Genomic DNA, 57671 nt, shown 5'->3' with positions numbered 1-57671 from the left:
AACCATATTCAAGCATAACCAAACTTGAATATGGTTTTTTTAGTATATTGAAATCTCATTTAGAATATTAAACCTGCTTTAATGAATAAAATACTAGTATTTCTATTTTTACTACCTGTTCAATATGTTGTAAGCCAAGAAATAATTATAACGGATAGTTTGAGCATTGAATTTTTAAAAACGAAAAAGACATCAAAGAAATTTAATACCAGATCGAATGTTAAAGTTAAAGGAGATCAAGTCAAACGTATTTTGACCAGATGTAAGATTAAAGCTTTATACAACCAACCTGTAGATATTAATGCCTTTAGTTTAGTAGATACTATAAATAAAATGAGATATCGTATAAACGAATATATAGGTTATCAAGGAGTATCTCTTTTTGGTGCTGGTTATACCAGTAAAATGTATCTTAAAGAGAATTTAAAAGATAAAAAAGGCAAACCCTATAAAGGAATTCCTAAATATGATGCTAAAGTAAAAGATTCTTTTGAAGATTATCTTTTTGATGGTTATACTAATTTAGAAGTGCCAATTAGATTTGGTACCAATAGATCGCTTGCAGCCGAATTTTCTGGAGAGAAAAAGGAGATTTTCTCAACTGTTTATTATTCTCCAACACAAATGGATCAGTTTACGGCTGAAATATATTTTATTGTACATAACACATTTACAGAAAGTCATTATGAGCTTTATTATGGCAAACAGCTTATTTCTGAAATAGAAAGGGAGTAAATAAAAAACCAACTAAGAAGTTGAACTTTATTTTAAATTATTTGATTTTTTTTGTAGTTATGATTTTCCTGCAAGGTTTTAAAAACCTTGTAGGTATTTAAAGTAAATGAACCCTTTCTTTGAGGCCAAAAAGTGATTATGCTAGATTTATATTCCAATTGTAGATGCCGAATAAAAAAAACCACAACTAGAAAGTAGTGGTTTTTATATTAAAAAGGTTCCTGCCTTCGCAGGAACTTGTTAACTATTCAACATAACAGGCATTACAAGCATAGTCACTTGTTCACCTTCATCTAAACCATCAATTGGAGTTAAAATTCCAGCTCTGTTTGGTAAGCTCATTTCTAATTGCACTTCGCTTGAAGTTAGGTTGTTCAACATTTCGGTTAAAAAACGTGAGTTAAACCCAATTTGCATATCGTCTCCTTGATAATCACAAGTTAAACGTTCTTCAGCTTTATTAGAGTAATCGATATCTTCTGCCGAAATATTTAATTCTGCTCCAGCAATTTTTAAACGTATTTGGTGTGTGGTTTTATTAGAGAAAATACTAACACGACGTACAGAGTTTAAAAACTGTGTTCTGTCTATTACCAATCTATTCGGATTTTCCTTTGGAATTACAGCTTCGTAATTAGGGTATTTTCCATCAATTAAACGACAAATTAAAACCGTGTTTTCAAAAGTAAATTTCGCATTAGAATCGTTGTATTCAATGATAACACTATCATCACTTGCTGCTAAAATTCCTTTTAAAAGATTTAAAGGTTTTTTAGGCATAATGAATTCAGTAGTTTGTTCTGCTTGAACATCTTCTCTAGAATATTTAACCAATTTGTGCGCATCTGTAGCCACAAAAGTTAAACCTTCAGTAGAAAACTGAAAAAAGACACCACTCATTACCGGACGTAAATCGTCGTTTCCAGCTGCGAATATAGTTTTGCTAATAGCTGTTGCTAAAATATCTCCTGTTATAGTAGTTGAAGTTGCATCTTCTAAAGAAACAGCTTTTGGAAATTCGTTCGCATCGGCATAAGCTAAAGCATATTTCCCATGATTAGAACTTATTTCTATCGTGTTATTTTCTTCAACAACAAAAGTTAAAGGTTGCTCAGGAAAGGTTTTTAAAGTTTCTAATAGTAAACGTGCAGGAACAGCAATACTACCACTGTTATCACTTTCGACTTCTAATTTAGAAGACATGGTTGTCTCTAAATCGCTAGCTGAAATTATAAGTTCTGTATGATCTAATTCAAACAAGAAATTATCTAAAATTGGTAAGGTATTAGAGTTGTTTATAACACCTCCAAGAACTTGCAGTTGTTTAAGTAAATAGGTACTTGATACTATAAATTTCATCTATATTAAATGCGTTTTAAGTTCGATTAATTACTATTACAAATATATCGTATAGCTGTTAATATAGGAAACAAACTTATTAACAACTTGTTCCCGTGAAAGCGGGAATCTTTTGGTGAATTCAGGAGTCTATTTAGCGTATTTTTTCTTTCTGTAAAAGTTAAATACAAACCCGAAAACACCTAATATTACTAGTGGTAACAAGATATTTATGAATTGCCATTTTGTTTTTTCTGAAGCTACTTTTTTATAATCTAAAAATGATACTTCAATTTCTTTAGAACGAATGTTTATAAGTCCATTGTCGTCTAAAAGGTAATTTACGGCATTCAGTAAAAACTCTTTATTGCCATAGACTTGTCCAGAGCTTCTGTCAAAACCTAATTCAACAGGGCCATTTTTGCCCAATTCATTTTTTATAATGTCTCCATCTGCAACCACAATCATCTTTGTAGGCTTACTGATGTTTTTTTCATTAGGTAGAGAGAAAGGTTTCACTCGGTTGTTGTAAACAGAAGTAAATTCACCTTCTAATAACACAGCCAAGTTTTGATACGGTTTGTTGTATAAATTAGGGTCTGGTTCTTCAGAAGTCATTTCCAAACTAATTTCTCTAGGAGTGCCATCAATTTTAGACAGTATAGAACTTTTTAATAGAATGGTTTTTTTAATGTCGTTCTTTAAAGTGTCTATCTGATTGGCAAAATCAAATTTCACCAAATTGATATTATTCACAATTGGATGATGACTTTCTGGATTCACCAAAGGCGAATAAAACCAAGGAAATTGCTGAAAACGCGCTTCGCTACCTTCACCAATAGCAAGTGTAATAGGAGCCGAGTAGAGGTCGTTTACTAACACAGGATTGACTCTAATACCATATTTAAAGAAGAAATCGGTTAAATTTAAATCTCTTGCAATAGCAACACTTTTTCCAGTGTTATACAAACTGTCTTTTTCCATGGCAACAGCATCCAGCAACCAAAGACTTTTTCCTCCAGACATTGTAAATTGATCTAAAACAAATTTTTCATCTTCGGTAAATGCTTCTGTAGGTTTTGCTGAAACAATTAAATCAAAATCTTTTAATTGATCTAAGGTTTTTTCTGGATTGTTAGAAACGCTATCTAAAGTAAATGGAGCTAAATTGTAATATTCCGAAACCGTTTTAAGGAAATCTTCAATATAACGGCCTTTCAATTCGCCATTACCTATAAGGAAAGCTATCTTTTTCTTTTTAGGATTTACAAGCTTGCTAAATCCGTCAGCAAAAGCATATTCCAAATGTTGTACTGAATGGTTTACCAATTCTTGTTGTGTGGCTCCAATTTTATTTTTCACCAAAGGAATTTTAACAGTCACATCGTTATAACTTGCCAAAGCCCAGGGAAAGATAACGGCTTGACTACTTTTTCCATTTTCTTCAACACTTAACTGCATGGGTGTTAACCCGCGATTATTAAGTTGTTGAATGTTGGTTTCTCTATTAGCTTCGTCTGCAATAGGGTTTATAAAATGATAAACGATGTTTTTGTTATTAGCAGCAAACTCCTCTAGAATTTGTTGTGTCTCTAATTTTAGGCGTCTAAATTCTGAAGGGAAATCGTCTCCTTCTAGAAAAACATCAATTAGTATTGGAGAATTCACATCATCTATAATACCTAAAGAAGATTCGCTAATGGTGTATCGTTTATCTGAAGTTAAATCAAAACGGCCATAAAAATTAGCGCTAATGATATTTAAAACAATTAAACCTATTAGCATTCCAATAATAAAAATCCCTTCCTTTTTCTGAAAACCTTTTGTTGTAATGCGTTTACTAGTAAGCACAATGAAAAATATGGTAATACTTAAAAAGTAGATGAGATCTCTTGTATCTAACACCCCACGACTCATGCTATTATAGTGGGCTGTCATTCCAAATTGTTCTATAAAAGCGTTGGAAAGCATATCGGCTAGGCCTTCAAATCCTATATAAAAGATGATACAGATAAATACAGCGGTTATAAAAGCAACAATTTGATTATCGGATAGGGTAGAAGTGAAAATACCAATAGCGGTGTAAGAAGCCGCCAAAAATAGTAAACCGATATAAGAGCCTAAGGTGCTACCAATATCTAAATTGCCTACTGGATTTCCTAGCTGATACACTGTGTAAACATATAATAGGGTTGGCAATAATGCCATACAAATTAAAATGAATGCCCCTAGATATTTTCCTAATACAATGTTTAATAAAGAAATTGGTTTGGTTAGTAAAAGCTCTAAGGTTCCTTGCTTTTTTTCGTCACTAAAACTACGCATAGTTACAGCTGGAATCAGGAAGATTAAAACCCAAGGAGCTAAGAGGAAAAACGAAGATAAATCCGCAAAACCATTATCTAGAATATTGAATTCTCCTTTAAAAAGCCATAAAATAAGGCCGTTTAGCAGTAAAAAAAGAGCGATAACCAAGTAGCCAATTGGCGAGGCGAAAAACGAGTTTATTTCTTTTCTTAAGATGGCAATCATTTTGTTAAGGTTTTATTTGACTTCGACTCCGCTAAGTCAACCATATGTATTTGGTGGTTGAGCGTAGTCGAAACCACAATATTAAATTAAATTATCATTGAAGCGAATCAAGCTTTTCCACACTCCAAGCTTCTGGTTTGGCGTTAAATAGTGGTTTTGTTTTACTCCACACATTTTTAAATAAATTGGAATGTCTATAAGCTTCTAAATCGGCTTCCGTATTCCAATAGCTGTAAGTAAAAAATATGTTGGTATTTGTTTTATCTCTGTATAATTCTAAAAACCGACAGCCTTCAAAATTTCGTATCTGTTCTTTGTTTAAATTGAAATTTTCAAGGAAATCACTTATATGGTTTTCATCGAAACTCATTTTTACAATTCGTACAAACATAGTCTTTTAAGGTTTATTCGTTTAAAAAGTTAACACTAATGGAATCCATTAAATCCAAGCCCATTAAAGTGGACGCACTCCCAGAAGTCTGACTGTTACTCTTGTAAATGGCGATTTCTAAATAATTAGACGAGTTAAAAACAACTAAGCCCTTTCCTTCGTCGTTTCTTTTTTCAATTGGTGTATCAAAATTAACGACATCGCTATATTTGGTATAGATTTTTTTGAAGGTGTTATTCCTTGCCGAAATTTCGTAAGCCCTTCCTTGTTGGATTTTCTCAAAAAACGATTTCTTAATATTACTAATCACATTCCCGTAATTATCTATATAAATAACACTTCCAACAATTTGGTTTTGTTCGTCATTGACAAAAGGCAGAATATTTTTGATAGGTTTTATGGAATTAATAACTTTTCCAATAACTTCAAGAGTACCACCTCTAGCAATATGACAAGCAACTTTTACAAAAACATCGAGAGCAGGAAAACTAGTTTCAATACGATCATGAATATTTATTTCAACAATTTTTTCGGGAGCAATGTCAGCACAAATCATGCTCATTATTCCATTGTTGGCACAAATAAAAAAGTGATCGTCAAGCTTGATGGCAATGTGTTTATTTTCTAAATTCATTTCAGAATCTATTCCAATAATATGAATGGTTCCTTTTGGAAAACTGCTATAAGCATTTTGGATAATATAAGCTGCTTCCGGAATGTTAAATGGAGAGATAGAATGAGAGATATCAACAATTCTTACATCTGGCATTTCAGTGTAAATAGCTCCTTTAACAGCGCCAGCAAAGTGATCTTTCTCTCCAAAATCGGTTGTTAAAGTTATGATTGGCATAAATAATTGTTGATATTTTTTTAACATAACTCACACTAAAATTGTGTAGCTTTGTTTAAGCACAAATCTAATAAATCTTAATTGATAATTTTAATTAAATCCTATAGCTTTTGAACGAAATAATAATCGAACTTGAAGAAGTCTCTCCTAAAGAATTTTTTGGAGCGCAAAATGCCAATATTGAATTATTAAAAAAATACTTTCCAAAACTTAAAATTGTTGCTAGAGGAACCCGAATAAAGGCCTATGGAGATGAGGAAATGTTAGAAGAGTTTGACAAACGTTTTAACATGCTCATGGAGCATTTCATTAAATTCAATAAACTTGATGAAAATGTTATAGAACGTGTGCTTAGCAGTCATAGTAAGGCAGATTATGCTACAAGTCATGCTAGTGGGCAAATTATAGTCCATGGTGTTAATGGTAAGCAAATTAAAGCACAAACGGCCAACCAAAGAAAAATGGTTGAACTTATGAGCAAAAATGATATGGTATTTGCTATCGGTCCAGCAGGGACAGGTAAAACCTATACAGGTGTCGCTCTTGCCGTTCAAGCTTTAAAAAATAAAGAAGTTAAACGTATTATCTTAACGCGACCTGCTGTTGAAGCTGGTGAAAACCTAGGATTTCTTCCGGGCGATTTAAAAGAAAAATTAGATCCCTATATGCAACCACTTTACGATGCCTTGCGAGATATGCTTCCAGCTGAAAAATTAGCGCAATACATAGAAAATGGTACGATTCAAATTGCTCCTTTAGCTTTTATGAGAGGACGTACTTTAGACCATGCATTTGTAATTCTGGATGAAGGTCAAAATACAACCCACGCCCAAATGAAAATGTTTTTGACTAGAATGGGGAAAGACGCTAAGTTTTTACTTACTGGAGATCCAGGACAAATAGATTTACCACGTAGAACCGTTTCTGGTTTAAAAGAAGCCATTTTGATTTTGAAAAATGTAGAAGGTGTAGGCATGGTCTTTTTAGATGACAAAGATGTCATTCGTCATAAATTAGTTAAGAAAGTCATTGAAGCATACAGAAGCATAGAAAATATAGAATAAAAAACTGTGTATCGGTCGTTCCAGAACAAACATGTATTTCTGGAACTAAATATAATTAGTTTATAAAATTTAAAGCCAGTTTTTTTACTGGCTTTTTGCTTTATTGTAATTAAGGTTTTTAGTTGTTAATCATTTGACTACATGGTATTAGCGCCGGATAGTACTATAATTATATAAATTTTGCCAATAATCCTATAACTTTTTTCTCTAAAACTTTCAGAAGTTTGTACCTTAATCATAAAACAAAACAAAATGAAAAATTTATTTTTAGTTGTAGTCATATTAGGGTTCAGTCCAATTTTCGCTCAAGAAGAAGTGGATATCACGGTAGATAATTCTTGGTTAAAAGCAGGTCTAACGGCTGGGATTCCAGTTGGAGATGCCAGCGATGCTTCGTCTTTTACCTTAGGCGTTGATCTTAGAGGACAGTATTTATTCAATCCTAATATAGCTATAGGTATCGCTTCAGGTTATAGCCATTATTTTGGGAAAGATGGTTTCGACGATTTCGGAGTTGTGCCAGCAGCAGGATTCTTTCGCTATTATTTTACCCCAGATGGTTTGTTTTTAGGAACTGATGTGGGGTATGGTTTTGTAACCAATCTTGAAAATAATGACGGAGGATTATATGTTAATCCACAAATTGGATATCATAACAGAGACTGGAATTTTTATGCTTTTTATCAAAATACCTTTGCAGAAAACGATGTGGATTTGCAAAATGTTGGAATAGGAGCTACTTATAATATCCGATTCAAATAAATAACTATAAATTTATTGATACTTAAAAGGAGACATGTTTATGTCTCCTTTTTTTGTTTAGATTTGTTTGGCGAATGGAAACAAATTACATTTGCAAAACAAACAATAGGTGACTTCTAATGAACACAATTACAGATACCAATTTCAATTTTCCAAACCAAAAAAGTGTTTATAAAGGAAAAGTTAGAGAAGTATATAATATAAACGATAACCTATTAGTTATGGTTGCTACAGATAGACTTTCGGCATTCGATGTGGTTATGCCAAAAGGGATTCCTTATAAAGGGCAAATCTTAAATCAGATAGCAACCAAAATGATGAAAGCTACCGAAGATATTGTCCCAAATTGGCTTATGGCAACCCCAGATCCAAATGTAGCTGTTGGACATTTATGCGAAACATATAAGGTAGAAATGGTGATTCGTGGCTATATGTCTGGTCATGCGGCTAGAGAATATAAATTAGGAAAGCGCATACTTTGTGGGGTAGCAATGCCAGAAGGGATGAAAGAAAACGATAAATTTCCACAACCAATTATAACTCCTGCAACTAAAGCTGAAATGGGAGATCATGATGAAGATATTTCTCGTGAAGACATTCTAAAACGTGGCATTGTTTCTGAAGCCGACTATTTAGTGCTTGAAGATTATACACGTAAATTATTCCAAAGAGGTTCAGAAATTGCAGCATCTAGAGGCTTGATTTTAGTAGATACCAAATATGAATTTGGAAAAACAAAAGATGGTAAGATTGTTTTAGTCGATGAAATCCACACCCCAGATTCCTCACGTTATTTTTATGCTGAAGGGTATCAGGAACGTCAAGATAAAGGTGAAGCCCAAAAGCAATTGTCTAAAGAATTTGTAAGACAATGGTTAATTGCAAACGATTTTCAAGGTTTAGAAGGGCAAACAGTTCCTGTAATGTCTGACGCGTATATAGAAACGGTTTCCGAAAGATATATTGAATTGTATGAGAAAATCATGGGTGAGAAATTTGTGAAAGCAGATGTATCTAATATCCAAAATAGAATAGAACTGAATGTTTTAGCTTATTTGAAAAGCTAAAATGAACTTTTAAATATAATAAGAGCCTTGAGAAATCAAGGTTTTTTGTTTTTATAAATAAATATACTTTCCTTTTAATATATTTATAGAACTTAAAAAATAAAATGGAACAACTCGATCAGATCATTTCAGACTTCGCCTCCTATGCTTGGGGATTACCCTTGTTAATTTTACTAATTGGAGGAGGTTTGTATCTCTTAATACTTTCCAGATTTTTGCCGTTTAGATATCTAGGTCATGCTTTACAAGTGTTACGTGGGAAATATGATAATCCGAATGATGCAGGAGAAATAACACATTTTCAAGCTTTAACTACAGCTTTGTCTTCAACCATTGGAATGGGAAATATTGCTGGAGTAGCCGTCGCCATTTCCATTGGCGGACCTGGAGCTGTGTTCTGGATGTGGGTAAGTGCTGTAATTGGAATGAGTACTAAATTTTTCACATCAACTTTAGCTATAATGTATAGAGGCAAAGATAGCGAGGGCAAGATTCAAGGTGGTCCCATGTATTTCATTATGGAAGGTTTAGGGAAGAAATGGAAACCTCTAGCGGTGTTTTTTAGTTTATGTGGATTAGTTGGTGCTTTGCCAGTTTTTAATGTGAATCAATTAACTCAAGCGATAAATGATATTTTGTTAGTGCCAAACGGCGTTGCTGTCGGATTTAGTAGCAATCTAATCATAGGAGCTGTTTTGGTAATTATCACTTCCATAGTTATTCTGGGAGGATTAAATAGAATTAGTAAAGTGGCTTCCAAAATGGTTCCAAGCATGGTCTTACTTTATTTTGTTTTGGTCATGTTTATTTTAATTGTTAATTATGAAGTTGTTCCTAAATACTTCGTTATGATCTTTACAGACGCTTTTGCCGCTACCAATTTTAAAGGAGATTCCTTTTTAGGAGGTATTGTAGGAGGTTTAATTTTATTAGGGATTCGTCGTGGTGCTTTTTCAAATGAAGCAGGAATTGGTACAGCACCAATGGCTCATGGGGCAGCAAAAACAAACGAACCTGTACGTGAAGGTTTGGTTGCCATGCTAGGACCTGCAATAGACACTTTAATTGTATGTACCTTAACAGCCTTAGCTATTTTAGTAACAGGTGTTTGGCAAACAACCGATGCTAATGGCGTGAGTTTAACAGCTTCGGCTTTTGCAAATGCCATGCCTGGAATTGGGAAGTATCTTCTATTAATCTGTATTATAATTTTTAGTATTTCCTCTTTGTTCTCCTATTCCTATTATGGAACTAAGTGTATGTCCTTTTTATTTGGAGCCGATAAGAAACACTATTACAACTACTTGTATATAGCAAGTATTATTATGGGAGCAACTACCTCCTTGGCTATGATGATTAACCTAATTGATGGATTTTTTGCATTGATGGCTATTCCTACAATGACGGCAACCTTAATTATGGCACCACGAGTGATTAAAGAATTTAAAGCTTATAAAAAACGGACGTTTAAATAACTAAAAAAGCCACAATGTAAATTGTGGCTTTTTTATGAAATTTGAAATTACGGTTAATTCTTTTTGAGTAATATTTTTTCATTTGTAAATTGAAAAGCTTCATCTAAAAACGCTATCATTAATGGCCAGTCAGCGCCATTTTCGTAATTATTTTTATACTGTTTTGTAGTGGTGATAATTAACTGATTCCCTTCTATAGTTGCCGTACTAATAAAAGCACCTGTTTTATTATCAACAGATTTATTTAATTTGTCTAATCCAGAAACCGAATAGCCTTCAGGGATATTTAATGTTACATGATAATTGTAGCTTCTTGGGTAATTCATAAAAACATTTTCCACACGTTTGCGGTCTTCATCCGATAAGTCTACTTGTCCGCCAATAAGTTTCCCAACTTCCATGATGTAATTAGGACCAGCTTTTTTAATAAAGGCATCTTTGGCATTAAAGCTTTCATCATAAGTGAAGCTAGTGTCAAAACCGTAACGGCCAGTTTCTTTGATGTTGTAAGTGTAATCGCTAACATCTTGAATCTCCAATTCGCCTTCAATACTTTCCTTTAAATTCTCTAATTGTTTCTCGCGTAACTTGGTTACTAAGGCAGCAAGTTCCATCTCTGTTTTTTCGCGTGTTTTTTTGTTGGTAATTTGATCTATAAATGGTTCAGTTCCATATTTTTCATAATCTTCAATAACATAATCCTTAAATATAAGCTTGTCAAATTGTTGATCTGCTTTTTCGTAACCTTTGTATTTATTGATGCCCTGATAATTGAAACCCGAAAAATCTTCATTTAAAGTAATGGTTATTTCTTTATAAGATTCATTTTGGTCATAAGTAGTTTGCGGTAATTTCCCTGTTGTAATTTTGTCTAATCGTTTTTTAGTTGCAGATATTTCATATACATCAGTTCCTTCTAATAAATAATTAAATTGATTGGCATCTGAGTGAAGTCTAAAATAATCTAAATAAACTGGCGGACTCGTGTTCACTTTTAGAAAGACATTGGCATTTCTCTGAATTAATAATTCGTCCAAACTACCATCGTAACGCTTTTTACCAATTATAAGGTCGTAATCATAATCGAAATCATATAAAAAAGCCATAAAATGCCTTGCAAACTCTTTTTCATTACCAAATATGTGAGGGTTGTTTTTAGTAGCATAAAATGGCGATGCTAAAATATCTGTTTCTCCCACAATGATTGCTTCTACATATTGGGTTAAATACCTATGACGGGCATAATAATATACTGCAATAACTCTTTCGCGATCATTTTTAAAATCATTTTCTTTTATAAAACGTTCAATGGAACCCAAATCACCTAATGGAGTGTATGCTTCATAATAATTTAAAACCTCTTCTTCTGAAACTGTTTTTTTTATGATTTTTTCATCTTCCGGAAGAAATGCTAAGGCACGATCTTCAAATTTCCCCGAACGTGCAAAATACACTTGAAATTTATATGTTGGAAGTTCTACCAGGGGATAAAACCAACGTTCGTATTTATGTTTATCAATATCTGTAGCAACTAATTCATAACGTCTGGTGTTATTTTTTTCGGTGGCAATTTCTGTAAGTTCAGGTGCACCATTATAGGAGTTGAAGTTGATGAAAAAATCATTTTCCGTTTGGAAGTACAACTTGTAATCCATAATTGGATATTCTTCCCCAAGAGTTTGCTCTACCGGATTAAACCCAAATGCTTCTACAGATTTAAAGGGTTCTACACTGTAATAAAAGAAATCTAGGATATCGCCAATTTCTAAATTTGCAATAGCCACTTTGGTTTCATTATCCACAACTACAGCTTCATTTTCAATATCTATAATGGTTTCTGTGCCATCTTGTTTTATAATTTTTAGTCCAACTATGGTATGTGATGCATTATATCCAGAGTAGCCTTTAGAGGAACTAAATCGTTTTTGGTAGGTGAAGGTTGAGAATTCTGTAACCGAAGCTTGATCTAATAATTTAATGCGCTTACGAAGCGATGATTTGTATTCTACTTGTTTTCCAAACTTATGATAGTCGTAATTCTCATTCTTATAGATAACTACAGCCGATTCATTTTGCCATTTTTCAGGAATATCCACGGCATCTTTAAAGGCATCATCTTCACCCCAAAAAAACTCTTGAGCTTCCAGTTGCGATTTCGATTGGGAGAAAAATAGGGTAGTATATGTCAAAGCACATACTAGTAAGAATTTAATTTTCATGCGTAATTTATTGTTTAGTTAGCGTAATCTGCTCGTTGTAAATGGTATTCAGATTTTTAATAAAACCATCCCATTCTAAAAAGTCCGTTTTTTTAATAACGTTTTGTGTGATTTCAAAATCCTTTTTATAAATAATGGTGTTATTATTTTGGGAAAAAGAAACTTTTAAATTGTAGTTTTTACTCGAAATATTAATGTCTTGTGGAAGGCTTTCAACATGATAGCCTTCTGGAATTTTTAAGGTAGTAGTAGATTCTAAATGCTTTTTATAATCGAAAACAAAATCTGTTTTGCGTTTTTCAAAATTGTAGCCAGATAATTCTTTGTCTAAATCTAAATCAATATAAACGGTGCCGTCAAAGGAGGAAACAGCATTGTTAATACTAATATTATAATCGATATTTATAGGAATTTCTCTGTCTGTTAAATCGGAGGTGTTGATTTCATCAACTTTTATATTTGAATTGCCACCATTTAAATACCACAGAAGAAAGGTGTCCTTTTTATCAGTTTGCAACTGACTTAGATATTGTAATAAACTCGAGCGACTTTCGCCATTAAATGATTTAGAAACGGTTCCATTTAATTGATCATTTTCAAGCGTTAAAGTATAATCAACAGTTTCTTTATTGAAATTAGCTTCTACCTTTGGAACTACATTTAAAATGAATTCTTCTCCATTTTCAATCAGTACTTGTTTGCCCTGAATTCTATTGGCATATTCTTTATAGGCATTAAACTTTTCTGTTCCATCCAAATAAATAGGTTCTCCATCATTGTAAAGCGTACAAATCATGTGGTTATCCACCGAAAGACTGGGTGTTGAGTAATCGTAGGCAATTCTGGTTGTCCCAATCCATGTAAGGCGCGCATCAAAACCTGCTTCTATAAGCATTTGCTTGGTTAGGTTCGCCATTCCTTTACAATCTCCATAGCGTTTGTTAAAGACATTGATGGCTTCATCTGGTTTAAAACCAGCAATACCATCTACAAATGCGATGTATCTTATATTATCTTGAACCCAATAGTAGATGTTTTTTATTTTTTCTTCTTCAGTTGTTGCGTCTTTGGTTAACTCTAAAACCATTGCTTTTAAATCTGAATTGTCATTTTCTAAGCTGTTTACTAAAGTTTTATACCAGTTATATAAGTCTTGAGTGGATTCGAAAATATTGGTTTTCTCACCATCAAAAGTAAAGGATTTTGCTAAAATTAAGATATGTGGATAAATGTAAGATGGTCCTGGCGCACTTTCATCATCAAACATGGTAGGGACGTTTTCAAAGGTGAAGGTGGTAATTTCTCCATCGTTTTTATCGTTTGCATTAACTGTTTTATTGATGATGAATCCATCGAAATTCATCTCTTTTAGTTCTAAATCTAGCCAATCTGGAATGTCAATAGTGAATGTTTTTTTTACCGTTGGATAGTCATCATTAAAATACAAACTGGTAAAATATTTTATATCCTTATAGCGTTTAATGGTTTCCACTTGATATCTGTAACCCTTTAAAGGAAAATCTAAATTGGTATATTTTACTCTGGAATCGTTATGAAATAAATCATCGCTTTTTATTGCTTCATCATTGATATAGAAATTTGCCTCACGATCGGTTTTATATTTAATGATAAATGACTCTACTTCCGATTCCCCATTATAAAAACTATATACCTGAATATCTGCTCTAGAATCTATATTTATCAGATTCTTAGTGATTTTCTCTAAGACTTCAACTTTTCCTGTTTTCTTATTATATTCGAAGGTAATATAATAGGTCTCACTTTCTGAAGCTACCTGATCATCGGGAAACGCTACTTTAAGCGATTCGGCCAATTGGATGTCTTCGGGTGATGGTTCAGCGTTTTTTTGAGAGAATGTTAATAAGGTAAAGTTAAAAATAAGTAAGAGGGTTAGGCAGTTTTTTAACATGAAGTAGGGTTTAGATTGCTAATATAAAAAAATAGATCCTTTATAAGAGTATAAAAAAGAGTTTAAGGTGATGTTACGTGGTTTGGAACTTTATCAACCAACTTGAGATTATAGTTTCATTTTCTTAAACGGCCTCCCTTGATAGTTGCTTCTATTTATAATGGATTTCAACTGCACATCACGACTTTGAAAGAAATCACATTTTAATAAATTATTCTTAAGCAACAAAGCCTAAAGAACTTAGAGGGGACATATAGATATAAATCAATAATACCCCTATTTTAAAGGCTTCAAGAATAATTTGCTGATTTACTCTTTAATTATATTGCTAAATTGATATATTTATGCTAATTTAGTATATATGAAAATAGATCTCTGCCCAAACTGTAGTTCAGAAAGTTATATTAAAAGTGGTATCGTTAATGACAGACAGCGCTATAAGTGTAAAGACTGTGGCTATTTCTTTACGGTAAATAAGCTTGGAAAAAAAATAGATGATTATTACGTTAATAAAGCCTTACAGCTCTACTTGGAAGGTTTGACTTATCGAGAGATTGAGCGTATTCTAGGCGTGTCTCACGTAAGTATTATGAACTGGGTAAAGAAATATAATATCAAAAGACCCTATAAAACAGATTATCATCCTACTTATAAAATATTGAATGCTAATGAGCTTTCTAGATACTTTCAAGACACTAGTAATCTTTCTGGAGCTGGGGTGTTAGTGACTGAGTTAGGTGATAAGTTTATGTTAATAAAATGGGAGCGTTTCAGAGATTAACTATTTTAAATTAACAAATAAATATACTTATTATTATTTTATTCATACTTTTTTGGAGATTAGTGGTGCACATAAAACCAATTTAAACTAACTCAAACTAAAAATTATGAAGAAAAATCTTTTACTACTCGCAGGGTTCTTATTTGCCTGTCAGTGGATGATGTATTCCCAAGGTGCCCCAAGTTATGAAGGTGGCTACAAGGTGAAATTTGATGAAGATGGCAAGAAATACTTCCGCATCTTATCTTGGGCTCAAGTACAAGGTGTTTATGCCGATGAGGTTCCAGACGACGTGAGCCATTTTAATTTTAATCTAAGGCGAGCTAGAGTTCTTATGTACGCCCAACTTAATGACAAGTTTTTAATTTTAACTCATTTTGGTTTAAATAATTTAAATGCCAATTCTCTAAGTCCTACAGGAAAGGGAGATGGCTCTCAATTATTCTTCCATGATGTTTGGGCTCAGTACAACCTGAATGAGCATCATTCTGTTGGTGGAGGTCTTCATTATTTTAACGGTATTTCTAGGCTTAACAATCAGAGTACTCTGAACATGTTGACATTAGATAATAACAGACAATCCTGGTCTACTTTAGGACTTTCAGATCAGTTTGCTAGACACATTGGAGTTTTTGGAAAAGGAAACTTTGGTAAATTTCAGTATCAGGTAGCCATTAATGATGCCATTACAGATGGATTGGATATGAGAATGCCAGAAGATGGTGGAGCTCCTGTTTATGGAGGGAGAAGACTTTTAGGATCTAGAGATGCAGGAATGGTTTACGCGGGTTATTTCGATTATAATTTCTTAGATCAAGAATCTAATTTTCTACCTTATAAAGTTGGAACCTATTTAGGTGGGAAACCTATTTTTAATGTAGGAGCTGGTTTCTTTTTACATCCAAATGGTTCTGTTAAACTAGAAGGTGCAGAATTAATAGGCGAAGACGTCAGTATTTTTGCAATAGATGTCTTTTATGACGCCCCTTTAGGAGAAAAGGGTTCTTCAATTACAGCTTATGCAACCTTCCAATCTAACGATTATGGTACAGATTACCTATACAGCGCCTATGGAACAGGAAGCATGATTTACGGTCATGTTGGTTATGTTTTTAATGGCGATGTAAATAAAACACGCTTACAACCATATGTGTCTTATGGATCTAATAGTTATGATGCTGTAGATGACAACCGAAATATCTTTGGCGTTGGAGCCAATGCTTATTTTGCTGGGCATCATTCCAAACTAACCATGGAATATAAAAATGAAAAATTTGGTGATGTAAAATTAGGCACCATTACCTTACAAGCAATGATTTATCTATAATATAAAACAATAAATTATGTCAGAAAAACAAAAACATGCATCAGCATACTGGAAAGAAAATATAAAATACTTGGTTATTTTATTAAGCATATGGTTTATCGTTTCCTTCGGTTGCGGGATACTATTTAGAGAAGAACTTAATCAGTTTCGATTAGGTGGATTTAAATTAGGATTCTGGTTCGCACAACAAGGTTCTATTTATGTATTCGTAATTCTCATTTTCGTTTATGTAAGATTAATGAATAAACTAGATAAAAAATACGGTTTCGACGAGTAACCCTTAACTAAATTAAAACAAAAAATTATGAATGTAGAAACATGGACATGGTTATTAGTAGGGCTTACTTTTGCCTTATATTTTGGAATCGCAATTTGGGCTAGGGCGGGCTCAACAAAAGAATTTTATGTTGCTGGTGGAGGTGTTTCTCCTCTAGCAAATGGTATGGCAACAGCAGCCGATTGGATGAGTGCTGCCTCCTTTATTAGTATGGCAGGAATTATTTCCTTTTCTGGTTATGATGGCTCTGTGTACCTTATGGGCTGGACTGGCGGTTATGTGCTTTTAGCATTGCTTTTAGCACCTTACTTACGTAAGTTTGGTAAGTTTACAGTGCCAGATTTTATTGGAGATCGTTACTATTCCAATACAGCTAGAACAGTGGCTGTTATTTGCGCATTAATTGTATCGTTTACTTACGTTGCAGGTCAAATGCGTGGTGTAGGAATTGTTTTTTCGCAATTCTTACAAGTAGATATAAACCTTGGTGTATTTATTGGAATGGCAGTCGTTCTTACTTTCGCATTATTAGGAGGGATGAAAGGGATAACTTATACGCAAGTAGCGCAATATTGTGTGTTAATCTTTGCTTTTATGGTTCCAGCTATTTTTATCTCACTTCAAATGACAGGTAATATCATTCCTCAATTAGGAATGGGAGGTAAAGTAGAGGGAGGGGCCTTTTTACTAGATAAGTTAGATGCGCTACACGTCGAACTGGGATTTGACGCGTATACAAGTGGAAGAAAAAGTACTTGGGATGTTTTTGCTATTACTTTAGCATTAATGACAGGGACAGCTGGATTACCCCATGTAATTGTGCGTTTCTTTACGGTACCGAAAGTAAAAGATGCACGTAAATCTGCAGGATATGCCTTATTCCTAATTGCTATTTTATATACCACAGCACCAGCAATTGCAGTGTTTTCTAGAACTAACTTAATAGAAACAGTAAGTAATAAAGAGTATACCGAAATTCCAGAATGGTTTAAAAACTGGGAAAATACCGGTTTAATTGCTTGGGCAGATAAAAATAATGATGGTAAAATTCAATACGTTGCAGGAGATGCCTTATCTAGTGCAAAGCCAGCATACACAGATGCAAGAGGAGCCTATGGTGAGCGTATGATTTCTAATGCTAGTGATGCTAAAAATGAATTGTATGTAGATAGAGATATCATGGTATTAGCAAATCCTGAAATAGCAAATCTACCAAACTGGGTGATTGCTTTAGTTGCAGCAGGTGGTTTAGCGGCCGCATTATCAACAGCGGCAGGATTACTATTAGTAATCTCTACATCTATTTCACACGATTTAATTAAGAAACAATTAAAACCAGATATTTCAGACAAGGCAGAATTAAGAGCCGCAAGAATTTCAATTTTTGTTGCCATTTTAATTGCAGGGTACTTCGGTATTAATCCACCAGGATTTGTCGCCGCAGTCGTCGCGCTCGCATTTGGTTTAGCAGCCGCTTCCTTTTTCCCTGCTATTATTCTAGGGATTTTTGATAAGCGAATGAACAGTCAAGGTGCTATTTCCGGTATGATTGTAGGAATTGTTTTAATGTTATTCTACATGATGAAATTCAAACTAGACATGTTTGGAGGTGGTACTAGCGCAGATTGGTGGTTTGGTACATCTCCTGAAGGATTTGGAACTATTGCCATGCTTGTAAATGTTGTTATTTCATTGGTTGTTTCAAGAATGACACCTGCTCCGCCTCAAGATGTTCAAGACATGGTTGAGAGTATTAGAATTCCTTCTGATGCTGGAGAAGCAACATCACATTAATTTTCCTTGATTTTTAATAGCTAGTTAGAAAACAGCAGCACATACTTTTTGTGCTGTTGTTTTTTTTATTACTTTTAAATTCTTAATTGTTTATGAAAAAGAGACACGAACAAAAGCTAGTGGTTTTAGGGATTTCTTTAATCCTTATTTTTAATGTGCCATTTATTTTAATGTTTAATGGTGACGGACATATATTCGGATTTCCTACTTTGTATGTTTCAATTTTTTCAATTTGGTTCATTTCAATCCTTATTTCATATATCGTTTTAAGGAGACATTATGAGTAATTATAGTCTGTTTTTTATTATCATAACCTATTTAGCGATATTATTTTATATCGCTTTTTATGCTGAAAAAAATGCCAAAAGTAAATGGGTGAACAATCCTTATATCTACACATTGTCCTTGGCAGTTTATTGTTCTGCGTGGACCTATTATGGTAGTATTGGAATTGCAGCAACTTCAGGTATAAATTTCTTGCCTATATATTTGGGACCCGTTATAGCAGCACCTCTTTGGATTGTTATACTGCGGAAAATAATAAGAATCTCCAAACAGCATAAAATATCCTCCATAGCCGATTTTATTTCTCTTCGTTATGGTAATAATCGCTTTTTAGGAGCCCTGGTAACTGTAGTCTGTTTTATAGGAATTGTACCATACATTTCATTACAATTGAAAGCTGTATCTGAAACGTTTACCATTATGTCAAATAAGTCAAGCTATGTAAGTAAAAGTATGTTTGACGATTCAACGTTCTACATCGCAGTTTTACTGGCTACTTTTGCGGCTTTCTTTGGTACCCAAACTACGGATGCTTCAGAAAAACATCGAGGCATCATTGCTTCTGTGGCTTTTGAATCTGTGTTAAAACTAGTGTTCTTTTTAGTTATCGGTGTTTATGTAACATATTATTTGTTTGATGGTACTACAGATATTTACAACCAAATTTCTAAAGTAGAAAACTTTAAATCTCTTACAACTTTTAATGGCGCTGGAGATGGCTTTAATTGGCTTTTTATGATCATGCTATCTTTCACGGCTATATTTCTACTTCCTAGGCAATTTCAGGTTTCGGTTTTGGAGAATAATCGGGAAAAACATTTAAAACAAGCTATATGGTTATTTCCCTTGTACCTTTTAATCTTTAATGTGTTTGTTATTTTTATTGCTTGGGCAGGGAAACTTACATTCCTGAATAATGTAAATGCAGAATATTTTACGCTGTTGCTCCCCTTAAATGAAGGTCATACGTTTTTGGCTCTCTTAGTTTTTCTTGGTGGTTTTTCAGCAGTAATATCTATGGTAGTGGTTTCTACACTGGCACTTTCAACTATGGTAAGTAACAACTTGATTATACCATATGGTTTTTTGGATATTTTTAGTAAAAATCAAACCGAAGAGAACGAACAGTACATTAAAAATATTCGACGGATTGCCATTTTTAGTATTATAATAATTGCTTATTTTTTCTATGTCCTTTTCTCTAAGGCCTTGTCTTTATATTCTATTGGCTTAATTTCATTTGTTATTATTTCTCAGTTGGCACCTTCGTTTTTTATCGGATTATTTTGGAATAGGGGTTCTTCAAGAGCAGCCATTACTGGAATTATTGTTGGCTTTATAATTTCAATTTATTGTTTGGTTCTACCTTTTATTATGCATTTGTACTCTGGAAATAATGACTTTGTTACCTATGGTCTTTTTAATATAGAAGCCCTGAAGCCAAATGCGTTATTTGGAATCGATTTTCTAAGTCCTCCAGCTCATGCTTTCTTTTGGAGTATGACTTTTAATACACTTTTATATCTTGTTTTTTCGTTAACTCAGAAAGGACATTATCGCGAGCGTAATTATGCCGAAATGTTTGTAGATAGTAGTAATTATTCTGCTTTACAAGATAACGCGCTTGTTTGGAAAGGGGAGGCTTATGTGGCCGATATTAAAAGTGTTCTTAATAAATTTTTAGGAGAGCAAAGAGCTCAAAGAGCCTTAAGTATTTTCTTTACTAAATACAAATTGCCTCAAGACACCCAATTGGCTGATGCTCGTTTAATCAATTTTTCTGAAAAACTCTTGACAGGAAGTATAGGAAGTTCTTCAGCAAAAATATTAATTGCCAGTGTGGTTAAAGAAGAACAAATAAGTTTGGTTGAAGTTTTAAAGATCCTAGAAGAATCTAAAGAAAATATAGCTAATAATAAATTACTTAAAGAAAAGTCGAATGAATTGGAATGTTTAACCACCAAATTAAAAGATGCCAATGTGGAATTAATCTCAAAAGACAAGCAAAAAGATGAATTTTTAGACACGGTTGCCCACGAATTAAAAACGCCCATCACAGGAATTAGAGCAGCAACAGAGCTTATTCTAGATGACGATGATATGCCACAAGAGATTAAAACGCAGTTTTTAACCAATATTCTCCAGGATTCTGATCGTTTGGCCAGGCTTATCCATAGCATCCTAGACTTCGAAAAATTATCTACAGGAAGAGATGAATTGCAAATGAAAGCTCACAATATTCAAGACACCTTTAAAAAGGCCTTAGCTAGTATACAGCATATTGCTGCTAAAAAAGACATTGTAATTTCTAATAAAAATCTTCACAAGTTTGTATTGAATTATGATGAAGATCGTATTTTACAAGTATTAACAAACTTATTGTCTAATGCTGTGAAATTTTGCGAACCCAAAATTGGTAAAATTGTTATAGATTATAAATTAGGAAATGAAGCTATTGAAGTTATGATTAGCGATAATGGAGCAGGTATTTTAGAGAAGGATATGGCCTTTGTTTTCGATAAATTTTATCAAACAAGTGAACAAAATACAATCAAACCAGAAGGGAGTGGTTTAGGCCTAGCTATTAGCAAGCAAATAATTATAAACCACCATGGAAATATTTGGGTTAAAAACAACCAAAAAAGTGGCACAACCTTTGGATTTAAGTTGCCTTTTAACTACATTGTAAACGCATAAAAAATGAAGAAGATTTTAATTGTCGACGACGAGCCAAACATTGTAATGACCTTGGAATATGCTTTTAAAAAACAAGGTTTTGAAGTATTTATAGCTCGAGATGGAAGTGAAGCCTTACACATTTTAAAAGGAAACACGCCAGATGTTATTTTACTAGATATCATGATGCCAAATGTAGATGGTTATCAAACCTTAGATTTCATTAAAAAACAAGACAGTTTAAAAAATACGAAAGTGGTTTTTTTAACTGCAAAAAATAAAGCTTCAGATGTTGAAAAAGGCTTAAAACTAGGAGCAGATAAGTATTTGTCAAAGCCGTTTTCAGTAAAAAAGATAGTTTCAGAAATACTTGAACTTCTAAATTAATTCATTGGTTTTGTGTGCAAACAAACAATGTTTAATTAGAATTGGTTGGGTTATATATAGCCTCCCCAATTTGTAAAAGTATCAGCGATATGAAATTACGTATCAATCCTATGGCATCAGATATTATTATAACTATCTATGTTGTAGCTACCTTATTTTATCGATTTAAATTCGAAAATGAAATGCCTATAAGTGCCATAAACTCTATGGTTATAGGAATTTGCTTTGTGGCTATTATATGGGCGCTTATCAAATTAAAAGTTTTAAACCCAAATTGGTTTGGCTTGTTTAATTCCAAAAAAACAAAGTCATGAAATATCAAAAAATATACAAAAAAAGTATTGAACATCCAGAGGTCTTTTGGAAAGAGCAGAGTGACCAATTGGAATGGTTTAAGAAACCCAGTACCATTCTATCAAAAGATAAAAATGATTACGATCAGTGGTTTGAAGACGGTGAAACTAATTTAAGTTATCTCTGTATTGATAAGCATATCAAGGATGGGTTTGGAGAGCAAGTAGCCATTATTTACGACTCTCCAGTTACCAATACCATTCAAAAAATAACTTTTAATGAACTGCATAGTGAAGTAGCTAAACTTGCCGGAGGTTTAAAATCTCTAGGACTTGAAAAAGGCGACACCATTATTATTTATATGCCTATGATTCCTCAAGCAGCATATGCCATGTTGGCTTGTGCTAGAATTGGAGTTATTCATTCCGTGGTATTTGGAGGCTTTGCTCCTCATGAATTAGCGATTCGAATAGACGACTGTAAACCCAAGGCCATTATTACAGCTTGCAGTGGTATAGAAATTGAAAAGATAATACCATACAAGCCTTATGTGGATGAAGCAATTGATTTAGCAGTGAATAAACCTAATCATGTTATTGTTTTTGATAGGCATTTGAAAGCAGAAATTCCAAAGAAAGATTATGATATTGATTATAAAAGCTTTGTAAATCAGGCAAAAGAAGTGGAAGCTATTCACCTAGAGTCAACACATCCTTCCTATGTTTTATACACCTCTGGAACAACCGGAACACCTAAGGGAATTATTCGAGATACCGGAGGTTATGCCACGGCTTTAAAATTCTCTATGAATTATGTTTATGGTGTAAATCCTGGAGAAGTTTTTTGGGCAGCAAGTGATGTTGGTTGGGTAGTAGGACATAGTTTTATTGTATATGGCCCTTTATTGAATAGAAATACAACCATACTTTTTGAAGGAAAACCTATTAGAACTCCTGATGCTTCTACCTTTTGGAGAGTGATAAGCGAACATCGTGTAAGCGCTATGTTTACCGCTCCAACGGCTATTAGAGCAATTAAAAAAGAAGACCCTCTTGGACTCTTTATAAAACGCTACGACTTGTCTTGTTTGAAATACCAATTTTTGGCAGGAGAACGTTGCGACGCGGCAACATTACAATGGACTCAAGATCAATTAAAGATACCCGTAATAGACCATTGGTGGCAAACAGAAAGTGGATGGCCTATGATTTCAAATATGGTTGGAGTGGCCTTAGAAGTTGTTAAACCAGGTTCCGCTACCTTACCGGTTTGCGGTTACGATATTCAAATTTTAACGGAAGATGGCGAACAAGCTCCTTCAAGTACTGAAGGCTATGTTGCCATTAAGTTACCCTTGCCTCCTGGAACATTAACCAATCTTTGGGGGAATCCAGAACGTTTTAAGAAAGGTTATTTGGAACGTTTTCCAGGTTATTATTTTTCAGGTGATGGTGGCTACAAAGATGAAGATGGCTATGTCTTTATAACTGGTCGTGTGGACGATATTATAAATGTAGCTGGACACCGTCTTTCAACCGCCGAGATGGAAGAAATTGTGTCTTCCCATCAATCTGTTGCAGAATGTGCTGTTTTTGGAGTGCATTGCGAATTAAAAGGACAGAAGCCATTAGGTTTAGTCGTTTTAAAGGCAGAAGTGTCTCAAAGTGATGAAACTATTCAAAAAGAAATTATTAAAGATGTAAGAAGGGAAATTGGTGCTGTAGCTTCTTTTAGAGATGTGTTAATTGTACAGCGTTTGCCTAAAACACGCTCTGGTAAAATACTTAGAAAATTATTACGTCATATTGCTGATGATTTGAAGTATAACATTCCATCTACCATCGACGATCCAGAAATAATTAACGAAATAGCATCTGTTTACAAAACCAATCAAATAGGAATACATAAAAATTAAAAACATTATGAGTAATTACCACATAAAACATTTAGAAGAATACTACCAAGTCTATAGAAAATCCATTCGCGAACCAGAAAATTTTTGGGAAGAAGTTGCAGAAGAACATTTTGTATGGAGAAAGAAGTGGGATAAGGTCATGAGTTGGGATTTTTCAAAACCTGAAATAAAATGGTTTGAAGGTGCAAAACTAAATATCACAGAGAATTGTATCGATAGACATTTGGCAACCAGAGGAGATAAAACAGCCATTATTTTTGAGCCTAATAATCCAGATGAAGAAGCGCAACATATTAGTTACAGACAGCTTTATCATAAAGTGAATAAGTTTGCCAATGTCTTAAAAGATCATGGCATTAAAAAAGGAGATCGGGTGTGTATTTATGTACCTATGATTCCAGAACTAGCCATTTCTCTTTTAGCTTGTGCTAAAATAGGAGCCATTCATTCGGTCGTATTTGCAGGGTTCTCTTCAAGAGCATTATCAAGCAGAATTAATGATTGCGATTGTAAAATGGTCATTACTTCCGATGGTTCCTTTCGTGGTACCAAATCCATCGATTTAAAAGGTATTGTGGACGAAGCTTTAGAAAACTGTGATGGTGTTGAAACCGTTTTAGTTGTTAATCGTACTGGTGGCGATGTTGTTATGACTGAAGGTCGTGATAAATGGTTACAGCCTTTATTAGATGCTGCTTCCGATGAATTAGAAGCTGAGGTTATGGACGCTGAAGATCCGTTGTTTATTTTATATACTTCGGGTTCTACAGGACAACCAAAAGGGATGGTTCATACCACAGCCGGATATATGGTTTATACTGCTTATACTTTTAAAAATGTATTCCAATATCGTGAAGATGATGTGTATTGGTGTACGGCAGATATTGGTTGGATTACAGGACATAGCTATATTGTTTATGGACCCTTAGCTAATGGTGCTACTACAGTTATGTTTGAAGGGGTACCACATTATCCAGATTTTGGACGTTTTTGGCAAATTGTTGAAAAGCATAAAGTCAACCAATTTTATACCGCGCCAACGGCCATTCGTGCCTTGGCGAAACAAGGTGCAGAATTGGTAGAGAAATACGATCTTTCTTCTATAAAAGTTTTGGGTTCTGTTGGAGAACCAATAAATGAAGAGGCTTGGCATTGGTATAATGATGTTGTTGGGAAGAAGAAGAGTCCGATTGTAGATACCTGGTGGCAAACAGAAACAGGTGGGATTATGATAACACCTATTCCTTTTGTAACACCCACAAAACCAACCTATGCAACCTTACCTTTTATAGGTATTCAACCTGCTTTAATGGATGAGAATGGCTTGGAGCAAAAGGGTAATCAGGTTGAAGGGCGTTTATGTATTAAATTTCCATGGCCAAGTATTGCAAGAACTATTTGGGGCAATCACCAACGTTATAAGGATACTTATTTTTCAGCTTATGAAAACATGTACTTTACAGGTGATGGCGCCTTAAGAGATGAGGTTGGCTATTACAGAATTACAGGCCGTGTAGACGATGTGATTATTGTTTCTGGTCATAACTTAGGAACAGCTCCTATTGAAGATGCTATTAATGAACATCCTGCAGTTTCTGAAAGCGCTATTGTTGGTTTTCCACATGATATTAAAGGAAGTGCATTGTATGGTTTTGTTACGCTTAAAGAAGTAGGTGAAAGTAGAGTTCACGACAATTTGCGTAAAGAGATTAACCAGCTTATTTCAGATAGAATAGGGCCTATAGCTAAACTTGATAAGATACAGTTTACAGAAGGTTTACCAAAAACACGTTCTGGAAAGATTATGAGACGTATTCTACGTAAAATAGCAGAAAATGACACTTCTAATTTAGGTGATATCAGTACCTTACTAAATCCAGAAGTAGTTCAAGATATTATGGATAATTCGCTTTAAAATAAGAGTTTACATATATTAATAATAGAAAAGCGTCTCTTAGGAGGCGCTTTTCTATTATACTTATTTATTGCTCTAAAGGAATTTACTGTGAACCATGTAGTTATTATGCTGTTATTATTCCTGATTTCCTTCTTAAGGAAAACAATATAACTACTTGGTTTTATCTCGAATAGAATATGTGTAATTTATATTCCTCCTGGAGGACAGTTTAGCTTTAAGTAATTGGTGTATAAAGTTGATAAATGTTCTGAAGTTCCTTCGCCTTCTCTTATGGAATGAGATCTATTAGGATAAGGCATGAATTGAAACTGTTTGTTATATTTTATCAACTCATTTACCAATATTTCGGCGTTTTGATAATGGACATTATCATCTCCTGTACCATGAATATAAAGTAAATTTCCTTCTAAATTTTTGGCATAAGTCATTGGAGAACCATTGATAAAATCTTCCATATTCTCTTGTGGTAAGCCCATATAACGTTCTTGATAAATATTATCGTAAGTTAATTGGTTTGCAACAGCGGCTAAGGAAATACCTGTTTTGTATATTTCAGGGTATCTAAACATTAAATTTAATGTGGCAGAACCACCACCACTATGTCCCCAAACAGCAACACGTTCTGGATCTACAAAATCCCATTTAAGGATTTCTTGAGCGGCCATGGCTTGATCATTAATATTAATGACTCCAATTTTTCTATATATAGATTTTCTCCATTCACGTCCTTTTGGAGCAGGCGTTCCTCTATTATCTAAAGAAATATAGATGTAGCCATCGTCTGCCATATTGCCCTTGTAGTTTCTGTTTCTACCTACATTATAAGCATCTACTACCGTTGCTCCTGCAGGTTCAGAATAGACATAAAACACGACTGGGTATTTTTTAGTTGGATCGAAATTGGTTGGTTTTACCATCCATCCGTCCATGGTAACATTGTCTGCAGTGGTAACAGTAAAGAATTCCGTAGTTGGTTCTTTTTCTATGGTTTTTAGTTTCTTAACAATGCTTTCTTCTTCAGTTAAAGCTTCTTGGTTAGAGACAGTAATAAATTCTCTTGAATATGGTGTATAATGATTTGAAAAGGTATGGTATGCGTATTTACCATTGGTAGAGAAGGAATAGTCATGAGTTCCCTTTAAGCTTTCCGGACTTAATAATTCGTTTTTACCTTTGCCGTTTAGCTTTGTTCTATACAAATATTTTTGCGTGGCATTATCTGGTGATGCTAAGTAATATACATAGCCTTCTTTTGTATTGATATGTTTTAAATCAATCACATCATAATCGCCATTTGTGATAAGGACTTCAGATTTTCCTTCTAAAGAAACTTGATATAAATGTCTCCAGCCATCTTTTTCTGAAGCCCAAAGTATGCTCTTATTATCGTCTGAAAAACTAAAATTGTTGGTGTAATCTACAGCATATGGATTACCTAATTGAAATAAATCTACCCAAGCATCGTCTGATTCTTCTTGAATTTTTTTAGTCTTTCCGTTTAAAGCATCTGCCGTGTATAATATGCTTTCGTTTTGCTTTCTATTTAATTGCTGAATTAATAGGGTGTTGCTTGCTGGAATAAATTCCATTCTAACCAAGTAATGTTGGGAAGGATCTCCAGGAACATCCATCCATGTGGTTTTAGCATCTGAAATATTTACAACACCTACTTTACATGCAGAAGGTGTTTCGCCAACTTTAGGATATTCTAAAGGAATTAATTCAGAATAAATAGCATCTGTATTATTAATCATGTAAAACTTCTTGATCTTACTGGCATCAATCTGCCAATAGGCAATAGACTTGCTGTCTGGACTCCATCTAAAGCCGTCTCTACAAGAAAATTCTTCTTCGTAAGCCCAATCAAAAGTGCCGTTAATTAAAGAAACAGTACCATCGGTTGTTAAGGGTTTGATGCTTTCACTAGCATAATCTTCGCTGTATAAATTGTTGTTAGATACATATGCAATAGACTTTCCGTCTGGAGAGAATTTTGCGAACATTAGGGAAGAAGGAGGCAGTGTTTTTCCTATTTGTTTCAGAGTATTTGTTTTAAAGTTGAAAACCCAATAGTCTCCTTTTGTGTTTAATCTCCAGACTTTTACCGTATTTGTAAACAAGAGTACTTTTTGCTGATCTGTTGAAAAGGAAAAGTGAGAGATGTTTAAAGGTTCTGTTTGACCCGCTGGGGTTAGTTGTTTTTTAGAAATAACTGTTTTAACAACTTGGTTGGGCAGGGTATAGGTAACCAGTTGATTGTTTTCTAATTTAAAGTAAGAATCTCCATCATTAGTCCAGTTTACTTGTGCTTTTAGGTTGAAATTAAAAGCGAACAGACAAGCAAATACGAGGATTTTAAAGGTGTTTAGTTTCATGGTTTGTTAGTTTTTTAAGATGTTTTTGAGTTTTAATTCCTTTTAAAATGGCATCCATTTATTCCATCTTGTTGCTTAATAGGAATGTAAAGTTAAACTTGCTAAGTAATTAGGTCTCCTAAAGTAAGCATTATTAATAAAGGTCTTAAAAATGGCCTTTGAATTTTATTCATAAAGTTGTCTTAAAGAATGGTTTTAAGGCTAATCTTTCATTTCTGTTTTAAATAAATTATCCCACAAAAAAGTATAGAATCCATAATTTTTATGATTAAGCTTATGGTGAGTTTTATGAAATGTATTAGTTGTGAAAACAAATAAAGAATGCTTAAATGTGTTCCCGTTTAAATGAGTCATTACACCATATAACCAATTGAAAATTAGAAATAAAATAAAACCATAAAGGTTAAACTGAAAAATTACAGTAAGCATTGTTAGTAATAGTCCAAAAAAGATAGATTCCCAAGGAGACATATGATATAAGCTGACTGAATTAAAACTATCCGTATGTTCGTGATGTTTGGAGTGGATTTTATTTAGTACGCCTATATTATGAGATAAATAATGTAAAACATACATCAAAAAATCCATTAAGAAGAATACACTAATAAAAGATAAGAATATATTAGAGTTAGAAAATACGACGATTCCTTTAAGCCAAAGGAAATATCCAGGTATTGCTATTATAATATTGACAAATAAAATAAGAATCGATCCTATTATTTCCTTTTTATGGAGGGATTCTTTATGGTTATAAAAATTATTCCATAGCTTACTAATAATAATAGTTAGTATGAAAGCGAGAATGTTTGCTGTTATAAGTAATGGGAAAAATGTTAAAGGGTTTTTTAAGTCCATATTTTAGGTTTCAATCTAGTCGAGAATATTTTTATGTATGCTCAGGGTTTTGTTTATGATACGTTGTCTGGTTAGGCAACTCTTTTAGCAAATAAAAAACGAATAGAAAAGTGACGGAATTTTCATGAATAGGAGAGTAAAAAGCAATAAATTCTGAACGATTTTATACGCTCCGTTTTATTCTATTTTAAATGTTTTCATGATTTTCTCCATTTCAAAAGAATAGGTGTCAAATTCATTTTCCTTAGCAGTAAAAGTCAGTATATATGCTTTATTATTTACTACGAAATCATACTGAATAAATTTTAAATCAAAATTATTTAAGGGAACACTATAAATTATTTTTTGAAATTCCGAAGTGTTATTTTTTATCCTTTCACTTGAAATTAAGTTTCCGTTTGCTTTAATCTGATTTTCTGTTATTTCCACAAATTTGTTTAAGTCTAAATTTAAGGTTTCTAAATTTTGTATAATTAAATTAATGTTCTCGCTGAAATTATCCGTAGAATCTGTTTTTTCGGTAAACAATAAAAATTCACTTCCATGTTTACCACTTTCATCTGACTTTAAATTGGATGGATATGAAATGATATATCCGTTTTTATTTATTTCCTTGATATTACTTTTTTTATTTGATTGACAACTGGCGAATTGAAAAATAATTAAAGAGATTAGTAAGAGTTTTATTTTCATTATTTTAAAGTTTTGGTTTGTTACTGATGAACAGTTTTTTGTAGGATTAGTGACGTGTTTAAGTTCCTAATTTAGCAATAAATTATATATGATGTTGGGCAAAATACTTTTAAAGAATCGAAATTTCATTAAAAATACTTTTTCCGAAAATCCAAAGGCGTCATCCCCGTTTTTAATTTGAAAAACTTAGAAAAATAGGCATAGTCCGAGAATTCGAGGGTATATGCGATATTGGCTAAATTGTCGTGAGAATGTACAATCAATCTTTTTGCTTCTAGAATAATCCTTTCAGAGATTAATTGGCTTGTGGTTTTATTTATGGTTTTTTTTACTACTCTATTCAAGTGCTTGGTGGTTATGCTTAATTTATCAGCATAAAATTTAGGTAATTTTTGTCTATAAAAATGGGTGTCAATTAAATTCTCTAAAGTTTCAAGTATATTAGAATAGTTTGGAGAATTAAGCTTTTCTAAATTGATATCAACTGTATACGCCCTTGTTAATTCTATATAAATGTTATTTAATGAATTTACTATTTTTAACTCTCTTAACAGATTGGTTTGTAAATATTCAGTATAAACTTCCTGAAGTTTAAGATTTAATTCGTTCAGCTTATTAGGAGCTAATTCTAAAAAAGGAGGGTTTTGATTCGAATAAAAAAAAGGAAATGAATGGAGCTTATGTTCTAAAAACTTTAGTTCATAAAATTCTTGAGAATGAAAAAAGATAAATCCTTGGGGTTGTGTCTCAAATTTCCAAAAATGTGTTTGTCCTGGTTTTAACAAAAACACCTTGCCAGGATTTATACTATAAGAATTAAAATCAATTTCGTGTGTACCTGTACCTTCGGTAAATAGTACACATAGATAGAAATTATGACTATGTGGTTTATTAATTAACGCCTTATTACGCTGTATGTGACTCGAAAAAGAATTTATATACACATCATTAAGAGGTGTAGATTCTTTAAACTGACTAATATTTAAAACGGGTATTTTCATATTGTATGTCCGAAAAGTACAAAAAATGGCGTACATTTTATATGAATACAAGCTATTTACTGTCTTAATTTTGCATTATAAAACATTTTGTGATGAGTAAAGTAATTGATGCATTGAATTGTAAGTGTCCAAATTGTAAAAAAGGAAATATTTTTATGAATGGCGGAAACCTTTTATTGTTTAAAATTCCGAAAATGAACAATAAATGTCCAGAGTGCAATTATAAATTTGAAAGAGAAGTTGGTTTCTTTTTTGGGGCTATGTTTGTAAGCTATGCACTTGCTGCAGCACAAATGATAACAAGTCTTGTGGTGTTTTGGTATTTTATTGATTTGTCGCCTTTAAGAGTATTCGCCATTATTGGGGTGTTAGCGTTTCTATTAAGTACTTTCAATTTTAAATTGTCAAGGTCTATTTGGATATATTTGTTTTATTAAGATAAGTTTTAAAGTTATGGCAATATTAGGCACAATCCGCTTGTCGTTGAATTCATTGCAAATTTCTACAATAAAATGAATAAACAAAAACCAAGCAAAGAAAATCCCATATAGAGTATCATTATTATAGGGAAAAATTTAAACATATTAAACATTTCTGTTAGGTCAGGATTTTTTAGGAATTAATATTGTAAAACATTGTTCCCTTCATTACTATTTGAAATAAAATTGGAATACTAAACATAATAGTGAAAAGAAGCCAATGTTTTGCTTTAAAAATTTATTCATCATTTTGTTTTTTGATTGTACTTTTTAGCATTACTGGCAATGGTTAGATATAAATAAAATAATTATTTGTCTCGAAGTTTTGTTTTAAAAAGCTCAATAAATATAGGGGTTCAGTCGAATTAATAGCACCGAGATAATAATTTTTATAGTAAGTGTTGTTCTTAAATTTAAACAAAAAGTCTTACTTTTGCAAAAATAATTTTAATAAAAAAAACATGAAAAAACTTTACATTTTATTTATTCTTTTAGCTCAAATATCTTATGGGCAAATTAGTATTGGACAAACAAGTACTTTTGATATTGATGGAGATTTTGAAGGCTGGGGTAATTTAAATTCTTTTTTTACACCTGTATCAGTAGCTAATGGGTTCTTAACAGCAGGTGGAACTGAATCAATACTTCCAGGAACACTTCCACCTAATAGATTAATTATTGATAACATTACAAATTGGGGTGGAGATTATACAACCGTAGGAATTGGAGGAATTAGTTTTAAAGCTAGAAATTTATCTGGTGTTGATATGGAACTTGTTGTTCTATTGTTCGACGATCAATTGGATGAAAATATTACTATGGCGGAATCAACGAGTATTTCAATACCAGCTTCTGCTACAAGTTTTGTAACATATACAATTCCTTTGCTAGCATCAGGGTTAAATGTTGAAGGCCCAATGAGTCTTAATGATTTATTATCAGATGTTTTTGGAATGTCAATTACACGAGTTGATGACAATGGAGATGGTACTGAAAGTCTTGAATTTGATGATATTGAAGCGCTTTCAGTTGCTGGATTATCTATTGAAGATTATTCTGTAAATGCATCTCTTAGCTTAATTGTCAATGCTGGGTTTGTAAAAGTTATAAATAATAATACAGATATTAAAACAATAAGTATTTTTGATATTACTGGTAAATTATTAACTGAAACACCAGGTAACAAGGTTGATGTAGCCACTTTTAGTAGTGGATTTTATGTAGCCCATATTCAAGATGATAATGGACGTGTAACCTCTATAAAATTTATTTTATAAATTTTATAAGACACATTGCCAATTAACTTTTTAAGTTTATTAATTAATGCCATTCAAAGCTGTTTTTAACAACTTTGAATGGCATTTCTTTTACTTTTAAAGCGTTTCACATGATTTACCTATAAGAAGATTCGTTGAAATTTCTTTTGTATAAGATTTATTAACTAATCGCTAAAATTTCTTAAAACTGTTTTACAATGGTTTTGTATATGAAAAGTACGGGCTTGTGTCAGCGGATTTCCGGAAATAAAATTAGATAAAACCAAGTACGCACTTTTCTTTGATTTAGTACTAAACTGAAATAGTTTTTTTATTTCAGTTATTTTTTCCACTATTTGTTCAGTCAGCAGTTTTTTTTATAAATTCATTCGTGAAATTAGATTCTGAGGTTTTTACAAAAAGCGTATCTTTTTCTGAATTAAGTCTATATTCCATAATAAAGTCAGTTTCTAATTCAGGGTTAATATTCGTTAATTGTACATAGTAAATTTTTGTTCTATTGCTTTCCCATTTGAATTTAGTTGTCTTTTCCCAAGCATTATAAATTAGGGAATCCTTAAAAAACTGTAGTTCTACAGTATTTGTGCTTTTGGTAGAAATCCAATGCCCAAATATTTCAGAGTTATTCTTCTGATTAGTGCAGCTTTGCAAAATTATAATTAAAAATAATGTTTGAATTATGGTTTTCATTAAATTATTGCCAACGGTTTTATAATTGAAAAGTGCGTGTTTGTGTCAGCGGATTTTTAGAACGAAAATCGGATGAAAGCAAGTACGCACTTTCCTTTGGTTTAACACGAGACTACGTATTTTTTATAAACAGTGTTGCCTGTAGTGCTTTATATTTTAGCCATTATTTTGTTCAGTCGTGGTTGTAGAATCCAAATTCCAATTATGAAAAAATAGATTAGAAATATTTCCGAAACTAAATCTAATGTTTTGTATTCTTTGTTTAATTCTTCTCTTTTCATAGTTTTTACAGAATAAATTACAATTTTTGCAATTGCTCAGAATCCAATAATTCCAGTTGGAGCTAAAATCCACGAGTCTATTTGGTCAAAGGACATCATTGTCATTCCTCGGTAAGCTAATGCAACAGGAATAAGTGAAATCAGATATATAATCCACCAGATATTCATAGGTTTTATTAATTCAGGATTATTTTTATTTAGAACTTTGCCAATCGAATAAATCCAAAGAAATAAAAGTCCGAAGTAAATGGCAAATGATTTATTATCAACAAGTAATATTGAAGTCAATTCATTTTCTATTTTCCCCAACCCCGTTGAAGATGTAATTTACATTTAAAAAAGCAAACATAGTACTATTTCTAAAATCAAAATTTTTGATATAAATGGAAAATTAGTTCTTTCTATTAAATCTTTTGATATGGATATTCCAAAATTAAACATTCAATCCTTAAAGAAAGGAATATATTTCATCTCAATAGCAAATAACCAATACCAGTTTTTTACCAAAATACTAGTAAAAATATAAAGTTAAACACGTTGCCTAACAAAACACTGTACTAAAAAACAAGTAAAAATCTATTAATTTTTACCAAAGTACTTCTGTAAGTTTCGTCAAATATCAGTCCTGATTTAGCAATGGTAAAAGCCTGTTTTAATAGGTTATTACATACGGCTATTAATGCTAGTTACTCTTCCTTTGGCTACTATTTGCTCATATAAATCTGCAAGCCTTGTTGTAGCTACCGGACGGCAGGCAGGTTTGAAGACCGTAAAACTGCACATAAATAATAAATTCCGAAGTTTTTGATTGCTATTTTACTTATGGGGGTCATCCTTTTGTACAACTTCCAGATTCCCTTATTCATGTTTTAATTCCTTCATAACTATACAATTCATCCACACTTGAAAAACGCATAAATCTGCCTTTTAGAACCACTTACATAGTGGCTGCTTTCTTAACGATACCAAGTATGATTTTTAAGCGAGTTAACGCATTTGGATGTGGTGGTACAAAAAAACCAGCAATTAATTTAGTAAATCAATTTTAGATGGAAATTTGATAGGTTTATACTTAAAAATTTCTCTATAAATACCAGGATTAAATAATTCACTCGATATAAAAAGACCTGTTTTAACAATGCCCAAAGACTTTTTTATTTGAAAACAAAAAAATAACCGATGAAATACACCTTGTTTCGACAAGGCACGTGTTTCTTGACGAATATATCACTTTTATTAGCTGTATAGATCTTAGACCGTCTACCTTGCCCAAATAACTACACTTCATTTTAGTAGCAACTATGTATAAATATGATAGTTGGCAAAACTCACTTTGATACTTTTAAACCCAATGATACCTAAAACAAAATTCTTATCTCATCCTCTTCTATTATTTCTTTTCTTCTTAATAGGTAATAGTGCTGTTTCCCAAATTAATCTCGGATCAATTGAAGATTTCGCCCTTTTTACATCTAATGGAGCTATCTCTAACACAGCCACATCCGATATCTCAGGTGATATTGGTACAAATCTAGGTGCCATAAGTGGTTTTAGTCCTCCTACAGTTGTTAATGGGAGTTTTGAAAATACAAATAGTATTACGGCACAGGCGGTTTTAGATTTAGAAGCTATTGTTACTCAAATCAACAATACCGTAACTACAACTGCTCATGCTCCTGTTTTTGGGAGTGAGACACTTACGCCTGGTATTTATTCGCAACCAGCTGCAGCATCTTTATTAGGAACCCTTACTTTAGATGCGGAAGGAGATCCGAATGCGGAATTTATCTTTAAAATAGGAGGTGCATTTTCAACCGCTGCAGGTTCGACTGTACTTTTGATTAATTGTGCTTCACCAGACAATATATTTTGGCTGTCTGGCGGTGCAATTTCTATGGCTGCTTCTACGTCCATAAGTGGCAATCTAATTAGTAATCCTGGAGCAGTTAGTATTGGCTCGGGTGGTAAAGTAGATGGCAGAATGCTTTCTACCACTGGCGCCATTTCCGTTTATGCAACTAAAACAAACAATGGTCTCTCTGGAATAGACTCAATTACACAGCCAACATGTTCCATACCAACAGGAAGTTTCCAGATAAGAAACTACGATGCGACCGCTACATATACTTTTGCACCAAGTGTTATAAGTATTTCAGATACAGGCTTGGTAACTGTAAATTCAAATACATATACTATGACATCTACAACAATTGTAGGTGGTTGTAGTTCTTCTGCCTCTACAGTTACAGTGGTTATTAACCCAGCGCCTACCAAAAATTATTGGATAGGAGCAACTAGTTCAGATTGGAATATTGCAGCAAACTGGAGCTGCGGTGTCCCTAGTATTTTAAATGATCTCATAAATATTATTCCCGAAGTAACAACAAGCTATCCAATAATTGCATCTGAACCAGACAATAGTGGCCTAGTTAAAAATCTTGAAATTAAAATTTCCGCTTCATTAACCATCATTAACAATAGTTTACGTTTAACCAACAGCTTAACACTAGACGGCAAAATTTACTTAAAAGAAGAATCTCAATTATTACAAGATACTGGGAGTGTTTTTGATTTAGCAAGTACCGGCTCCATAGAAATTAACCAGCAAGGAACGGGCAACAGTTTTAGATACAATTATTGGGGCTCGCCGGTTAACTCTGGTGGAGCTAACTTTATTATTGGAGACGTTTTAAGAGACGGTACAGACCCTAATAATAGTATAGAAATCGATTTTGGTCCAAATATTTCGTACGCAGATGGCACACCAAGCTTACCAATTAAAATAAGTACCCGTTGGATGTACAAACTGGAAGATTCTGGTTTGGGTTATAGTGCCTGGGCGAGTGTAGGCAATTCGGAAGATGTAAAAGTAGGTCAAGGCTATTCCATGAAAGGCTCTAACACCATTGCAGATGAACAAAATTACACCTTTGTTGGCAAACCAAATAATGGAATTATTGAACTAACGGTTGGTGCTAATAATGATCATTTGGCTGGCAATCCGTATCCCTCGGCTATAGATGCCGATAAATTTATTGATGACAATGGATTATTTCCAGGTACCGGTTCAATAACGGGTACTCTTTATTTTTGGGATCATTATGCAGGCGATAACCATGTTTTAGCAGCGTATCCAGCAGGTTATGCAACCTATAGTAAAAGCGGAGGTGTTCCAGCTTCTTCTATACAGAATGATGAAAGAATAAATACTTCAGACTATACAACTAAGGGAGCTCCTAAAAAATATATCCCTGTTGCCCAAGGATTTTTCGTGGTGGGTGATGCAGATGGAGGGCAAGTTCAGTTTAACAATAGTCAGCGTGTTTTTGTAAAGGAATCTTCTGGTAATTCTGTTTTCATGAGAACCAATCCGTCAGAATCAACCACAACGTATAATTCAGAAAATGATTTAAGACCAAAATTCAGAATTGGTTTTGATGCTCCTAAAATAAGTCACCGTCAAGTTTTGCTTACTCTTGACCCAAATACATCTGATGCTATTGATTGGGGATATGATGCCGAAATGTACGAGTTTTTTGATGATGATATGTATTGGGTTCTTAACGATAAAAAATATGTGATTCAAGCGACTAATGAGTTTGGTTTTGACAAGGAAATACCGATAGGGGTTAGAACGATGGATGGTGGTCTTATACGCATTAAAGTTGATGCGCTGGAACATGCAGAAGATTACAGCACTATTTATATTAAAGACCGTTTAACAGGTGAAATACACGATATTTCAAACCAAGCATTTGAAATTAATTTAGATGCAGGTGAGTATCATAATAGATTTTTTCTTGTATTGCAACCAAGAGTATTAACTATAGAAGAGGAAACTTTAGTTGACGAAGTTTATATTACTATGAATAACTCCATTTCCGAATTACAATTAAAAAGCACTGTAGATACAGACATACGAAATGTTAGTTTGTATAACAACATTGGACAACAGGTAAAAACATGGAATATAAACAAAACTGAGCGATCCATTTCGATACCATTGCATGTAGCTTCAGGGATGTATATTGTGATAGCCAAGACTACAACTGGAACGGTAAACAAGAAAATAATTGTTACTAACTGTTGTTTTTGAAGCTAAAACCATGACATGCACGTTTATACAAAAAAGAGGCTTTCAGATTTTTTTAAATCTAGCATTAGCTGATGTCATGTTGCTAAAAACTTGATTTAAAAAACAAACTAAATAGAAGATTAATTGTACCTGAATTAGTCTATTAAACTAAAAAATAGGTTTGCGAATTTAAGCTGTATATAAAAAACGCCTAATTTAGTGCTAAACCAAAGGAAAGTGCGTACCCGCATTCATCCAATTTTCCTTCCGAAAATTCGCTGACACAAGCACGCACTTTTCAATTATAAAACCGTTAGCAACAAGCTATAAAAATATAAAATCAAGCCATAGATTATATTATTTACTCTTTAACAAACTTTAATGTTTGTTTATTCCCTATTTGAATAAAATGCACTCCAGAATTCAAATTAAAAATATTAATAGATTCGACACTTGACACACTTCCTGTTTTAACTACTTGCCCTAATACATTATAAATATTATAGTTCTCTCTTACTTTAAGTCCTTTAATTCTAATTTCATCTGTTGAAGGATTTGGATAAAGACCCAATTTAGAATCAATAGTAAACTCGTCTACAGACAAAGAGCTAGAATGCTTTGTAACTTTGCTTGCAGCTAATTCTGCTACATATAAATCACCTCCATTAACTGCAACTCCAAATGGACCACTTGAACCAAAACTGATAAAAGTATTAACAACAAGTGAAGCCACACTCATATCTATCTTAGATACAGTTTCTTCATAATATTGTGCCAAATACATAGCATCACCAGAAATATCAATTTGTGTAGTATAACCAGAACCAGATGCATATTCAGTTGCTGTAGGCGCTGTAGCAGAAAGATCTATATGATAAATATTTTGATCCTCAACAGAACTGGTATACAAATCATCACCAACAATTTTTAGTGCATAAGGATTAATTATTCCATTTACAAAAACTGTAGCTGTTGGAGTAGCTGCTGTTACATCAATTTTTAATATTTCATTTCCTTGGTTATTTGCTATATATAAATCATTTCCATAAAAAGCCATACCATAAGGAATGTTTAAAAGCCCTCCTACAAGTACATCCGTTACAGTTGGTGTTGCAGAAGTAAAATCAATTTTAGATATCTTATTATCAAATGGCTGTGTAATATATAAAAAGTTGTCTTTAATTGCCATAGAAGTTGGACCATTCAATCCGCTAACAACAGTAGTTGCTGTTATTGGAAGGGTGCCTGTAATGCCTATTTTACTAATCTTTCCACCAGCAAATTCTGTAATATATAAATCATTTCCATGTAACAATAAATTAGCAGGACTCGATAGATCTGTGGAAACATCAACCTGCGCAATAGAGTAAACCGATGTAAAAAACAAGCAAATAGTTAATAAACGTAATAGTAGTTTCATGATATATTTATTTTTAAAGATTAGATTTCAAATCTATTAAAATAACTAAAAGAATGCCTATTTTAGCCGTAGACAAAGTATAGACATCGTTTTAAGTTCTTAAAAAACAGATTCTTAAATACAAGAATAAACCTTCAACTTATGAAAACGCTATATACATTTTGCTGTTTTCTATTCTGTATATCTTTTGGGTTTTCACAAGAAGGCCATCAAAAATTAAAAATAGAAGAACTAAAAAATAGAATAAAACAATCTACAGGCATTACAAAACTATTTGTTTTAGACACATTAACTAGTTACGTTAAATATGAAGAAGGTTATGAAATATTAGCAAAAGAAGCAATCGATTTGGCTCTCGAATTACACTATCCCAATATTGCCATTAAACACATTAATTATCTAATTAATTTTCATACTAATATTTCTGAAAACTCAGAAAAAGGTCTAACAATATTCAAGGATTTTATAAATAGCAACCAAACAATTACTGACACCTTACTATTATCAGATTTATATTTAAAAGCAGGGAATAGTTATTTTGGAATTGGCGAAGTAAAAGAAGCTAAAAACAGTTATGAGTATGCCGCAAAAATGGCACTAATTAAAAATGATTCCATAAGATTTGCGATAGCAAATAATTATAAAGCTTTCACTTTACTAGAAATGGGTTTTTTTACTAAAGCATCTCAAGAATACCAAAAATCTTTATCCGTTTTTCAGTCAAAAAAAGATACAATAAACATCCTAAATACTAGAATAGGATTGTCTGTTGTATATGGAAAAAACGCATTTTATAAAGAGTCGCTTGAAGAGTTATTTAAAGTAAGAAATATGGCTTTAAAACTTAAAGACTCAACTGTTTATAGTATATCAATGTCTAACATTGCTGTAAATTATTACTATTTAAAAAAATACAACCAAACCATTAATTTTTTAAAAGAAAACATTAAACTATCTGAAAAAATACCCTATTTTCATTACAACTCTGCTCATGACTATACGTATCTTGCTAAATCATTTATAAAACTAGACAGCTTAAATCAAGCAAGAATAGTTATTAAAAAATTGGAAGAAAAATGGAAGAAAACTCCAGATAAACAACTTCATCTTTTTTATTTAGATTCAAAAACTCATCTTTTATTTGCTGAAAAAAACTACATACAAGCCAATATTCAAGGTGTGAAGTTATTAGAGCTTCAAAATACAACGTTGAATTATGAAAATATTTTGGCAACGCTTAATATTCTATATAAAACCAATGAAGCGCTAGGAAACGAATCAATTGCATATTCTTATTTTAAAAAACATACACATTTAAATGATTCTATAAATAGTGTTCTTAAAGTGAACGGATTATCTCATTACCAAACACTATACGAGACGGAAAAAAAAGATACTGAAATTTCTAGTCAGAAATCTAAAATTAACTTATTAGCAGAAAAGTCAAAAGTACAATTTCAGTGGATCTTACTATTAGCCTTATCTATAATAGTCATTTTAGTTCTACTATATTTATTACAACTTAAAAGTAAACAAAAAGTAGTAATAGCAAAAAATAAGCAAGAATTAACGCAACAAAAGATAAAAGCGACCAAATTGGAAAACGATTTACTAAATCGAGAAATAGAATATAAAAAGAAAGACCTAGAAAACCTAGCAATTGAAATCACTCAAAACCAAGAATGGGCTAGTATGATATTTAAAAAACTCAATGCCTTAATAAAGTTAAAAGGACAAAAAAGAGAAATAGAATTAATCGCCTTTAAGAATGAAATTAAGAGTAAAATGCTAGTTAACGAAAAAGAACAAAATTTTCAAATGCAAGTAGATTTACTAAGTAGCAGCTTTTATGATAAACTAAATAAACAAGTACCTAATCTATCTAAAACAGATTTAAGAATGTGCTCGTTAATTAGAATGAAACTGAACACAAAACAAATTGCTGTTTTACAAAATATAAGTCCTGCATCTGTAAGAACTTCTAAATATAGACTTAGAAAAAAATTCAACTTAATTGAAGATCAAGACTTTAATAGTTATATTATAAATTATTAAAGTCTTACAGAAATAACCTCAATAGCAAATTTAATCCGAATATAGTCTTTGTATTAGATATAGCCAGTTGCTAGTACTGTATAATTTAATTGTTAGAGTAAGTCTACTTTCAAAAGACCTCTAGTCAAGCACTCACAAAACAGCCCTAACAATCTAACTATCAAACCTATTCAAAATATACTCAATTTGAGTATTGTCTAATAAATCCTACACCTTTACTTTTACTTAACCTTTAATCTAGAGAATAATAACTATGCTTATTAGATTAAAGTTAACAAAAACCCATTTTCTAAAACCACTTATTATGAAAAAAAAATTACTTTTATTTACTACATGTTGTTTAACTGCCCTTTTTTCTTTTGGGCAAGTACCTACATCTGAAAGAGATGCATTAATAGCCTTTTACAATGCCACAGATGGTGCAAATTGGACAGATAACACCTCTTGGAACACAGCAGACCCTGTGTCTACATGGTCTGGAGTAACGGTCGAAATTGTTGCTGGTCAAGATCATGTTACCGGATTAGTAATGTCAAATAACAATCTTAATGGAACCTTACCTTTAGAAATAGGAGACCTTCTTGAAATTAGAGAAATTGATTTATCATTCCATCCCTTACTTACTGGTAGCATCCCTGCAACAATAGGGAATTTAACATTTCTTGAAGCGCTATCTTTTTGGGACAATAACCTAACTGGTACAATTCCTCCTGAAATGGGAAACTTAACAACTTTAGAGGTTTTAAGTTTAGAAGACAATCTACTAACGGGTAATATTCCAACAGAATTTTCAAATTTAACATCTATGGTTTCCTTTTGGATAAACGGAAATTATTTCTCTGGAGATATTCCTGATATCTTTTCTAATTGGACCGATTTATTCTTCTTCTCGATTGGAAATTCGAACTTAACCCCTGGACCGAGCAATAATTTTACTGGAGATTTAGATTTAAGCAACAATACAGCTTTGTCTCTTTGCTGGGTAGATCACACGCTAATTTCATCTTTAAACATCCAAAATGGTAATAATTCAAGTATAACTAACTTTTGGTACTACGCCATCGAAACTCCAAACCTAACCTGTGTGTTTGTAGACGATGTCGCTTTTAGCAACACCACTTGGGAAGAGACGGATCCTGGATCAACATTTGTTGCAAATGTAGCTGCATGCGAAGCCTTAAGTATTTCGAAAGATACTTTAGCTCAATACATGTCCTTGTATCCAAATCCAACGTCAGGTATTTTAAACATGAAAAATAATAGCAACACAACTATTGAAAACGTCACGATTATAAATACTATTGGACAAAAAGTTATGGAAACCCAAATCGGGAATAAAATAGATATTTCAAGTTTAACTGAAGGAATGTACTTCGTAAACGTTAAAACTCTAAATGGGGAAATAACAACTTTTAAAATACTTAAAAAGTAAAACCATAAAAACACAAAACAATAGCGGTTAGTTTAAAAACACACCTTCCTACATTTTACCATACATGATTATAGGACTGTATTTAAATTCTAACCGCTATTCTTTTTTTTTTTTTAGTAAATAATAATCTATTTACTATCAGTATATTAAAATTGCAATATCATTTTCCCATTCACCCTTTCCATCGCCAAAAAGGCACCAAGCAAAACCAAATCTACCTTCCTTTTAGTCAAAATGATTCCTTAGTCATTATTAACAAATCTTAAAGCTTTTAATTCGGCTTTGTCTCTTCAAAAAAACAAGGTACATTCGTATTCTTATAAAGTATAGATACTTACAAGCAAACACATTATAAAAGGATGCATTTTAACAAAAAACCAATCATGCTAAGAATAACAATGGTATTTCTTATGCTTCTAAGCCTCCAATCTTGTAAAAATCAAAACCAGACCATAGATCTCCAAGGTCATCGAGGAGCTCGAGGCATATTACCAGAAAACACCATTCCAGGATTCATAAAAGCATTAGAAATTGGTGTCACAACTTTAGAAATGGACGTTGTAATTTCTAAAGATAATAAGGTTGTAGTTTCTCATGAACCCTTTTTTTCTCATGAAATTGCTATAACTCCCAAAGGAGAAATCATAACCTTAGAAAACGAGCAACAACATAACATATACCAACTTCCATACGAGGAAATAAAAAAGTACGACGTTGGTATCAAACCCCACGAACGCTTTCCTCTTCAACAAAAAATGCCAGTCCACAAACCCTTGCTAATAGATGTTATAAATGAAGCAGAAAATTACACAACAAAAAACAATTTAAAGAAACCTTATTACAATATAGAGATCAAACGTAACTCAGAATTTGATACCATCTATCATCCTGCCGTTAAAGAATTTGTAACCTTAGTGCTGGAACAGATTAATATGAGCCAGATTGCTAACAGAATATGCATTCAATCTTTTGATATCGAAACGTTACAAATGGTAAAACAAATGGAACCTCAACTTACTTTAGCGCTCCTTGTTGAAAATGAAAAATCTCTAGATCAAAACATCAAAAACCTTGGCTTTACACCTCAAGTTTACAGCCCATATGTTACATTGGTAAATCAAAAATTAGTTGACAATTGTAAGAAACAAAACATGTTGCTTATTCCTTGGACTGTCAATACACAAGAAGAAATACTAGAAATGATTCAATTTCAGGTAGACGGCATTATTACCGATTATCCAGATAAACTAAAATCAGTTTTAGATAGCTTAAATATCTCGGTTTTTTAAAAAGCCTAAAGAAAACAGATTTCGCAAAATTAGACACTAAAATATTAGAAGCTACCAATTGGAATAGTAAGAATTAATTGCTGATTGGTATGAATCAAACTGAGAAACGATTCTCGTTAAACTTTTTATATGACAAAGAAATCAAAACTCATTATTGGTTGCATGTCCTGGGGTAAATGGGGAAAACAGCTATCCACTAAAGAACAAGCCAAAATGATTCAGTTCTGTACTGAAAACGGCCATACCACCTTCGATCATGCCGATATCTATGGTGATTATACAACGGAAAGTGACTTTGGAAATGCCTTTATAGAAAGTGGTATTCCTAGAGAGCACATACAGCTTATTTCTAAATGTGGTATCCAATATGTTGGCAAAACCAGAACCCATAAAACAAAACATTATAATTACTCTAAAGACTATATTATTTGGAGTGTCGAAGAATCTTTAAGAAATTTAAAAACAGATTATTTAGATACTTTTTTATTGCATAGACCAAGTCCGTTGATGCAACCGGATATCATTGCCGAAGCCATTTCCCATTTACAGGAAAGTGGTAAAATTATTCAGTTTGGAGTCTCAAATTTTACACCCTCTCAAATAGCATTAATTTCTGATAAAATCCAGGTTCAAGTAAATCAAATTGAGTTCTCTTTAACCCAACAAAAGGCCATGCAAAATGGCACTTTAGATTACATGTTACAAAAGAACATTCAAGCAATGAGTTGGAGTCCTTTAGGAACTGTTTTTAAAGAGAAAAACGAGCAAGCTTATAGAATAAACAAAGTTTTAAAAACCTTATCAGAAAAATACAACCTCTCTGTAGATAACATCCTTTTAAGTTGGATTTTAAAACACCCTATTCATGTGTCTCCTGTTATTGGAAGCACCAATAAAGAACGGATTAAAAATGCAAATAAAGCTTTAGAAGTGTCGTTGGAACTGGAAGATTGGTTTATGCTTTTAGAGGCAAGTCAGGGACATGAAGTACCATAGCGACTAATAATATTTAATTGCTACTTCAAAGACTTCTTAAATAATTTTCTTTTTTTGTAATTTTTCTATTACTAATTAGACTTAGAAGCTATGACTCACACTTTTAAGGAATTTTCTACAAACGCTATTTTCAACATTGGAAATGAGACCGATTTATTGCCATTTAAAAAAGCGAAGCAATGTGAGTTTTATACTTTTATCTGGGCAAATTCAGAAGCCATCGATATTATTATTGATAGTGTTCCATTTACTATTGAACCTCATAGTATTTTAGCCTTAACCCCTATTCAATATCTGCAATATGTTAATGGTACAGATGCTACCGTTTATCAGTTTAACAGAGAATTTTACTGCATTAAAGATCACGATCAAGAAGTAAGCTGTGTAGGCATTTTGTTTTTTGGAAACACCAATATTCCAATCATACATTTAGATGCTAACGAACAACAAAAATTCAAAACGCTTCACGAGGTTTTTATAGATGAATTAGAAACGGAAGATAACATTCAAGCCGAAATGCTTAGAATGCTAATGGCACGTTTTATTATAAAAAGCACCCGATTATTAAAGGCCAAAGAAGGGATTACGGAAACCCCTAAAAGTTCTAAAGTAGATTTACTTCGTGAGTTTAATTTTCTGGTAGAGCAACATTTTAAAACAGAACACAGCGTGTCTTTTTATGCTGACAAACTGTTTAAATCTCCAAAAACCTTATCTAATAATTTTGCCAAATTAAATAGAAGTCCCTTACAGATTATACATCAGCGTATTGTATTAGAAGCGCAACGTTTATTAAGCTACACCGACAAATCTGCCAAAGAGATTGCTTACGATATTGGCTTTGAAGACGCTTCTCACCTAAGCCGATTGTTTAAAAAACACACCACATTATCGCCATCAGACTACAAAAAGAGATTAAATTCCTTTAGTTAGGAAAAATTGACAAGCCTTTGGGCAAATTCTTCATTTTTCAGCACCTCCTTCTATCGCATCTTTGCATTGTAATATTAAAACAATAATAAGATGAAACTAAAAAACAAATCTATATTCAACCTCATTGAAATATTCATGAGTACTCCTAAAAAGGCTGTAAATACGATTGTACCAGAAACACACTGCGATCAAAAGTACATGCACGATTATTATTGTGATGCCGAAAAGCCTTTTATAAGCTACAATTAGCAACAAGGGAAAAAATGACATGCTTTAGGGAATTACAATCATTCTATAACAAGCCCATATACCGCAACTTTGTACCATCAAAAAAAAACAAAATAAATACTAATAAAATCTGAATACCATTCAGCATTAAAATTTAAAATTATGAATACATTTAAAGTTCCTTCAAGAGAAGACGTAAGTACGAACAACCAAGCTATTTTCGATAACCTAAGTAAAGCTTTAGGCTTTGTACCAAATTTATATGCAACATATGCGCATAGCGATACAGCCTTAGAAAATTACTTAACATTTGCCAATGCAAAAACATCTTTATCTGCTAAAGAAAAAGAAGTTGTAAACCTTGCCGTTAGCCAAGTAAACGATTGTATATATTGTCTTTCAGCCCACACTGCTATTGGGAAAATGAATGGTTTTACAGACGCCCAAATCTTAGAATTAAGAGCTGGATATTCTACGGTTAACGACAAATTCAATGCTTTAGCAAGTTTAGCAAAAAACGTGACTGAGAATAGAGGAAAAACAGATGAAACCGTTTTAGAAAACTTCTTTAATGCAGGTTATACCAAAGGGAATTTAATAGATACCATTTCTTTAGTTGGCGACAAAACCATCTCTAATTATGTACATAGTACCACTCAAGTTCCTGTAGATTTTCCTGTAGCACAACCTTTAGAATTAGAAACCATATAACCTTTAATAAAACCTAAATAATAGTAAGATGAAAAAAATTATAGCAGTAATCGTATTCGCATTAACCTTTACAATAACAGGAAATGCACAAGACAAAATGAATTCTAAAGCAACAACCGTTTCTTTAGAACAAACCAAAGGTGAGTTTACTCAAAAAACATTGACCTTAACAGAAGGCAATTACATTTTTGAAATTGCCAATAACAACGTTGGACATCAAGTAGGATTTGTATTAGTTCCTAAGGGAGCAGATGCGTCTAAACCTGAAAACCATATTCAAACAGCTTATGTTACTAAAGCCGTAGAAAATAACACCACGGAGTCAAGTCAAGTTACTAGCTTAGCAAAAGGAGAATATGTGTATTTCTGTCCTCTAAACCCGACACCTCAATATACTTTAATTGTAAACTAATTTATATGATCGTTTTTTTTATAAAACGGGCTATCATAGTAAATAGAAAAGAGCAATCCATGGATTGCTCTTTTCTTGTTTTATACTTAAATTTAATAGTACGTCTTATTAGAAGCTTTTACCTGTTAAAGACAATCCCATAACAGACTACCTGATAGGGCTTATAACCCAAATCTAGCCATAGACTTTATCTATTTATTAGTAATAGTTATTAATAAGTAAGTAGAGTGAGAATATGGAAATTAAAAAATATCTAGATAACTACAGTAAATATAATTGGAAATATACGAACGAAATTATTGTTCAAATAAAAAACTAATTTACCAACACGCTATCTGAAAAATTGCTACTTTTAGATTAACTAAAGTTAGTTACTTTGCTTGCTATCTACTGATTTTCTTTCGAAAAATCTTCGTGCATAATCACGCAACTTTCCAAATACAAAACCATTGTAAAACAGTTTTAAGAAAATTATAACGATTAGTACATAAATCTAATACAAAAGAAATTTCAACGAATCTTCTTATAGGTAAATCATGTGAAACGCTTTAACAGTAAAAGAAATACCATTCCAACAATAGCACTATCGGTTTTTTAGGATTCAATACTCTTTCTCCATTTTCTTTGATGGGTAAGGATTCTGGGAATCCAAGTTTTCCTCCAAAGACCCAGTTGAAATGACTTATTGCCTGTACCATTAGGATAATGCTTAATATAATTGATAAGATCATGGTTTTTTTAGTTGGATCTATTCTTCAAGGATTCTTCCCATGGTTCCTGCAATTACTTTTACTTGAAATGTTTTGGATTCTAAACCTTCGGTTTGGTAACTTAATACCAGGTTTTTTTCACCATCAGTATTTACTTTAAAGTTGAAGGTGTAAATTGTTTTATTATTTTCAACCTTAGTGTTTTGGTCAGTTAAAGAGATGACTGGTTCAATTTCTGATTGTAATACCCATTTGTTTTTACCTTGAGCATCGCCTTCTAATTGTATTTGAAACGGACTGTCTAACTGGTATTCTACAGTGGTATTGTTATCGGTTTCTGTTAATGGGCCAGAGGTGCAACTACTAATGGTTATTAATAGGCATAATACTGCCAAATATTTTAAGTGTTTCATGAGTTTAATAAGATTGAAATTTTTATTTTATTAAATATGTTGTACAATTTAAGGATGTTTTTATAAAGGCTGTTGCCAAACGTTTTAAAATTGATTATTCAACAGATGAATTAAAATATGATAGAAAAAGAGCTCATAGAATTATTCCCATTTTATTAAATTTATTAGAAGCTTTATTTTATTTCAAACTCCTTTACTAAGGAATTGATTGGGATGGCTACCACTTTTTTGTTTTGCATTAAAAACAAGATGTCTTTTGTTTTTCCAATAAGCTTTCCATGTATTATTTGGTCGTCGGAGTATTTTAAACTTATAGGCGATTCGCTAATAATTTGTCTCTTTGCAAAGACGCCATAGATGTCTGCCGAAAGATATAAGTAGAATACAAATAAAGAGCCAAATAAAGAATATCTATAGATGTTGAACCAGCTTTTTTTGTCCCAATTAAGATTTGCTTTTGAATAGGTTTTTGGGTATTTTCTTTGAATAAGTGCATCTAGTTTAATGAATGCATAAATGCATGCTATAGTAATTGTAGAAAATAATAATATTCTGAAATCTGAAAATGGGGCAATTAGAAAATCAAATACGTCGGCATAATCAAAAATATTAATTCCAAATTCTGAATATTTTTGAAAGGTAAAAAGCATTCCAATACCTACTATTAGAACGTAAGAAATTGTAACAATGGTTTGGATTTCTTTTATAACAAGCTCGTAAGTGTCTTTTATTAATCCTTCTTTCATATTGTTTTTGGTCATAGGGCTACTATTGTTTTTGGTCATAGGGCTACTATTGGTTTTGTAACTAATTTACTTTAATATGGAGTTTTGCTATGGGCTTTATTCAGTTAGTAATTCTTTCCACTTTTCAGATTCCGCAAATTCTTTTACAACACGATTCCGTTCAGTTAATAATTCAGTCATATATTTTTTGAGAAACAACTTGTCGGCTAACTTTCCTAAAATCCCAAAAGGTGACTTATAATCAAAAAAGTCAGTCATCAAAGTGCCGCCATTTGATTCCGCAAAGTGATGTTCGTGTTTAAATTCTGAAAACGCTCCTGTAACCATTTCGTCTGCAAAGTAATTCGGTTTATCAAATTCCGTTATTTTGGAAGTGAGTTTTTGATAAATTCCAAAGTGTTTTGCCCTCCACGTTACGCTTTCATCTAATCCAATTAATCCACTCGTTTTTCCAGCTATTGCTTCTTCATTTGTTTGTTCAGTCGATATTTTATGTAAATCGATACTTCGTGATAAGTCAAATACGATATTTCTATCAGCTTTTATTTCAGTTTGAAGTTCAATTCTCGGCATTGTTTGGGTATGTATGGTAACGGTTTAATATATGATTTGATTCGCCAGTTCGCTTCGCTCGTGTGTGGCGTGTTTAAGCACCTAAATTAGTAAAAATGAACCGAACCAGTGGACAATCCGTAGGATTTTCCACGTAGGCTAGAACTAGCAATGAAATATACACGTTTTTGTAAACTGTTGTTTGAGGATGATTATGTAATTGTTTAGTAATTTACCTTATTTTTGAATTTTAAAAAACAAACAGTTTTTATGATAGCACCTAAATTTCCAAAGAATGAGCATGGAAGGCAATTAGCAGTAAACAAATATAAACTCTTAGATACATTACCAGAAGAAAGTTACGATAATATAACTGCTTTAATGGCATATATCTGTGAAGTGCCAATATCCTTGGTAACATTGTTAGATAAAGATCGAAATTTTTTAAAATCACATCATGGCATTCCATTTAATGAATCACCAAGAGAAATTTCTTTTTGTGGGCATGCCATAAATTCTGATGAATTGATTACAATCGTTGAGGATTCGAGAGAAGACGAGCGATTTCATGATAATCCATTGGTAACGGACTATCAAGCAATTTTTTATGCTGGAGCAACATTAATTAATTCTGATGGATATAAGCTTGGAACATTATGTGTTTATGATACCAAACCTAGAAAATTAAAAGATGAGCAGAAAAATGCACTTATTGCAATGGCAAAACAGGTAACAAATTTGTTTGAGCAAAGATATCAAAACTTAAAACTTATCCGATTAAAGGATAAATTAAATAAAAGAAATGAAGCATTGGAAAAATTTGCTCAAGTTGTTTCTCATGACCTTAAATCTCCATTGGCTAATATCATTTCTCTAACCGAATTACTTGAAGATGAAAACAAAGGGAATTTAAATGATGAATCACAGCAATATCTGAAATATCTTAAATCTTCTTCTTATTCCTTAAAAAGTTATATTGATGGTCTATTAGAGTTTTATAAAAGTGATGAATTGCTAAAGGATAGAAATGAATTAATAATAGTTCAGGACCTTTTAAAAGATCTAATTAAATTAACTGACCCAAACAAAACTGTTTCTTTCTATTTTGAAGGTAGTACTAAGACAATTAATACTAATAAATCGGCTCTAATTCAAGTGCTTGTAAATTTAGTAACTAATGCGATTAAATACAATCTAAAATCAAAAGTTGAAATCAAAATTAATATATCTGAAGATGAATCCAAGTATAATTTGTTAGTGGAAGATAATGGAGAAGGTATTCCGGCTGAATTTCTAGATAAAATATTTAATATTTTTAATGTTGTTGGTGTTGAAGATAGGCATGGAAATATTGGAACAGGTATCGGATTAGCTTCCGTAAAGAAGATTATTGATAATCTTGGAGGAGAGATAAAAGTTATATCTGAATTGAAAATTGGAAGTACATTTTTCTTTACTATTCCAAAAACATTTTAACTTGAATCCTAGAGTGTTTCTTATATAAAAGTCATTTTTCAAACATAAGGTTTAAAATTGTGTAGCCTTATTTCAGTATGGGTCAAGCTTGCACACAACGTGTTTGAAATCGTAATTGTACTTGACTTTTCTTCCCATAAAATTACACTTAAATAGTGTCTAACTTTTTGGGTTTAGTTCAAAATCCGCACGGATTGTCGTAAGGAGGCGAGTAATAGCAATGAATTATACACATTGTTGTGTATAATGCTTTTCGCGTTCATTCTTTATTTATCGGATTTTAGAATGAGGTTTTTTTATAAATGATTAAACCTTTATCAATTTTGATAGTCTACATACTATAACTATTAAAAATTTATAATAACATTCTAAAATTTACAATAAATGAAATATCTAATACTCGTACTCTTAACACTTTCAAGTCTCTCTTCTTTCGCATCAAATAAAAGTAGTTTTCCAGCAGATACTACGCAAATAAGCAATGAAAACGTTTTATATAAAGTTTCACAAGACAACAATTATGTTTACCTAAATATAAGCACCACAGATAGAAATACGGCAATGTCAATCATTAAAAATGGTCTTACCATTTATTATGATATAAAAGGAAAGACTAAAAAGGATGTGTATGTAAAATATCCATATGGTAACGAACCAAGACAATCTCGACAAGGTTCACAAGAAAATATTGATATCAACGCTATTGACTTAAATAGTATGATTGAAAAATTACCTGCAGAAGCAGAGTATGGTTCTTTTGAAGAAAAGCAAGCGTTTAATAAAGACTTAAATACTTTAGATATTGCAATTGCAAACCACTATACAGCTTCGAGTCAATTATTTGAATTTTCAATTAAAACCCCAAAAGCTAAAATAGCTTCCCAAGAAAACAGTGATTTTTCTAAATTATCTATAGGCGTTGTTGCCAATAAAATGGAAGGTAGTGGTAATAAAGAAAGAGGGCAAGGTCAAAGCCAAGGAATGAGAAGTGGTGGTGGTCGCGGAGGAAATGGTAGCGGCGGTGGACGAAGCGGCGGTGGACGTGGCGGATCGAGAGGCCAAAATGAACAACAATCAAGTCCAACAACAGAAAGGGTAACTGTTGATTTTTGGTTTGATGCATATTAAACACATACCTGTCATAAACATCTAAATATTCAAGTACTTTTATTCGTTATTATCGTCATTTGAGCGTTGGCAAAAAAACAGCTCTTTTATTTTTTTTAGCGTTGACATTTGGCGTAGGGGAAAATGAATGTGCTGTTTTTGCATTGGCATTTTTAGTTCTAATTTTGATGATTTGTACGATTTTCCGCATTATGCACATCGGTTTTGTATATGAAAAGTGCGTGCTTGTGTCAGCGGATTTTCGGAACGAAAATCGGATGAAAGCAAGTACGCACTTTCCTTTGGTTTAGCACTAAACTACGCATTTTTTATATAAGGTGTTAGCAGCCGGCCTTATTCTATTAATTCGTAAAAATCTCTTTTTCCTATTTTTATTTTTGTACCTGATTTTATGGTTATTTCTGTATTTATATCTTTGTTTTTTTTCAAATTAACTTGCACTGCGCCATCTTCAATTAATCTCCGGATAGCCGATTTTGATAACCCTTTTTTTAATTGAATACATAAATCTATTAATTTAATTGTCTTTTTTTCTTGTTGGATATTATTAATTAATACTGGTTCAAATTCTTTGTCTTCAAATTTCTTGTTCTGAAATTGGTTTTTAAAGTGTTCTTCTGCTTGTTGAGCTAGGCTACTATTATGGTATTGAGTAATAATATTTTTAGCAATTATTTTTTTTATTTCCATTGGGTTTTCTCCATTGTTTAAGCTGTTTTTAATTGCTTGTTTTTCGTTTAAAGAGAAATCGGTTGTTAAATGAAGGTATTCCTCAATCAAATTATCGGGAATAGACATCGTTTTTCCAAACATATCTTTTGCCTTATCTGTTAAACCTATTGTATTGTTTAACGACTTGCTCATTTTTTCTATTCCATCAAGTCCTTTTAATAATGGCATACACATTACAATTTGTGGATTCATCTCAAAAGTTTCTTGAAGTTTTCGCCCCATTGTACAGTTAAAAAGTTGGTCTGTGCCTCCCATTTCAATGTCTGCCTTAATTTCTACCGAGTCAAAACCTTGTAAAATAGGGTAGACCATCTCGTGCATTGCAATTGGTGTGTTTTCAGTAAACCGTTTATTAAAATCATTTCTATGCAGAAGCTGAGCAACGGTCACTTTTGATAAAACTTGAATCACTTCTGTAAATGATAATTTGTCTAACCATTCAGAATTAAAAACTATTTTAACTTTATCAATGTCTATGATTTTAGATAATTGATTGATGTATGTTTCAGCATTATGTTTAACAGCTTCTACTGATAATGGTTTTCTACTTTTGTTCTTTCCTGTAGGGTCTCCAATTCTTGCCGTAAAATCTCCAACTAAAATTATAACTTGATGCCCTAAATCTTGAAACTCTCTGAGTTTTTTTAGTACAACTGCGTGTCCTAAGTGTAAATCTGGTGCAGTTGGGTCAAAACCAAGTTTTATAATGAGCTTTCGATTCTCTTTTTTCGCTTGTTCTAACTTTTCTTCCAATCCATTTTCAGGAAGAATGATTTCTACATTTTCTTTTAATCTAGTTATTGTTTCCATATTTTTTTAAATAAAAAAAGCCCGAGCAAATGCTCGGGCTTTATAGTTATGTTATAATTTATAATTATCAGTTATTATTTGAAGTATACACATAGACATTCCAAGCAGATATTATTTTGTTATAATAAGTGCTGAAATAAGGAAGGCGTAATATGTTATTCAATCTTTTCATTTTCTAATGCAAATGTAATTTTAAATTTTTAATCTACAATTTATATTGTGTCGTAATTTTTGTTTTAGCTTGTTGCTAACGGTTTTGTGTATGGAAAGTTGCATGCTTGTGTCAGAGGGTTTTCGGAACGAAAATCGGATGAAAGCAAGTACGCACTTTTCTTTGGTTTCGCACTAAACTACGCATTTTTTATAAACAGTGTTGTACACTGGCTTTTTATCCTTTCAACGTTTTTTCCACTTTACTTTTAAGTTCGGAAATATTAGTATCTAATTTATTCCGCTTTATTTTTTCAGTTAATAATTCGAGTTTCTCTAAAATCGTATTCTTAAAGTATAATTGTCTTTCGTTTTCCTTGAGTCTGAAAAAGTTTTGGTCATCCAATATTATTGGTATTCCGACAGATTGTTCTTTTCTGCGAAAACTTCCAATCGGTTTTATGTTTTTACGTTCGTAAGGAATTGGTCTTACATAAAATTCAAAGAGAATCAGTTTTAAGTCAGTTCCGAAATCTTGCCATTTCAGGAAATTGAGTTTGTTTTTTAATCCATTTTCGCTCCACAAGTATGACCTGATTAATTCAGAATCAGTTTCTCCAAAGTTGAAACTTGCGTAAAACCCTAAAATATTATCCATGATTTTTTCTGTCATTCGTGGTTTTTTCAGCTTGTGTACAACGGTTTTGTGTAAGAAATGTTGCGGTTTTGTATGCGAGGATTTTCCGCAGGAAAATCAGTAGCTAACAAAAGAGCAACGACCTTTCGATAAGTCTAAAATAAGCAATGTTTTTTACACGGTGTTACCACACGTTTTTATTTATTTATCCGATTTTAAATTTCGGTATCCTTTAAAAATTATCACAAACGCAAATCCAAGTAAAAGAAATCCATAAGCAAAATCATTGTCAGTTTTATATTCGTCCGCAAAAATAAATCGGTCGTGATTTTGATTGGTCAATAGTTGTATGTTTTCCGTGTTGTTTATTTCTTTACAATATTTTTCTTTAGTCCGTTTAACAAAAGTTTTACCATTAAATTCGAATTTCAGAAAATAATTTCTCTTTCCAATTTCATAACAGTCGATAACTTTTACGTTAACTGTTTTATTACTTTCCGTAATTTTTTTGTCTAAATATCCGTTTCGAATTATGATTAGGCTTACCAAAATCATAAATATTCCTCCAAAAATAAGTCCGTATTTATTTAAAAATGTTAGTATTTTATTTCCCAATGTTTTTTCTCAAATGTGTGGTAACGGTTCTTGTATGAGTAGTGCGGTATTTCGAAGCTCCAAACTATCAAGTTACACTGCCGCTCATTAATTAATAATTCATTAAAATATAGCATTTTCCCCGCATTACTTATACATATTGTTAGCTTTTCGTTAATTTGATCCTTGCTTTTTCTACAATGTATTTTTTACATGACATGATCGATAAATGTTAATTTCAAGTCAGTTAATTCTTTGTTTTTAAGTGTTTTACTTGACTGCAGGGACTCAAAGACTTCCGACATGATTGTTTTGTACTCTTGCTCATTTTCATGGTATATGTCAAAATCAAAGCCATCGTCTTCCTCCAGCTCAACTATTAATTCTCTATTTTTTAAATCATCAACCAAATAACAAATACCTTCGTCTATTTGGAAATTTACATAGGTCTTACTCAAACTCATGTTTTCTAAAGCTAAAGAAATGGTATTAACCATTTTTGAAATATCTGTATCTCCTCGATCATTAGTTTCATTTTTTTGATTTTCCCCTATTGCTTCTTCCAATGCAACAAGAACTCCATTTTCCTCAGCTAAACTATAAATGGTTGAACCATAACCATCTTTAACATTCGGATCTGCACCTGCCACAATTAGTTCTTTAACGACTTCATAATGTTTCTCTATGGCACTCAGGTGCAAGGCGTTCTTTCTATCATTTTCTCCAGAAGTTTCAATGTCTGCTCCTTTAGCTAACAGCATACGTACAATATCAGTATAACCCCAAAAAGCTGCAGTATTAAGAGGGCTGGCTTGACGTCCTCCTCCATATAAATGATGTTGTTTATTTACGCCAATATTTGGATCTGCACCTGCTTCCAGTAATAGTTTTACCGTTTCTGCATGCCCTTGTTCGCAAGCGAACATAAGGGCCGTTTGTCCTTTTTGGGTTTCTATATTAATACCTACGCCCATACTAATTAACATCTCAACAATATCAAGTCTTCCTTTATAGGCGGCATGAATCAATGGGGTCCAATTATGAGAACAATCATCAATAGGTAAACCTGCGTCCAATAATGTTTTTACGAATTTTGCATTAGTGTATTGACATGCCCGACATAGCACTGAACTATTAGCAGCATCCCGATCATGTGGTTGCGCTCCATTAGAAATAAGTATTTTAAGAATTTCAACATTCCCAAAGGCTGCGGACATTAAAATGGCCGTTTCATTATTGGTAATTGGAAAATTCACATCTGCACCTGCATCAATAAGTAGCTTAACTATATGTAGATGATCTCCTTGTATCGCTGCATTTAGAGGTGTATTCCCATTAATTTCAAAATTCGGATTCAAACCCTGTTTTAAGTTTAAAGAAATTATTTTTTCATTACCACCTTGGCAGTCTTCTAGGAATTCTTCTTGTTTCATTTTCTGTTTTTTATACTTAATTAATTCTCAAATACTTTGATATTGGTTCGTTTGCTGTAATGAAAGCTAACGGTTTTGCTATGAAGCCGTAGGCTTGTGTTGCGCCTGCGGCAAGACTATGCTTTATTAGCTATTGTTAGATAATGTTTTTCTAGAGATCCCAGAAATTGTATATGATTTTATAGTTATTATCAGGGTCTATTTTATCGAAGTTTTCAGTATTTCCAGTCTCTAAATAATCTGTTAAGCAGTTGATAAAAGATGAAAAATTAGAAAACCAATTTTTGGTTGATGTTGCTTCCTTAGATTCTGTAGCAAAGGAGATTGAATAAAGAACAATTGGGGGATTAACTTTATCTTGCTTTGTGTCAAGACAGATGTGCCATTCATGATTAACAATTCCAAAAGGAATTAATCCTTGTTCCAATAATTTGGGATATGATATTAAGTTTTCTTCAAACAGATACTGTTTTAAATACTTTAAATTTGCTCCTTCAGGGTTTCCAATAAGTGAAATAGCATTGATGTCATAATCATCAATCTCACGCATTTTTTCAATATCACTAAGCTTAAGTACAGTGCCAAATGATCCAGGGATTGCAAAAACATAACCTACGGTTACCATAATATCGTAGAGATTTACAGAGTAGTGAGCTTTGTATAAATTTTTAAATGCTTCTGGTAATGTGCATTTAAGTCTCTCTTCTATTTCAATAAAATGATGGTCTTTTATGTTGCTGGGTTTTAACACTTCAGTCCAGTAATTCTCAGCACTAAAAATATTTTCTTCCACAAAATAATCTTTTTGTCTAGAGTAATAAGCTTTAAAAAAATCAGTTTCAGGTTTCATTTTATCTAATATTATCTAACGGTTTTGTATATGAAAAGTGCGTGCTTGTGTCAGAGGATTTTCGGAACGAAAATCGGATGAAAGCAAGTACGCACTTTCCATTGATTTAGCACTAAACTACGCATTTTTTATATACAGCTTAAGTTAGCATTTTAATAAAAACACTAAATTAAGGCATATAAATTAGAAAGAATAAAAGAGAGAATTAAGGTTAGTATATA

Annotated in this window: 49 protein-coding genes and 1 pseudogene; 28 read left to right on the top strand and 22 right to left on the bottom strand. The window is 32.4% G+C overall.

What is annotated here, in order from left to right:
- Nucleotides 1-81 precede the first annotated feature (81 nt).
- The gene (locus IEV77_RS11540) at nucleotides 82-735 is read left to right on the top strand and encodes a hypothetical protein (protein ID WP_188464994.1); all 654 of its coding nucleotides are present in this window, start codon (nucleotides 82-84) and stop codon (nucleotides 733-735) included.
- A gap of 240 nt (nucleotides 736-975) precedes the next feature.
- Here IEV77_RS11540 and dnaN read toward each other — a convergent pair whose 3' ends face one another.
- The 4 genes from dnaN to IEV77_RS11520 form a co-directional block, all read right to left on the bottom strand.
- Nucleotides 976-2094 carry a DNA polymerase III subunit beta gene (gene dnaN, locus IEV77_RS11535; protein WP_188464992.1) on the bottom strand — a complete coding sequence of 373 codons (1119 nt, stop codon included), beginning with the start codon at nucleotides 2092-2094 and terminating at the stop codon, nucleotides 976-978.
- 129 nt (nucleotides 2095-2223) lie between these two features.
- Nucleotides 2224-4605, bottom strand: coding sequence for a gliding motility-associated ABC transporter substrate-binding protein GldG (gldG, locus tag IEV77_RS11530; protein ID WP_188464990.1), 2382 nt, complete (start codon nucleotides 4603-4605; stop codon nucleotides 2224-2226).
- Between the two features lie 94 nt (nucleotides 4606-4699).
- On the bottom strand, nucleotides 4700-4996 hold the full coding sequence (locus IEV77_RS11525) for a putative quinol monooxygenase (RefSeq protein WP_188464988.1): 297 nt from the start codon (nucleotides 4994-4996) through the stop codon (nucleotides 4700-4702).
- Nucleotides 4997-5009: 13 nt separating this feature from the next.
- A complete protein-coding gene (locus tag IEV77_RS11520; protein WP_188464986.1) occupies nucleotides 5010-5846 on the bottom strand; it encodes an SAM hydrolase/SAM-dependent halogenase family protein in 837 nt (278 codons plus the stop codon).
- A gap of 110 nt (nucleotides 5847-5956) precedes the next feature.
- Here IEV77_RS11520 and IEV77_RS11515 point away from each other — a divergent pair, with 110 nt between their 5' ends.
- From IEV77_RS11515 to IEV77_RS11500, 4 genes are all read left to right on the top strand, one after another.
- Nucleotides 5957-6910 carry a PhoH family protein gene (locus IEV77_RS11515; protein WP_188464984.1) on the top strand — a complete coding sequence of 318 codons (954 nt, stop codon included), beginning with the start codon at nucleotides 5957-5959 and terminating at the stop codon, nucleotides 6908-6910.
- 252 nt (nucleotides 6911-7162) lie between these two features.
- Nucleotides 7163-7672: a hypothetical protein gene (locus IEV77_RS11510; protein WP_188464982.1), complete on the top strand. Its 510-nt coding sequence runs from the start codon at nucleotides 7163-7165 to the stop codon at nucleotides 7670-7672.
- A 119-nt stretch (nucleotides 7673-7791) separates the two neighbouring features.
- Nucleotides 7792-8739 carry a phosphoribosylaminoimidazolesuccinocarboxamide synthase gene (locus IEV77_RS11505; protein WP_188464979.1) on the top strand — a complete coding sequence of 316 codons (948 nt, stop codon included), beginning with the start codon at nucleotides 7792-7794 and terminating at the stop codon, nucleotides 8737-8739.
- Between the two features lie 104 nt (nucleotides 8740-8843).
- Complete coding sequence (locus tag IEV77_RS11500; RefSeq protein ID WP_188464978.1) at nucleotides 8844-10214, top strand: alanine/glycine:cation symporter family protein; 1371 nt, start codon at nucleotides 8844-8846, stop codon at nucleotides 10212-10214.
- A gap of 53 nt (nucleotides 10215-10267) precedes the next feature.
- On the opposite strand, the gene IEV77_RS11495 is transcribed toward IEV77_RS11500, so the two are convergent.
- Together IEV77_RS11495 and IEV77_RS11490 are read right to left on the bottom strand one after the other, a co-directional pair.
- On the bottom strand, nucleotides 10268-12433 hold the full coding sequence (locus IEV77_RS11495; protein WP_188464976.1) for a DUF3858 domain-containing protein: 2166 nt from the start codon (nucleotides 12431-12433) through the stop codon (nucleotides 10268-10270).
- Between the two features lie 7 nt (nucleotides 12434-12440).
- A complete protein-coding gene (locus IEV77_RS11490; protein WP_188464974.1) occupies nucleotides 12441-14363 on the bottom strand; it encodes a transglutaminase domain-containing protein in 1923 nt (640 codons plus the stop codon).
- Between the two features lie 361 nt (nucleotides 14364-14724).
- On the opposite strand from IEV77_RS11490, the gene IEV77_RS11485 reads away from it, so the two are divergent.
- The 9 genes from IEV77_RS11485 (at nucleotide 14725) to acs (ending at nucleotide 26014) form a co-directional block, all read left to right on the top strand.
- Nucleotides 14725-15144 carry an IS1/IS1595 family N-terminal zinc-binding domain-containing protein gene (locus IEV77_RS11485; protein WP_188464972.1) on the top strand — a complete coding sequence of 140 codons (420 nt, stop codon included), beginning with the start codon at nucleotides 14725-14727 and terminating at the stop codon, nucleotides 15142-15144.
- 106 nt (nucleotides 15145-15250) lie between these two features.
- On the top strand, nucleotides 15251-16471 hold the full coding sequence (locus tag IEV77_RS11480; RefSeq protein WP_188464970.1) for a hypothetical protein: 1221 nt from the start codon (nucleotides 15251-15253) through the stop codon (nucleotides 16469-16471).
- A gap of 16 nt (nucleotides 16472-16487) precedes the next feature.
- On the top strand, nucleotides 16488-16748 hold the full coding sequence (locus tag IEV77_RS11475; RefSeq protein ID WP_188464968.1) for a DUF4212 domain-containing protein: 261 nt from the start codon (nucleotides 16488-16490) through the stop codon (nucleotides 16746-16748).
- A 27-nt stretch (nucleotides 16749-16775) separates the two neighbouring features.
- The gene (locus IEV77_RS11470; protein ID WP_188464966.1) at nucleotides 16776-18542 is read left to right on the top strand and encodes a sodium:solute symporter family protein; all 1767 of its coding nucleotides are present in this window, start codon (nucleotides 16776-16778) and stop codon (nucleotides 18540-18542) included.
- Nucleotides 18543-18821: 279 nt separating this feature from the next.
- Complete coding sequence (locus IEV77_RS11465) at nucleotides 18822-21524, top strand: sensor histidine kinase (RefSeq protein WP_188464965.1); 2703 nt, start codon at nucleotides 18822-18824, stop codon at nucleotides 21522-21524.
- A 3-nt stretch (nucleotides 21525-21527) separates the two neighbouring features.
- Complete coding sequence (locus IEV77_RS11460) at nucleotides 21528-21890, top strand: response regulator transcription factor (protein ID WP_188464963.1); 363 nt, start codon at nucleotides 21528-21530, stop codon at nucleotides 21888-21890.
- Nucleotides 21891-21979: 89 nt separating this feature from the next.
- Entirely contained in the window at nucleotides 21980-22204 is a 225-nt protein-coding gene (locus tag IEV77_RS11455; RefSeq protein WP_188464962.1) for a hypothetical protein, read from the top strand.
- On the top strand, nucleotides 22201-24099 hold the full coding sequence (locus tag IEV77_RS11450) for an acetate--CoA ligase (protein WP_188464960.1): 1899 nt from the start codon (nucleotides 22201-22203) through the stop codon (nucleotides 24097-24099). The genes IEV77_RS11455 and IEV77_RS11450 overlap by 4 nt, the downstream gene beginning before the upstream one ends.
- 7 nt (nucleotides 24100-24106) lie before the next feature.
- Nucleotides 24107-26014 (top strand): acetate--CoA ligase, encoded by a 1908-nt coding sequence (gene acs / locus IEV77_RS11445; RefSeq protein WP_188464957.1) that lies wholly within the window; start codon nucleotides 24107-24109, stop codon nucleotides 26012-26014.
- A gap of 188 nt (nucleotides 26015-26202) precedes the next feature.
- On the opposite strand, the gene IEV77_RS11440 is transcribed toward acs, so the two are convergent.
- From IEV77_RS11440 to IEV77_RS11425, 4 genes are all read right to left on the bottom strand, one after another.
- Complete coding sequence (locus IEV77_RS11440) at nucleotides 26203-28392, bottom strand: S9 family peptidase (RefSeq protein WP_188464955.1); 2190 nt, start codon at nucleotides 28390-28392, stop codon at nucleotides 26203-26205.
- A 201-nt stretch (nucleotides 28393-28593) separates the two neighbouring features.
- Nucleotides 28594-29247: a sterol desaturase family protein gene (locus IEV77_RS17555; protein ID WP_188464953.1), complete on the bottom strand. Its 654-nt coding sequence runs from the start codon at nucleotides 29245-29247 to the stop codon at nucleotides 28594-28596.
- A 177-nt stretch (nucleotides 29248-29424) separates the two neighbouring features.
- The gene (locus IEV77_RS11430) at nucleotides 29425-29940 is read right to left on the bottom strand and encodes a hypothetical protein (protein WP_188464952.1); all 516 of its coding nucleotides are present in this window, start codon (nucleotides 29938-29940) and stop codon (nucleotides 29425-29427) included.
- A 128-nt stretch (nucleotides 29941-30068) separates the two neighbouring features.
- On the bottom strand, nucleotides 30069-30941 hold the full coding sequence (locus tag IEV77_RS11425) for a helix-turn-helix domain-containing protein (protein ID WP_188464950.1): 873 nt from the start codon (nucleotides 30939-30941) through the stop codon (nucleotides 30069-30071).
- A 92-nt stretch (nucleotides 30942-31033) separates the two neighbouring features.
- Between IEV77_RS11425 and IEV77_RS11420 the strand changes: the two genes are divergently transcribed.
- On the top strand, nucleotides 31034-31378 hold the full coding sequence (locus IEV77_RS11420) for a DUF983 domain-containing protein (RefSeq protein WP_188464948.1): 345 nt from the start codon (nucleotides 31034-31036) through the stop codon (nucleotides 31376-31378).
- 503 nt (nucleotides 31379-31881) lie between these two features.
- The gene (locus IEV77_RS11415) at nucleotides 31882-32697 is read left to right on the top strand and encodes a T9SS type A sorting domain-containing protein (protein WP_188464946.1); all 816 of its coding nucleotides are present in this window, start codon (nucleotides 31882-31884) and stop codon (nucleotides 32695-32697) included.
- Between the two features lie 339 nt (nucleotides 32698-33036).
- Here the strand turns inward: IEV77_RS11415 and IEV77_RS11410 are convergent, their stop codons facing one another.
- Both IEV77_RS11410 and IEV77_RS17550 read right to left on the bottom strand, forming a co-directional pair.
- Nucleotides 33037-33348: a hypothetical protein gene (locus IEV77_RS11410; protein ID WP_188464944.1), complete on the bottom strand. Its 312-nt coding sequence runs from the start codon at nucleotides 33346-33348 to the stop codon at nucleotides 33037-33039.
- Nucleotides 33349-33704: 356 nt separating this feature from the next.
- Nucleotides 33705-33836, bottom strand: coding sequence for a hypothetical protein (locus tag IEV77_RS17550; RefSeq protein ID WP_262891659.1), 132 nt, complete (start codon nucleotides 33834-33836; stop codon nucleotides 33705-33707).
- 187 nt (nucleotides 33837-34023) lie between these two features.
- Here IEV77_RS17550 and IEV77_RS17635 point away from each other — a divergent pair, with 187 nt between their 5' ends.
- On the top strand, nucleotides 34024-34194 hold the full coding sequence (locus tag IEV77_RS17635) for a T9SS type A sorting domain-containing protein (RefSeq protein WP_188466223.1): 171 nt from the start codon (nucleotides 34024-34026) through the stop codon (nucleotides 34192-34194).
- A 31-nt stretch (nucleotides 34195-34225) separates the two neighbouring features.
- On the opposite strand, the pseudogene IEV77_RS17650 reads toward IEV77_RS17635, so the two are convergent.
- Nucleotides 34226-34671 (bottom strand): annotated as a pseudogene (locus IEV77_RS17650) (transposase); the annotation flags it as partial.
- Between the two features lie 348 nt (nucleotides 34672-35019).
- On the opposite strand from IEV77_RS17650, the gene IEV77_RS11400 reads away from it, so the two are divergent.
- Nucleotides 35020-37764, top strand: coding sequence for a DUF8693 domain-containing protein (locus IEV77_RS11400; protein WP_188464942.1), 2745 nt, complete (start codon nucleotides 35020-35022; stop codon nucleotides 37762-37764).
- A gap of 340 nt (nucleotides 37765-38104) precedes the next feature.
- On the opposite strand, the gene IEV77_RS11395 is transcribed toward IEV77_RS11400, so the two are convergent.
- Nucleotides 38105-39163, bottom strand: coding sequence for a T9SS type A sorting domain-containing protein (locus IEV77_RS11395; protein WP_188464941.1), 1059 nt, complete (start codon nucleotides 39161-39163; stop codon nucleotides 38105-38107).
- 141 nt (nucleotides 39164-39304) lie between these two features.
- Between IEV77_RS11395 and IEV77_RS11390 the strand changes: the two genes are divergently transcribed.
- From IEV77_RS11390 to IEV77_RS11355, 8 genes are all read left to right on the top strand, one after another.
- Nucleotides 39305-41218 carry a hypothetical protein gene (locus tag IEV77_RS11390; protein WP_188464940.1) on the top strand — a complete coding sequence of 638 codons (1914 nt, stop codon included), beginning with the start codon at nucleotides 39305-39307 and terminating at the stop codon, nucleotides 41216-41218.
- A gap of 304 nt (nucleotides 41219-41522) precedes the next feature.
- The gene (locus IEV77_RS11385; RefSeq protein WP_188464939.1) at nucleotides 41523-42650 is read left to right on the top strand and encodes a T9SS type A sorting domain-containing protein; all 1128 of its coding nucleotides are present in this window, start codon (nucleotides 41523-41525) and stop codon (nucleotides 42648-42650) included.
- A gap of 383 nt (nucleotides 42651-43033) precedes the next feature.
- Nucleotides 43034-43939 carry a glycerophosphodiester phosphodiesterase family protein gene (locus IEV77_RS11380; protein ID WP_229736658.1) on the top strand — a complete coding sequence of 302 codons (906 nt, stop codon included), beginning with the start codon at nucleotides 43034-43036 and terminating at the stop codon, nucleotides 43937-43939.
- Between the two features lie 129 nt (nucleotides 43940-44068).
- A complete protein-coding gene (locus IEV77_RS11375; RefSeq protein WP_188464938.1) occupies nucleotides 44069-44935 on the top strand; it encodes an aldo/keto reductase in 867 nt (288 codons plus the stop codon).
- A 90-nt stretch (nucleotides 44936-45025) separates the two neighbouring features.
- Entirely contained in the window at nucleotides 45026-45868 is an 843-nt protein-coding gene (locus tag IEV77_RS11370; protein ID WP_188464937.1) for a helix-turn-helix domain-containing protein, read from the top strand.
- 90 nt (nucleotides 45869-45958) lie between these two features.
- A complete protein-coding gene (locus IEV77_RS11365; protein ID WP_188464935.1) occupies nucleotides 45959-46117 on the top strand; it encodes a hypothetical protein in 159 nt (52 codons plus the stop codon).
- Nucleotides 46118-46258: 141 nt separating this feature from the next.
- On the top strand, nucleotides 46259-46807 hold the full coding sequence (locus IEV77_RS11360) for a carboxymuconolactone decarboxylase family protein (protein ID WP_188464924.1): 549 nt from the start codon (nucleotides 46259-46261) through the stop codon (nucleotides 46805-46807).
- A gap of 28 nt (nucleotides 46808-46835) precedes the next feature.
- On the top strand, nucleotides 46836-47219 hold the full coding sequence (locus IEV77_RS11355; protein ID WP_188464922.1) for a cupredoxin domain-containing protein: 384 nt from the start codon (nucleotides 46836-46838) through the stop codon (nucleotides 47217-47219).
- Nucleotides 47220-47967: 748 nt separating this feature from the next.
- Here IEV77_RS11355 and IEV77_RS11350 read toward each other — a convergent pair.
- The 3 genes from IEV77_RS11350 to IEV77_RS11340 all read right to left on the bottom strand — a co-directional run bounded on the left by IEV77_RS11350 (nucleotide 47968) and on the right by IEV77_RS11340 (nucleotide 49661).
- Complete coding sequence (locus IEV77_RS11350; protein WP_188464920.1) at nucleotides 47968-48342, bottom strand: hypothetical protein; 375 nt, start codon at nucleotides 48340-48342, stop codon at nucleotides 47968-47970.
- Between the two features lie 173 nt (nucleotides 48343-48515).
- Nucleotides 48516-49103, bottom strand: a complete 588-nt coding sequence (locus tag IEV77_RS11345; protein WP_188464918.1) for a hypothetical protein — start codon at nucleotides 49101-49103, stop codon at nucleotides 48516-48518.
- A gap of 81 nt (nucleotides 49104-49184) precedes the next feature.
- The gene (locus tag IEV77_RS11340) at nucleotides 49185-49661 is read right to left on the bottom strand and encodes an SRPBCC family protein (RefSeq protein WP_188464916.1); all 477 of its coding nucleotides are present in this window, start codon (nucleotides 49659-49661) and stop codon (nucleotides 49185-49187) included.
- A gap of 249 nt (nucleotides 49662-49910) precedes the next feature.
- Between IEV77_RS11340 and IEV77_RS11335 the strand changes: the two genes are divergently transcribed.
- Both IEV77_RS11335 and IEV77_RS11330 read left to right on the top strand, forming a co-directional pair.
- Entirely contained in the window at nucleotides 49911-51116 is a 1206-nt protein-coding gene (locus IEV77_RS11335; protein WP_188464914.1) for a sensor histidine kinase, read from the top strand.
- Between the two features lie 384 nt (nucleotides 51117-51500).
- Entirely contained in the window at nucleotides 51501-52244 is a 744-nt protein-coding gene (locus IEV77_RS11330) for a hypothetical protein (RefSeq protein ID WP_188464912.1), read from the top strand.
- Nucleotides 52245-52577: 333 nt separating this feature from the next.
- On the opposite strand, the gene tyrS is transcribed toward IEV77_RS11330, so the two are convergent.
- The 5 genes from tyrS to IEV77_RS11305 form a co-directional block, all read right to left on the bottom strand.
- Complete coding sequence (gene tyrS, locus IEV77_RS11325; RefSeq protein WP_188464910.1) at nucleotides 52578-53786, bottom strand: tyrosine--tRNA ligase; 1209 nt, start codon at nucleotides 53784-53786, stop codon at nucleotides 52578-52580.
- A 388-nt stretch (nucleotides 53787-54174) separates the two neighbouring features.
- Nucleotides 54175-54609: an Imm44 family immunity protein gene (locus IEV77_RS11320; protein WP_188464908.1), complete on the bottom strand. Its 435-nt coding sequence runs from the start codon at nucleotides 54607-54609 to the stop codon at nucleotides 54175-54177.
- A 165-nt stretch (nucleotides 54610-54774) separates the two neighbouring features.
- Nucleotides 54775-55188, bottom strand: a complete 414-nt coding sequence (locus IEV77_RS11315; RefSeq protein WP_188464906.1) for a hypothetical protein — start codon at nucleotides 55186-55188, stop codon at nucleotides 54775-54777.
- Between the two features lie 188 nt (nucleotides 55189-55376).
- Complete coding sequence (locus IEV77_RS11310; RefSeq protein WP_188464904.1) at nucleotides 55377-56600, bottom strand: ankyrin repeat domain-containing protein; 1224 nt, start codon at nucleotides 56598-56600, stop codon at nucleotides 55377-55379.
- 151 nt (nucleotides 56601-56751) lie between these two features.
- Complete coding sequence (locus tag IEV77_RS11305; protein ID WP_188464903.1) at nucleotides 56752-57450, bottom strand: SMI1/KNR4 family protein; 699 nt, start codon at nucleotides 57448-57450, stop codon at nucleotides 56752-56754.
- Nucleotides 57451-57671 lie beyond the last annotated feature (221 nt).

Origin of the sequence: Xanthomarina arctica (genome assembly GCF_014638915.1) — a bacterium.
Lineage (GTDB): Bacteria > Bacteroidota > Bacteroidia > Flavobacteriales > Flavobacteriaceae > Xanthomarina > Xanthomarina arctica.
The sequence above is the reverse complement of the archived record's forward strand: the minus strand, read 5'-3'. Positions and strand labels throughout refer to the sequence as shown.

Excerpts from the sequence above, each read along its gene's own strand:
- IEV77_RS11540 (WP_188464994.1), top strand. The coding sequence starts at position 82 with ATGAATAAAATACTAGTATTTCTATTTTTACTACCTGTTCAATATGTT.
- dnaN (WP_188464992.1), bottom strand. The coding sequence starts at position 2,094 with ATGAAATTTATAGTATCAAGTACCTATTTACTTAAACAACTGCAAGTT.
- gldG (WP_188464990.1), bottom strand. The coding sequence starts at position 4,605 with ATGATTGCCATCTTAAGAAAAGAAATAAACTCGTTTTTCGCCTCGCCA.
- IEV77_RS11525 (WP_188464988.1), bottom strand. The coding sequence starts at position 4,996 with ATGTTTGTACGAATTGTAAAAATGAGTTTCGATGAAAACCATATAAGT.
- IEV77_RS11520 (WP_188464986.1), bottom strand. The coding sequence starts at position 5,846 with ATGCCAATCATAACTTTAACAACCGATTTTGGAGAGAAAGATCACTTT.
- IEV77_RS11510 (WP_188464982.1), top strand. The coding sequence starts at position 7,163 with ATGAAAAATTTATTTTTAGTTGTAGTCATATTAGGGTTCAGTCCAATT.
- IEV77_RS11505 (WP_188464979.1), top strand. The coding sequence starts at position 7,792 with ATGAACACAATTACAGATACCAATTTCAATTTTCCAAACCAAAAAAGT.
- IEV77_RS11500 (WP_188464978.1), top strand. The coding sequence starts at position 8,844 with ATGGAACAACTCGATCAGATCATTTCAGACTTCGCCTCCTATGCTTGG.
- IEV77_RS11495 (WP_188464976.1), bottom strand. The coding sequence starts at position 12,433 with ATGAAAATTAAATTCTTACTAGTATGTGCTTTGACATATACTACCCTA.
- IEV77_RS11490 (WP_188464974.1), bottom strand. The coding sequence starts at position 14,363 with ATGTTAAAAAACTGCCTAACCCTCTTACTTATTTTTAACTTTACCTTA.
- IEV77_RS11485 (WP_188464972.1), top strand. The coding sequence starts at position 14,725 with ATGAAAATAGATCTCTGCCCAAACTGTAGTTCAGAAAGTTATATTAAA.
- IEV77_RS11480 (WP_188464970.1), top strand. The coding sequence starts at position 15,251 with ATGAAGAAAAATCTTTTACTACTCGCAGGGTTCTTATTTGCCTGTCAG.
- IEV77_RS11475 (WP_188464968.1), top strand. The coding sequence starts at position 16,488 with ATGTCAGAAAAACAAAAACATGCATCAGCATACTGGAAAGAAAATATA.
- IEV77_RS11470 (WP_188464966.1), top strand. The coding sequence starts at position 16,776 with ATGAATGTAGAAACATGGACATGGTTATTAGTAGGGCTTACTTTTGCC.
- IEV77_RS11465 (WP_188464965.1), top strand. The coding sequence starts at position 18,822 with ATGAGTAATTATAGTCTGTTTTTTATTATCATAACCTATTTAGCGATA.
- IEV77_RS11460 (WP_188464963.1), top strand. The coding sequence starts at position 21,528 with ATGAAGAAGATTTTAATTGTCGACGACGAGCCAAACATTGTAATGACC.
- IEV77_RS11455 (WP_188464962.1), top strand. The coding sequence starts at position 21,980 with ATGAAATTACGTATCAATCCTATGGCATCAGATATTATTATAACTATC.
- IEV77_RS11450 (WP_188464960.1), top strand. The coding sequence starts at position 22,201 with ATGAAATATCAAAAAATATACAAAAAAAGTATTGAACATCCAGAGGTC.
- acs (WP_188464957.1), top strand. The coding sequence starts at position 24,107 with ATGAGTAATTACCACATAAAACATTTAGAAGAATACTACCAAGTCTAT.
- IEV77_RS11440 (WP_188464955.1), bottom strand. The coding sequence starts at position 28,392 with ATGAAACTAAACACCTTTAAAATCCTCGTATTTGCTTGTCTGTTCGCT.
- IEV77_RS17555 (WP_188464953.1), bottom strand. The coding sequence starts at position 29,247 with ATGGACTTAAAAAACCCTTTAACATTTTTCCCATTACTTATAACAGCA.
- IEV77_RS11430 (WP_188464952.1), bottom strand. The coding sequence starts at position 29,940 with ATGAAAATAAAACTCTTACTAATCTCTTTAATTATTTTTCAATTCGCC.
- IEV77_RS11425 (WP_188464950.1), bottom strand. The coding sequence starts at position 30,941 with ATGAAAATACCCGTTTTAAATATTAGTCAGTTTAAAGAATCTACACCT.
- IEV77_RS11420 (WP_188464948.1), top strand. The coding sequence starts at position 31,034 with ATGAGTAAAGTAATTGATGCATTGAATTGTAAGTGTCCAAATTGTAAA.
- IEV77_RS11415 (WP_188464946.1), top strand. The coding sequence starts at position 31,882 with ATGAAAAAACTTTACATTTTATTTATTCTTTTAGCTCAAATATCTTAT.
- IEV77_RS17550 (WP_262891659.1), bottom strand. The coding sequence starts at position 33,836 with ATGAATATCTGGTGGATTATATATCTGATTTCACTTATTCCTGTTGCA.
- IEV77_RS11400 (WP_188464942.1), top strand. The coding sequence starts at position 35,020 with ATGATACCTAAAACAAAATTCTTATCTCATCCTCTTCTATTATTTCTT.
- IEV77_RS11395 (WP_188464941.1), bottom strand. The coding sequence starts at position 39,163 with ATGAAACTACTATTACGTTTATTAACTATTTGCTTGTTTTTTACATCG.
- IEV77_RS11390 (WP_188464940.1), top strand. The coding sequence starts at position 39,305 with ATGAAAACGCTATATACATTTTGCTGTTTTCTATTCTGTATATCTTTT.
- IEV77_RS11385 (WP_188464939.1), top strand. The coding sequence starts at position 41,523 with ATGAAAAAAAAATTACTTTTATTTACTACATGTTGTTTAACTGCCCTT.
- IEV77_RS11380 (WP_229736658.1), top strand. The coding sequence starts at position 43,034 with ATGCTAAGAATAACAATGGTATTTCTTATGCTTCTAAGCCTCCAATCT.
- IEV77_RS11375 (WP_188464938.1), top strand. The coding sequence starts at position 44,069 with ATGACAAAGAAATCAAAACTCATTATTGGTTGCATGTCCTGGGGTAAA.
- IEV77_RS11370 (WP_188464937.1), top strand. The coding sequence starts at position 45,026 with ATGACTCACACTTTTAAGGAATTTTCTACAAACGCTATTTTCAACATT.
- IEV77_RS11365 (WP_188464935.1), top strand. The coding sequence starts at position 45,959 with ATGAAACTAAAAAACAAATCTATATTCAACCTCATTGAAATATTCATG.
- IEV77_RS11360 (WP_188464924.1), top strand. The coding sequence starts at position 46,259 with ATGAATACATTTAAAGTTCCTTCAAGAGAAGACGTAAGTACGAACAAC.
- IEV77_RS11355 (WP_188464922.1), top strand. The coding sequence starts at position 46,836 with ATGAAAAAAATTATAGCAGTAATCGTATTCGCATTAACCTTTACAATA.
- IEV77_RS11350 (WP_188464920.1), bottom strand. The coding sequence starts at position 48,342 with ATGAAACACTTAAAATATTTGGCAGTATTATGCCTATTAATAACCATT.
- IEV77_RS11345 (WP_188464918.1), bottom strand. The coding sequence starts at position 49,103 with ATGACCAAAAACAATATGAAAGAAGGATTAATAAAAGACACTTACGAG.
- IEV77_RS11340 (WP_188464916.1), bottom strand. The coding sequence starts at position 49,661 with ATGCCGAGAATTGAACTTCAAACTGAAATAAAAGCTGATAGAAATATC.
- IEV77_RS11335 (WP_188464914.1), top strand. The coding sequence starts at position 49,911 with ATGATAGCACCTAAATTTCCAAAGAATGAGCATGGAAGGCAATTAGCA.
- IEV77_RS11330 (WP_188464912.1), top strand. The coding sequence starts at position 51,501 with ATGAAATATCTAATACTCGTACTCTTAACACTTTCAAGTCTCTCTTCT.
- tyrS (WP_188464910.1), bottom strand. The coding sequence starts at position 53,786 with ATGGAAACAATAACTAGATTAAAAGAAAATGTAGAAATCATTCTTCCT.
- IEV77_RS11320 (WP_188464908.1), bottom strand. The coding sequence starts at position 54,609 with ATGACAGAAAAAATCATGGATAATATTTTAGGGTTTTACGCAAGTTTC.
- IEV77_RS11310 (WP_188464904.1), bottom strand. The coding sequence starts at position 56,600 with ATGAAACAAGAAGAATTCCTAGAAGACTGCCAAGGTGGTAATGAAAAA.
- IEV77_RS11305 (WP_188464903.1), bottom strand. The coding sequence starts at position 57,450 with ATGAAACCTGAAACTGATTTTTTTAAAGCTTATTACTCTAGACAAAAA.